The sequence below is a fragment of the Actinoplanes sp. KI2 genome (genome assembly GCF_025630775.1).
Lineage (GTDB): Bacteria > Actinomycetota > Actinomycetes > Mycobacteriales > Micromonosporaceae > Actinoplanes.
The window spans coordinates 56502-111446 of sequence record NZ_JAOSZE010000019.1; the positions used below are offsets into that span (position 1 = coordinate 56502).

Below are 54945 nucleotides of genomic sequence, written 5' to 3' on the forward strand. Positions count from 1 at the left end.
GCGTGGTGCTCGACTTCAGCCGGTATCTGAACCAGGTCCTCGAGGTGGACCCCGCGAGCCGGACCGCCCGGGTGCAGGCCGGCACGGTGCAGGCCGTGCTGCAGGCGGCGGCGAAACCGCACGGGCTGCGGTTCGGGCCCGACCCGTCCACGCACACCCGCTGCACGATCGGCGGGATGATCGGGAACAACTCGTGCGGCTCCCGGACGCTGGGCTACGGGCGTACGTCGGACAACGTGGCCGGCTGGAGCGCGCTCACGATCGGCGGCGAGCGGCTCGTCGCGAACGGCACGGAGATCAGCGGCGCCGAGAAGACGATCACCGGGCTGCGCGAGACGATCGCCGCCAACCTGGCCGTCGGCCGCACCGAGTTCGGGCGTTTCGGGCGGCAGGTCTCCGGCTACGCGGTGGAGCATCTGCTGCCGGAGCGCGGCTTCAACGTCACCGAGTTCCTGGTCGGCAGCGAGGGCACCCTCGCGGTGGTCACCGAGGCGACCGTCCGCCTGGTGGCCGATCCGAAATATCGGATTCTGGTGGTGCTGGGCTACCCCGACTTCGGCGCCGCGGGCGACGCGGTGCCGGGGATCCTGGAGTTCCACCCGACCGCGTGCGAGGGCATCGACTCGCGCATCTGCGACATCGTGCGCAGCCGCCGCGGGCCGGGCGCCGTGCCGCCGCTGCCGGGCGGGCACGCCTGGCTGATGGTCGAGATCGCCGGGGACGATCTCGGCGAGGCGCGGGCGCAGGCCGAGCGGCTGGCGAAGTCGGCGGGTGCGGTCGACACGCTGGTGGTGGAGGACACCGCGGCGGCCGCGCCGCTCTGGCGGATCCGGGAGGACGGCGCGGGCCTCGCCGGCCGGGCACCCTCGGGACTGCCGGCGCACGGCGGCTGGGAGGACGCGGCCGTGCCGCCCGCGAAGATCGGGGCGTATCTGCGCGACTTCGACGCGCTCTGCGTGCAACACGGCCTGAGCAACATGCCGTACGGGCACCTGGGCGACGGCTGCGTGCACGTGCGGCTCGACTTCCCGCTCGACAAGCCCGGCGGTCCGGCGAAGTTCCGCGCGTTCCTGGAGGACGCCGCCGATCTGGTGGTGAGCTACGGCGGCTCGCTCTCCGGCGAGCACGGCGACGGCCGGGCCCGCAGCGAGTTGCTGAGCCGGATGTACTCGCCGGCCGCGATCGGCCTGTTCCGCGAGATCAAGGCCACGTTCGACCCGGGCAACCTGCTCAACCCGGGCACCATCGCCGACCCCGACCCGGTGGACGCGAACATCCGGGTGGCCCAGGCCCGGCCGGTGCGCGCCCGGCTGGCGCTGGCGTACCACGCCGATCACGGTGACTTCAACCAGGCCGTGCACCGGTGCACCGGGGTCGGCAAGTGCCGGGCCGACACCAGCGTGCTCGGCGGCGTGATGTGCCCGTCCTACCTGGCGACGAAGAACGAGAAGGACTCGACCCGGGGCCGGGCGCGGGTGCTGCAGGAGATGCTCGACGGTGATCTTGCGCCCGGCTGGCGCTCGGACGCCGTACACGATGCGCTCGATCTTTGTTTGTCCTGCAAGGGCTGCGCGAGCGACTGCCCGACCGGGATCGACATGGCGGCCTACAAGTCCGAGGTGCTGCACCAGAGCTACAAGGGGCGGCTGCGGCCGCGGTCGCACTACGCGCTGGGCTGGCTGCCACGGTGGTCGCGGCTGGCCTCGAAGATGCCGCGCCTCGCCAACCGGATGACCGCTCTGCCGGGGTTGCGGAACGTCGCGCTCTTCCTGGCGGGCGTGGACAAGCGGCGGGCCATTCCGAAGTTCGCGCCGCAGACGTTCCGCCAGTGGTTCGCCGGGCGGACGGTGACCACCGGCAAGCCGGTCGTGCTCTTCGTGGACAGCTTCACCGATCATTTCGACCCGGAGATCGCCAAGGCCGCCGTCGACCTGCTCACCGACGCCGGGTACGCGCCGCGGCTCACCAGCAGGGCGGCGTGCTGCGGGCTGACCTGGATCTCGACCGGGCAGCTGGACGCGGCCAAGCGCATCCTCGGCCGTACGGTCGACGAGCTGGCCGAGGCGGCGGAGAACGGCGTGCCGATCGTCGGCCTCGAACCGTCCTGCACCGGGGTCCTGCGCGGCGACCTGCCGGAGCTGCTCGACGGCGACCGGGCCCGGAAGGTCAGCGCGGCGACCGTCACCGTGGCGGAGCTCCTGTCGCGTACGGCGGATTGGACCCCGCCCTCGCTGGACGGCCTGAAGGTGATCGCCCAGCCGCATTGTCACCAGCACGCGGTGATGGGCTGGGAGGCCGACGCGAAACTGCTGAAGGCGGCCGGGGCCGAGGTCGTCCGGCTGGGCGGCTGCTGCGGGCTGGCCGGCAACTTCGGGGTCGAGCGCGGGCACTACGAGGTGTCGGTCCAGGTGGCCGAGCAGCAGCTGCTGCCCGCCCTGCAGCGGAAGAAACCGGGGGACGTGTTCCTCGCCGACGGGTTCTCCTGCCGCACCCAGTCGGCGGATCTCGCCGGCGTTCCGGGCACCCATCTGGTCCAACTGCTGGCCGGTGCCCGGGCCCGGATGAAGTAGATTTCGCCGCGTGCGGATTCTGCTGGTGGAGGACGACCGCCGAGTCAGCTCGGTCATGGTCTCGATGCTGCAGCGCCGCGGCTACGAGGTCGAGCACGCCGCGACCGCCACCGCGGCGCTCGAGGCCGCCCCGTGCGACCTGGTGCTGCTCGACATGAACCTGCCCGACGGCGACGGCCTGGACGTGTGCCGGGCGTTGCGGGCCCGCAACGATCAGGTCGGCATCATCGCGGTCACCGCCCGCGCCGAGGAGCGCGACCGGGTCACCGGCCTGCGGGTCGGCGCCGACGACTACGTGGTCAAGCCGTTCTCGATGGCCGAGCTGGAGGCGCGGATCGAGGCGCTGCTGCGGCGCAGCGTCCGGCATCCCCCGCCGGCCCGGGAGGTCGCCGAGATCGGCCCGCTGCGCATCGACCACGCCGCCCGCACCGTGCACCTCGACGAGGAACCGGTCACGCTGACCCGCAAGGAGTTCGACGTGCTCGCCTCGCTGGCCCGGCAGCCCGGCGTCGCGTTGTCCCGCGAGCGCATCCTGCTCGACGTCTGGCAGACCACCTGGTCGGGCAAGCACACCCTGGAGGTGCACGTCGCGTCGCTGCGCGCGAAGCTCGGGCGCCCCGACCTGGTGGAGACGGTCCGCGGCGTCGGCTACCGTCTGCGCGCCTGACGGGGAGGCGGCGTGCGCAACCGGCTGGTCGGCACCTATGTGCTGCTGCTGTGCATGGTGCTGGTCGCCCTCGAGGTGCCGTTCGCGATCGCGCTGAGCAACCGGGAGACCGAGCGGGTGGTCGCCGACCGGCTCGCCGACGCCACCCGGTTCGCGTCACTGGCGGCGCCGGCCCTGCGCAGCGGCCGGCTCGAATCGCTCAAGGACGAGCTGCGCAGCTACTACGCGTTGTACGGGATCGCCACCATGCTGGTCGACCAGGACCAGCGCGTGCTCAGCGTGTTCGGCTCCCCGGCGACCGATTTTGACACCACGGTCCGCGGCGCTCTCGCCGGCCGGCAGGTCAGCACCCCGTCCACCCTGTGGCCGTGGGAGTCGCAGCGGCTGATCGTCGCGGTGCCGGTCAGCGACGGTGGCGCGGTGCTCGGCAGCGTGCTGCTCGCCTCGCCCACCGGGCACGCCCGGCGCTCCGAGGTCGTCTCCTGGCTGTCCCTGGGCATCGGCGGGCTCCTCGCGGTGGCCGCCTGCATCGCCACCGCGTACTGGCTGGCCGGCTGGGTGTTGCGGCCGGTGACCAGGCTGGACGCGGCGGCCCACGAGATCGCGGCCGGGGACAGCGCGGCCCGGGTGCAGCCCGGCCTGGGCCCGCCGGAACTGCGCCGGCTGTCGGCCAGCTTCAACGAGATGGCCGACGCGGTGGCCGAGTCGCTGGAGCGGCAGCGGTCGTTCGTCGCGCACGCCTCGCATCAGCTGCGCAACCCGCTGACCGTGCTGCGCCTGCGGATCGAGGACCTGGGCGGTCGCCTCTCGTCGTCCTCGGCCCGCGACGACCACGCCCTGGCGCTGGCCGAAACCGATCGCTTTGCCGACGTGCTGGACGGGCTGCTCGCGCTGGCCCGGGCGGAACGCGGCCGCCTCGCGGTGATCGAAGTGGACGCCACGGCCGTGACCATGAACCGGGCCGAGGCCTGGCGGCCACTCACCGAGCGGCGAAAGGTCGAGCTGGTCACCACGGCACCGTCCGCCCCGCTGCCGGGCCGGTTCGTCGCGACCGCCCTCGACCAGGCGCTGGACGCGCTGATCGACAACGCCATCAAGTTCACGCCGGCCGGCGGGCGGGTCGAGGTGACCGCCGCGGCGTCCGAGGGCGGGGTGGCGATTTGCGTACGCGACTCGGGTCCCGGGATGACCGAGGAGCAGTGCCGGCTGGCCACCGAGCGGTTCTGGCGCGCCCCCGACGCCCAGAACGTCGACGGCGCGGGCCTCGGCCTGTCCATCGTCGCGGTCCTGATCGAGGCCTCCGGCGGGCGGTTCACGCTGGCCCCCGCGGACGGGGGCGGCCTGGAGGCGCGGATCTGGGGACCAGGCCCCACCACCTGAGGATCCCCAGCGCCGCCCGCCGCCCCACACGCCGGCCGCGTAGATTTCGTGGATCGCGACCCGGAGGGGCAACGTCCTCGCGTGCTGACTCGAACTCGGCGGATTGAATGTGGGCCGGATCAACGGCATTCGGCGGGAGCGTCGCAGTAGCGTGGCGGTGTGCCGCTGAAAGCCGATCTGACCAGCGATGATCTGACCTCGATCCGGGAGTCCGCCCTGGGCACGGCCGATCCGCTCGGCATCGCCGCCGAGCTGGCGGACGCGGTCGATACCGGGCGGCTCGCCGACATGGCCGACGCCGGGGCGGCGCTGACGCTCGCCGCCGAGATCGCCGAGAGCCGGTCGAAGCTCGACGCCGCGCTCCGGTATGCCGCGCGGGCCGTCGAGGCGTACGGGGACCGGGTGGACGGCGAGGTCGTGAACGCCCGGGCGGTGCACGCCCGCATCCTGTTCCGGGCCGGCCGCGCCGACGAGGCGATGGCCACGGTGGAGCCGCTGCGGCCGCAGCTCACCGAGTATCCGGAGGCGGCCGCCTACGTCAGCGCGGCGCTGGCCGCCGGCGGGCGGCTCCAGCTTGCCGAGGAGTGGCTGACCGAGGCGCTGCGGTCGGCGCTCGCGGCCCGGGGCGAGCCGACCGAGCCGGACGGTGTCCTCTTCTTCCTGCTGCAGCAGCGGCACCGGGTGCGGCACGCGCTCCGCCTGCCGCACGACCAGCACGACGACCTCGCCGAGAAGCTGGAGACCCGGCTGGCGAACTCGGCGGCCCCCGCGGCCGCCGATGACCTGCTGTTCTTCCCGAGGGACGAGCTGGCGCGGGCGCTGGCCCAATGGCCGGGGCTGGCCTCGGCGTACGGCGCGGACTGGGACGAGCACCGGGCGCGCCTGGAGCGTGAGCTGACCCGGCAGGCCGGAGCGGGACAGGCCGGGCTGGGGTTGCTGCCGGGAACGGTGGCCGGTCTGACCGCGTTCGCGGGCGGCGACGGCGACCCGGCCGACCCGAGGACGCGGGCCGGCTACGCGAGCCGGATCGCCTCGGGAAGCGGCCAGATCCCGTGGCCGCCGGAGCGGAACGGGGCGTGCTGGTGCGGGTCGGGCCTCAAGTACAAGAAGTGCTGCCTCCCCCGCGGCCGTCGCTAGCGAAGGATGCCGGTGTGGCCCAGTGAGTAGCGGCCCGGCTGCGGCCAGACGCACAGGCCGTGCGGCTGCCGGCCGACCTTGATGCGGGCGAGCAGGCGCCCGGTGGTGGTGTCGATGGCGTACACCTCGGCGTGGTAGCGGCCGGAGAGCCAGAGCACCTTGCCGTCGGCGGAGACGCCGCCCATGTCGGGGCTGGTGGCGCCGGGCAGCTTCCACTTCTTGACCACCTTGCGGGTGGCGAAGCTGATCAGCGAGATGCTGCCCTCGCCCCGGTTGGCGACGTACAGGAACTTCGAGTCGCGGCTGGGATAGAGGCCGTGCGCGCCGTCGCCGGTCGGCATGAACGTCGGGGTGGTGAACCGGTCGCCGTCGAGGATCCAGACGCCGCTGGTCTGCATGTCCGCGACGTACCAGGTCCGGCCGTCCGGCGAGATCTTGATGTCCTGCGGCATCGGGTTCTCGCCGGGCAGGTGGATCTGGCCGACGACCCGGTGCGCGAGCGTGTCAACCTTGATGAGGTCGCCGGAGAACTCGCAGGTCACGATGAAGTACCGGCCGTCCGGGGAGAAGTCGGCGTGGTTCACGCCGGCGCACTTGACCGGGAGCACGTCCCGGACCGCCATGGTGTGCGGGTCGCGGAAGACGATCTCCTTCTGCTTCTCCTCCATCACCATGGCGAACTTGCCGTCGGGGGTGAAATAGAGGTTGTACGGGTCCTCCACCCGGACGGCTTTGCCGAAGCGGCCGGTGACCGGGTCGATCGGGGTCAGCTGGTTGCCGGTGTCGTCGTTCACCCACAGTGTCCGGAGATCCCAGGCGGGCACCACGTGCTGCGGTCCCCGCCCGACCGGGACGGTGCGCAGCACCCGGTACGTCCGCGGGTCGATCACGGTGACCGTGTTGCTGTCCAGGTTGGGCACGTACACCAGCGACCTGTCCCGGCGGACCACCGGGGCGAGCTCGTTGGGCCGGTCGGCGGCGTAGAGGTCGTTCGCGGCCAGCGGCGGCGGCATCCCGGGCAGCAGGTGCGCCGGCGCCACCGCGTCGGCGGTGGACTGCGGCGCGGCGGGCGCGGACGAGCCCGCGACCCAGGTGTCGGCCGGGCGGGGCTGACCGGCCGCCTGCACCACGGAGCAGCCCGCGACCGTCGGCGCCGTCAGCAGAAGGGCTACACCCAGGATGGTCCGGAGGCACGCACGGCCGAGCGGACTGGTCACATGATCCCCCACGAAACGGGGTCGCCGTGGCGGTCGGCGACCTTCGTGGTGGAACCGTAGGACAGCCGGGCAAGACACGGCGACCCGCTTCCGTGGGAGTGTCATCACATCGGCTGACACCCGCTCAGCCACGTTGCTACTGACCGTCCAGATGGCACGAGCAGGTGATGCCCTCGCTGATCCGGGTGAAACCGGCGGAGTTCGTGGAGCGGCTCGCCACGCCATCCAGGCCGGCGGTCATCCACCCGGGTGACCGGCCACGGGTGAGGCCGGCCCCGGCCGGCGGCGACGGGTTCGACGCCGAGGGCCGACCGGGAGCGGGCGCGCTCATCTCGTACGGGGATGCCCGTCCGTCCAGACCTCGCCGCCACAGGTTTCAGCGCAGGCCGTTCAGATACTTCTCGACCATCTCCTCCGGATGGCGACGTCGGTGCGGGTGCCGACTCGCCCGCGGCCGGCGATGAAGCAGGGAGGGCGCGACCGGCCCCCGCCTGGTAAATCACTCGGGCCCGGCGGCCTGGTGAGCTACCGTGTCGCGGTGTCCGTCGACTCCTCCGGAGGCATGCCCAGAGCGGCCACTCTGGCCGCCATCATGGATTCCGCCCACACCACGATCCGCACCCTGTTGGGTGTCACCACCGTCCCCGACCTCGAGATGGTGACCGACGTCTACACCACCAGACGAGTTGTCCGCCGCCCCGAACAGGAGTCGACCCTGCTCGGCGGCCTGGCCCGGCACGGCGACGACGGGCCTTTCTGGGAGGTCGGCCTGCCCGACACCAACGACTGGGTCCGCCTGATCCTGCATCGTTACCTCGACCAACCCGTCGACCCGGCCGGCCTCACCGACGACGAGGGCGACCTCTGGCTACATCCCTGCTTGGGCTGCGACCCGATGCGTACCGGCGTCGCGATGGCTCTCTCGGTGGGCCTGGCGCTGGGCGCCGCCCTCGTCGGTGGCGGCCGCTTCTCGACCCAGCTCACGGTGTGGCGCGACGACCTGGCCGACCCCGCCCAGGTGATCGCCGAAACCTCGGTTTCCCCCACCGACCAGCCGTTCCGCGACGCCTGCATCCGCTACATGGACCAGTTCCCCGGTTCGAAACCTGGCTTAAGCTGGTGACGACGACGGAACGAACCTGGCGCAGATCGGGTCCCCCTGACGTCTGAACGAATAGGACAGTCCGACCACTGATCTGCCCATTGCTGATCGGGAGAGCTGCCGGCCGGGGACGGCCACGTGCGGGACGAGCCGTCCCCCATACCGTTTGGTCGATCGTGACGGGGTCAAAGACCGTACTCGACGGCAGTCGCGGCGTGCGTGACGGGCGTGTGGTGACCGGTCGCCGCCGCCAGGGCCACGCCGGCCATAATGGCGGCGAGCACCAAGACCAGCCGTAACCGGCGTCCGAATAGCGTCAGCGCGAATTCTGTGTACATGGTGTCCTCGATACTTTCGCTTTGTGCGGATGACGGTTCTGGGTGATGGCCGGTTCGACCGATCAGCCTGGGCCCTGGATGCCGTCCGGGTCGGCCGCGGCGCTGAGGTGACCGGTGCCCTGGATGCCGTCCGGGCCGGCCGCGGCGCTGAGGTGACCGGTGCCCTGGATGCCGTCCGGACTGGGTACGTTCGCGACGGCTGCCACGCCGGCGGCGGCCAGGACCACCGCGGCCAAGAGGCCGAGCAGCCTGGACGGCCGCCGGCCGTGACGAAGTGTGACTAGGGATGCCTTACTCACCTGACAGTCCTCCTTTTCGAGTGTGAGCAGGGATAGGACTCGTGACCGAGGGCCGCGCCCGCTGGTCACGTACCGCTGCCAGGCATGCGCCACTCGACCGCGTGCGTGGTGCCTGCGGATGGCCCGGCGAACCCGACGATGGTGCCGTGGTCATTGATGCCTTCCGCCCCGGAGAAGGTGTCGCCGGCCGGCACCGCGATGGCCGTGCCCGATCCCGCGGGATTCCAGCTCACCGCGGCGGCCTTCTGGTTGTCGCTGGAGAGGACCACGCCGACGGTCGCGCCCCGGTTGTTGAGCCCACCGGGCTCGCCGTTGGCGTACCCGGGCAGGGTTTGGAGCCGGATCATGGCACCGTCCCGGTTCCAGCGCACCGCGGAGAACTGGTTGCCCGTCGTCACGCCGATTCCCATCACCGTGCCACGGTTGTTGATTCGCAACGCCTCGCTGTCGATGTCGCCGGGCAGGGTGCCGAGATTGACCGGCGAACCGTCGCGGCCCCAGCGCACGGCATGCACATCGACGCCAAACCCGGAGGCGGACACGCCGACGATCGTGCCGTCGTCGTTGATGCCGATGGCCTGACTGAACGCGTCACCGGGAAGGGGCGCCATGAGCGTGACCGTGCCGTCGGAGTTCCATCGCACGGCCACCGCCTGGTTGGCCGAGTTGATGGCGAAGCCGACGATCACACCGTGGTTGTTGATCCCGAAGGCCGCGCTGACCGGGAATCCGGGTATCGCCGCCAACCTGGTCACCGCAGTGTCATGGTCCCACCGGACTGCGGTGGGCGACGTGGCGACGGCGCCCGACTCGCCCACGATCGAGCCGGCGTCGTTGATCGCGTTAGGTTGGCTGAACATGTCACCAGGGAACGTCGGCAATTCCAGGATGGCGCCCCGCCTGTTCCACCGTACGGCGCGGAGCACACCGGAAGCGCTCTCCGAGGCGCCGATGACCGTGCCGGCGTTGTTGATCGCCTCAGCCGCACTGACGGTATCCCCGGGAAGAACACCCAGATCGGTTACCGTGGCCGCGCCGGTCGCCCACGACGGAACGCTGTGGGCCAGCGTCATCGTGGAGCCGAGAACCACGGCCGCGACAACACCGATCGCTCGTCGGCGGGTTGCCGGTGACACCCGGCCCGACGCCGGCCGTCCCTGCCTCGGATGCGTTTTCATTCTCCGATACCTCCCGTATTCGGGTTCTCCGGCAAGACCACGGCTGGTGAGCCACCGGCCGGCGGCCCGAGAACCGGACCCACCTCTGGTACGGAAGGGGGTTACGCGAGACGGGTTCTCCCGCGGGAAGGACCGGATTCGGCTGAGACCCGGTCAACGTTCATGGGCAACGCACTGACTGATCAGAACACCGCGTTGAGTACGAAGTGCGCGACGATAACCGCCACGACCACGACGGCGCTGGTCAGTGCGGCCAGCGTGCCGGCGAGCACCGCCGACCGGATCCGGCGCACGAACCCCGCGGCGGTCGCCAGCGACACGAGCATCGAGAAGAAGAGGAATCCGGTGCTCACCACGAAGAGCAGGTCCGCGCCGTCCTTGGCGGTGAAGCAGAAGCCGCCGGCGTCGTCGCAGGAGGTGTCCTCCCGGCCCACGAGCGTGTTCAGCCAGGCAGCCACGAACGCCGTCAGGTGCCAGAGGAAGGACGTCAGGACGGCGGTTCCGTATCGCGTGGATCGCTTGGTCGTCGGCCCCCCGTTGTACATGCGCACTTTCTATCGCACCCACGCCAGGGGCTTGCGCTACTACTTCGCCGCCGCGCGCAGTCCCGCGTGACGGCTGATCGGGTCTCAGCGTAGGCGGATCCGTAGCCGATGAGCGGATGTCTACGCTTCCGCTGTGGACGTGGACGATTTCTGGACCTTCATCGAGCTCTCGCATCGAGCCGGACCCAAGCTGGGCGACCGTGCGGCCTTCCTGGCTCACCGGCTCAGCCGGATCTCCCGCTCCCACGTGCTCGACTTCGTCCAGCACCTGTCCTCGACCCGGGAACCGGCCAACACCTACCGCCTGTGGCGAGCCGCCGACATCCTCATGGCGGGCGGCTGCAGCACCGACGGATTCCACTACTTCCAGATGTGGCTCGTCGGGCTGGCGTCTGTCACGGTTCGCCTACGCTCGATCATGTTTGCTCGAGGCGGCCGGCTCCCGGGCTCTGCAGAGGTGGCCGGTCATCCATGCGTGTTGCCTCGTCGGTAACATCCTTCCGCTTGGCTTCGAACGGGGGAGGAAACACACATGCGATGGAAGTTGTCGGCCGGCGTCCTCATGGCGCTGGCCCTTCTGGTTCCGGCGGCACCGGTGGCGGCTCAAACCGCACCCCCCGGGCTCAACGCGGCCTGCCAAACGGTCGAACGCAAGGTGTACGAGGACATCCGCAAGCTGGTCACGATCGATCTGGACACCGCCACCGACGTGCAGGTGCGGATCTTGGCCAACCAGATCCTGGCCGAAGCAACCGCCGAGTCGTTGTCCGTGCTGCCGGACGCGGTGCAGAAAGGGCTGGACGGCACCCCGGACGACCTGCGGACATTCCTCAAGACGGGCCTGTCGAAACCCTGGTCGACGGCTCTGCGAGTCGCCGTGGACCAGACGCTGACAGGCGCCGGCACCAACGTGAAGGCGGCCGCGCAGAAGGCCCTCGACGACGAAACCATCGACGCCTACCTGGCTTACCTGAACGACGGCCTCTACGCCGCACGTGCGCTCGACTGCGCGCCCAAGCCCCCGACGACACCCAGCGCCACGACGACTGCCGCAGTGCTCCCCACTTCCTCCGCCGGCCCAACTGCCGGCGGCGGCAAGGGTGCTGCGCTGCCCGAGACCGGTGCCGACACCGGAACCGTGGCCGCCATCGGCGGGGCGCTCCTGCTCATCGGCGGCACCGGCTACCTGCTCGCACGCCGGCGCCGTTCCCGATTCGTGGCGTAGCTGACTCGACGCGCCCGGCTCGATGCTTCGCCGAGCCGGGCGCGGGACCCGGGGACAACGGAAACGACGCTAAGGTCGGCACCGTGACGGGGATCGATGAGCGCCAGGAGCAGGTCGTCATCGTGGGGGCGGGGCCGGTCGGGCTGTTCCTGGCGGCCGAGTTGCGGCTGGCCGGGGTGGGCGTGACGGTGGTCGAGCGGCGCGCCGAGCGACCGTCGATCACCAAGGGCGTCGCTATGCACGCGCGCACCCTCGAACTGCTCGCCATGCGCGGGATCGCCGGCGCCTTCCTCGACGGGGGCGTGCGGCTGCCGGGCTGGCACTTCGGCTTTCTCGAACGCCGGGTCGACTTCACCGGGCTGGACTCGCCGTACCCCTTCGTCCTCTCTTTTCCGCAGGATCGCACCGAGGCGATCCTGGAAGACCGGGCGCTGGCGCTCGGGGCGCGCATCGTGCGCGGCGAGCAGGCCGTCGGCCTCGAGCAGGGCGACGACGACACGGTACGCGTGCGCACCTCCCGCACGGAGTACCGCGCCGCCTGGGTGGTCGGCGCGGACGGCGCCGGCAGCGCGATCCGGCAGCTGGCCGGCATCGCCTTCCCGGGCACCGAGGCGGCCATCTACTCGTACGTCGGTGACGTGGTCGCCGACCGGCCACCCGCACCCGGCTTCAACGTCGTGAACGACCGGGGCGCCATGATGGTCGCCGCCATGCCGGGCGGCCTGCATCGCATCGCGGGCTACGACCCGGTGCGCCAGCAGGCCGGTCGCGGCGCCCTGACGCTCGACGAGCTCCGCGAGACCAGCGCCCGCATCGCCGGCGCCGACTTCGGGCTGCACGACCCGAAGTGGATGACCCAGTTCGACAGCGCCACCCGCATCGCCTCGGCCTTCCGCTCGGGACGGGTGCTGCTGGCCGGGGATGCCGCGCACACGCATTTCCCGGCCGGCGGCGTGGGCCTCAACCTGGGTCTGCAGGACGCGATGAACCTCGGCTGGAAACTCGCCGCCGTCGCACAGGGCCGGGCCGGCGAGTCGCTGCTGGACACCTACGAGGCCGAGCGCAAGCCGTGGGCCGAGGACGTCGCCCGGCACACCATGGCCCAGACCGCCCTGATCACCGCGACCACCGCCGAGGGCCTGGCCCTGCGCAAGCTGCTCAGCGACCTGATGGGCGCCCTGCCGGAGATGAACCGGGCGCTGGCCCGCCGCCTCTCCGCGGTGGACGTCGCCTACCCGCCCGCCGACCCGGCCGCGCATCCGCTGACCGGCGCCCGGGTCCCGGCCGCGGAGATGCCGGACGGCCGCCCGGTCACGGTCACGCCGGCCGGGACCACGGCGATCGTCCGGCCCGACGGCTACGTGTGGTGGGCCACCGACGACCCCTCCCCCGACCTCGCGGCCGCGTGGGAGGGGCTCGGCGTCAGGTTCTGAGCCGCCCGGCGTGCGTCAGCGGGGGGCGGTCGCGGGCGCGGGGACGACCCCCGGCTCGTTCGGCAGCCGGCGCAGCGCCCGCACCACCGGCAGCGTCGCGAGCAGGCCGATCACCGGGATGAGGAACGCGGTCTGCAGCCCGACCGGCTCGGACAGCGCACCCAGCAGCACCGCGCCGACGAGCGCGCCGCCGTAGTTGAACAGGTTGACCCGGGCGATCACCTCGTCGCTGTTGCCCGGCGCGGCGTGCCCGGCCGCGCTGAACGCGAGCGGCACCAGGATGCCCACCCCGATGCCGGTGAGCGCGAACCCGACGATCGCCGCGAGGATCACCGGCAGCACGACCACCAGGCCCAGGCCGACCGCGCAGACCAGCAGGCAGCCGATCGCCGCCGCGGCCCGGCCGATCCGGGGCACCACGTGGTCGCCGGCCAGCCGGGAGACCAGCACCGCGGCCTGGTACGCGGCGTACCCGAGCGGCACCACCGCCGCCGTGGCCAGCAGCGTGTCGTGCAGGTAGACCGAGCTCCAGGTGCTCACTGCCGAGTCGGCCAGGAACGCGGTGAAGATGAACGCCCCGCACACCCACACCACGTGCCGGGTGCCGTCGCTGCGCTTTCCGCCGCCGTCGTGCTCGGGCAGCACGGTGCGGGCCGGTTCGAACGAGCTGAAGCCGAGCACCACGACCAGCGCGGCGAACACGGCGGCGGCGCCGACCGAGAGGGCCGCTCCCCCGCCCGAGGCCGCGTTGCCCGACATGAGGAGGGCCGCGGTGATCGCCGCGGCGGTGTAGGCGGCGAACAACCGGCTCATCACGCTGCGCCCGAGCCGCGCCTGCACCAGAACCCCCTGCATGCTGAGGCTGGCATCGACGGCGCCGAGACCGATTCCGTACGCGATGAGGATGGCGGTGAACACGGGGGTGGGGGTGTGGAACGTGGTCAGCCCGAGCCCGGCGGCCACCGCGAGCAGGCCGCCGCTGAGCGCGTACCGGCTGCCCCAGCGTGCCGCGGTCCGGTCGGCGAGGATGGATCCGCCGGCCGCCGCCACGCAGACCAGCAGCAGGATCACCGAGACGTACGCGTCGCCGATGTGCTGCCGCGACTTGAACGCCGGCAACGCGGTCACCACCGCCGCGTAACCGAAGCCCTGCGCCGCGTAGCCGGCCCCGATCCAGATGGCCCGCCGCCGGCCGCTCACCTCATCGAACATCAGAGGATCATCGCTGGTAATCCCGGTCACACAACAGTCCTCCGGCCGAATTCGTTCACCACCTGGCCTAATCGACGCGGGGCGACAGGAGCACCACCGGGATCGGCCGCCCGGCCCTCGCCTGATGGTCGGCGAAGAACGGGTACGCCGCCGTGATCTCGGCCCACGCCCGTTCCCGATCGTCCCCGCTCAACGGCGTGGCGGTCGCGGCGTAGCCCTGCTCGCCGATCTCCACCCGCACGGACGGCCGCGCCACCAGGTTGCGATACCAGTCCGGGTCGCGGACGGCTCCCGCGTTCGACGCGATCACCAGCAGCCGGCCGTCCCCGTCCCGATGGAACATCATCGGCGTGGTGTGCTCCCGGCCGCTGCGTGCGCCCGTCGTGGTGAGCAGCAGCAGTCGTTCGCGGTGCATGCCGTCGACCTCGCCGCCGGCCCGGAACTGCGCGATGACGCGCTTGTTGACCTCGCTGACGTCCATTCCGGCATTATCGCCGGTAAATCACCGCGTCCCGGCCCCGGTCACCGGTCGTACCTCTGGTAGATCGCCGAGCGCGCCCCGTCCGGGTCGAGCCGGTGCAGCACGGCGTCGGCGATCTGGCCGAGCTGGGCCACCTGTTCCCCGGTGAGCGCGCCGATCACGTACTCCCGGACGGTCGCGACGTGCCCGGGAGCGCTCTGCTGCACCTTGGCCCAGCCGGCCGCGGTGAGCCGGGCGTTCGTCGCGCGCCGGTCCTCGGGGCAGGGAAAACGCTCGAGCAGGCCGCGCGCCTCCAGCCGCTGCACGACGTGCGAGAGCCGGGCCAGGGTGGCGGTGGTCCGCTCGGCCAGAGCGGTCATCCGCAGGGTGCGGCCGGGCGCCTCGGAGAGCATCGCCAGCACGTAGTAGTCGAAGTGCGTGAGCTGGGCATCCCGCCGCAGCTGGGCGTCCAGGGCGGCGGGCAGCAGCTCCAGCACGGCGGCCAGTCGCACCCAGGCCGCCTGCTCTCCCGTGTCGAGCCATCGCGTATCCACGATCGCATTCTGACAGAAGCGTTGGTTGTTGCTACAACCTCTAGAGGGTCACCCGGAGCGTGAGCCGCTCGGACGGGGCGGCCGGGTCGTCGGCGTCCACCACCGCCATGACCCGGGCCCCGTCCCCCGCCGACTCGATCAGGGCGAGGCCCTCGACCTTGGGCGCGCCGGGCAGCTCGGCGATCGCTCGTACGCCGAAATCGTCGAGCAGGGCGAGCGCGGCCGCCACCACCGGCCCGTCGTCGATCGCGTTCGGGGTGTCCTCGGCGACGGCGCTGACCAGGATCAGCCCCTCGGCGACCGGGACGGCGTCGGTGATCGCCAGCGCGACCCCGCGGACCCGGCCCAGGTCGTAATGTCGCACCGGACCCGCGGCGAAACGGGCCGGGTCGCGCTCACCCGCCGGGCCCGCGGCGAAACCACCCGGGTCCGCGGCGGAACCAGCCGAGCCCGCGGCGGAACCACCCGGGCCCGCGGCGGAATCACCCGGGCCCGCGGTGGCCGTCAGCAGTGCGGCCAGCTCCACGTCGGCGCAGACGCTGGGTGCGCCGACCGCCACATTCGCCCGCTGGAACCAGCGCAGCCGGTCGCCGACGACGCAGGCGCCCTCCAGGTTGAGCTGGTCGTCCGCCAGGCCCATCGCCGAGGCGACCGCGCGGTAGGCGGGCGTCAGATCCGCGACCACGAAGTACGGCGAGCCGTCCGCGTCCAGCCGCAGCAGCGACGCCCGCATCCGCGCCGGGGACGAGCCCGACCCGAGCAGGAACGCCGCCTCGGCGCCGTCGACCGTCACCGTGCAGGCCGCCTCGAAGTCCGGCTTCAGGTGCTTGGTGCCGGCCACCTCGCTGAACACCTCGAGCCCGTCGATCGCCGCCACCACGCGGACCGGCTCGATCGTGCCCGCCCGCAGCCAGGCCGCGTGCGTCGCGTCGTCCTGCACGACGAGCCAGCCGCCGCCGAACGGCACCACCGCCGAGGCGGCCCGCACCGGCGAACCGTCCGGAAAGCTCAGCGCGTGCCGCTCCTCCACCACCAGCCGCATGACCACATCATCGCCGCTCGCGGACGTCCGTGGGAGAGCATGCCGGTCAGGCCACGAAGAACCCGTTCTCCAGATAGGCCACGACGCCGTCGGCCCGCGCCCGGACCGCCGCGGCGACGCGCCGGGCCAGCAGCCGCGACAGCCGCTCGCCGGCCTCCTGCTCGGTGCACCAGGCCCAGGCACGCAGCTCGTCGGCCGGCAATCGGATCCGCTCGGCCTGCGACCGGGTCAGCACCCCGCCGTCGAAGACCATCATCAGGCCCTCGGTGCGGTCCGGCCGCGGCGGCACCCAGTCGACCACCAGCAACCGGCCCGGCCGCAGCCGCAGGCCGAGCTCCTCGTCGAGCTCGCGCACCACCGCCGCGTACGGTGATTCGCCGGCCTCCACCGAGCCGCCCGGAATCTCGAAGTCCGGCTTGTACGTGGGCTCGACCAGCAGCACCCGGCCGTGATCGTCGGTCAGCAGCACGCCCGCACCCATCCGCTTGCGCGGCAGCGTGGCGGTGAAGTCGTCGGTCACCGCGTCAGGCTAATCGTCGCCCGTCGCGCCTGGTTTCGGTTCGCGGGTCGGCGCGGCGTGGCGCGCAGCGCGCCGGCGGGCGAATAATCGCGGCGGAGCGATGAGAGACGAGGGGATCGCATTGGGTTTCGAGACCACCCGCGGCGGGACGCGAGGCGGCCGCTCGCCGCGCGGGGCGCTGCTGAACTGGGCCAACAAGATGACCGTCAAGCGGATCCGGAAGAACAGCGCCTCCGAGATGCTGGTGCTGACCACGGTCGGCCGCAAGACCGGCGCGGTCCGCGAGACGCCGGTCCGCTGGTTTCCCGGCGGGGACGGCACGTGGCTGATCGTGGCGTCGGCCAACGGCGCGCAGGCCAACCCGGCCTGGTACTACAACCTCGCCGCCCATCCGGACGTCACCGTCGACGTCGAGGGCCGCACGGTCGAGGTCACCGCCGCCCAGCTGGCCGGTGCCGAGCGGGACGAGGCGTGGAAGCAGATCACCACGACCGCGGCCCGGTTCGCCGGCTACCAGCGCAAGACCGACCGCGAGCTGCCCATCCTCCGGCTCACGCCGCGGGCCGCCGACTGATGCGGGCCTGGATGGCGCCGCCGGGCGGCGCCATCCAGCCGGTCAGTCCCGCACGTAGTAGTGGCCGTTGGTGTCGTCGTACCGGCCGCCCGCCCGGCAGCAGCGGCGGAACCGCCGCCCCGACCGGCACGGGCACGGATCGTTTCCACCCAGCTTCTCGATCAGTTCGGTGTCGGCGCCGACCGTCCGGTCGCCCCGTTTCACCTGCGTCTCGCTAGAGGGAACCCCCGGCGGCGCTTGCTGGTCGGCTCAAAAGGACGCCTCGGCGTCGTGATCGCGGTACATGACGGCCTCCTCGAAAATGCAACAAGGCCCGAGAAGCTACCCGACCTGATCGCGCCCCCGCGACCGAGTTTCGACCCGCACCGAACGAAACCACAGTGGACAGCGCGGGCGCGCGCGGCGAAAACTGACCCCGGGATCGACGAGCGGGGGTTGCGATGCGGGCATGGGCGGCGACGGGCATCCTGATGACGACGGTCGGCCTGGCCGCACCGGTCGGCACCACCACGGTGGCGGACGTCAACTTTCAGCCGGCCTCCTCGGCCACGCCCGCCGGCTACACGGCGGACACCGGCGCGGCCTACACGGCGGCCCGCGGCTTCGGCTGGGTGCGGCAGGACAACGGCGCGCCGCTCGATCTCACCCGCAACACCCGCGACCGGGCGCGCTCCGGGATCGACCCGCGGCTCAACACCCTGATCCACCTGCAGTACGGCGACGTCGGCGGCACCAACGGCGTCAGCACCGCGGGCGCCTGGCAGTACGCGGTCGCGCCCGGCACGTACACCGTCACCGTTGCGGCCGGCGATCAGCCGGCGTACGACAGCGTGCACGTCGTGCGGGTCGAGGGCGTGACCGCGATCGACCATTTCCGGTCGTCGTCGGCCGCCGAGTACACGACCGGGACCGTCACCGTGCCGGTCGCCGACGGGCTGCTCACCGTCGACGCGATCGGCGGCACCAACACGAAGCTCAACTACCTGCACATCGGGCGGGTGGTCTACGACTCGGCCGCGCCCGCCGCGCCGGCCGATCTCGCCGCGCGGCCCGGCGACCACCAGGCGGTGCTGTGCTGGACCGCGAGCGGCAGCGCCGACACCCTCGGCTACCGCGTCTACCGCGACGGCACGCCGATCACCGGCGCCGGCCTGGTCACCGCCACGACCTTCGCCGACGTCACCATCGAGAACAACATCTCCCACGCGTACGCGGTGAGCACGGTCGACACCTCCGGGAACGAGTCGGCCGTCTCCGCGTCCGTGCCGGCGACCGCCGCCGCGGTCGCGGTGCGGGTGAACTTCGCGGACCAGTCGACCGCACCGCCGGCCGGTTACCTCGCCGATTACGGGCAGGCCTACGGCGACCGCGGGAACGGCCGGACCTACGGCTGGGTCTCGCTCGACGAGGGCACCCCGCTGAGCCTGGTGGGCAACGGGCGCAACCGCGGCACCGCCGCCAACGCCGACGTACGCCTGGCGACGCTGATGCACACCCAACTCCCCGCCGGGTCCGCGGGCGTGCACACGCCGGGCGCCTGGGAGCTGGCCGTGCCGAACGGCCTCTACACGGTGACCGCCGCGGTCGGCGACGCGGGCACGGCCGTCGACAGCGTGCACTACCTGAGCATCGAGGACCAGAACGGGGTCGCCGCGTTCGTGCCCACCGCCGCGGCCAAGTTCGCCACCGCGACCCGCACGGTGACGGTCGCCGACGGCAAGCTCACGCTCAGCCCGAAGGCGGGCACCAACACCAAGGTCGACTACGTGGACGTGGCGAGCGTCCCGGCACCGGCCGCCATTCCGGCGGTACGCATGATGACGCCCGCCAATCTCGCCACCGACGTGCCACCCACCTCCAGCGTGGTGGCCGATCTGCGGCTGCCGAGCGGCGGCGTCGACCCGGCCAGTCTGAGCGCCGGCTCGGTGCGGCTGACCCGGGTCTCGGACGGCACGGCGGTGGACATCAACGTCATCACCAGCGGCGGTGGCGATGTCATCAACGCTTCGCCCCGTGCGCCGCTGGCGGCCGACACGCTCTACCGGCTGGACATCACCTCGGCGGTCAAGGACGTGGTCGGCAACGGCTTCTCGCCGTACTCGATGGTGTTCTCGCCCGGAAGCGCGAGCGGCGGCAGTGGGCCGGCCTTCGACAAGGTCGCCGCCGGCGCGGTGAGCGCGCAGTACACCAGCGTGGCGAAGGGGCCGGACGGACGGCTCTACGCCGCGACGCTCGACGGGCACATCTACCGCTATCCGATCGCCGCGGACGGGACGCTCGGCACCCCGGCCGTCATCGACACGGTGCGGAGTCACGCGACGGCCGCCGGGCTGCCGGGCGCTCCGAACCGGACGGTCATCGGGCTCGCCTTCGACCCGGCGTCGACCGCGGCCGCGCCGATTCTCTGGGTCAGCGACAACTACGAGTTCGTCGGCACCTACGACGTGCCCGACTGGTCCAGCAGGATCGCCCGGCTGACCGGCGCAGACCTCGGCACCTACACCGAGGTGGTGACGAACCTGCCGCGCTCGGTGAAGGACCACGAGACCAACTCGCTGGCCTTCGGGCCGGACGGCGCGCTGTATTTCACCCAGGGCGCCGACAACGCGATGGGCGCGCCCGACGCGGCGTGGGGCAACCGGGCCGAGCACAGGCTGAACGCGGCCGTGCTGCGGCTCGACCCGGCCAGGTTGCCGGCGACGCTGCCGCTCGATGTGAAGACCTCGGACGGCGGCACCTACGACCCGGCCGCGGCGGGGGCCGCCCTGACGCTGTACGCGACGGGCGTGCGGAACGCGTACGACCTGGTCTGGCATCGGAATGGGCATCTCTACACGCCGACCAACGGATCGGCGGCCGGTGGCAACACGCCGGCCTCGACGACGTGCCCCGGCTACAGCGGGCCGGTCGTCCCGGCCATCGCCAACAACCCGCAGGCCGAGACCGACTACGTGTTCGACGTGAAGCCGGGCCGCTACTACGGGCACCCGAATCCGACCCGGTGCGAATGGGTGCTGGCCGGCGGCAACCCGACCGGCGGCGCCGACCCGTTCCAGGTCGACGCCTATCCGGCCGGGACGCTCCCGGACGCCAACCTTGATCTGTCCGGCATGTACGACGCCGGGCTGCACGCCTCCGCCGACGGCGCGATCGAGTACCGCGGCGGCGCCCTGGACGGGAAGCTGCTGGTGGTCCGCTACTCCGACGGTCAGGACATCGAGACCTTCGACGTGGCGGCGAGCGGCGCGCTGTCGAACCGGGCCACCGGCATCACCGGGTTCACCGGCTTCAGCCAGCCGCTCGACCTCACCGAGGACACCGCGACCGGCAACCTGTACGTGACCGAGCTGGGGGCGAGCCGCATCACGCTGCTGCGCCCCCACGCCGGGTAGTCAGGCGACGACATCCAGCCGTCCCGGCGGCACCGGGCTCTCGCCCTGGGACTCGGCCTGGCCGGCGCCGTGGTGGCCGCGTGCCTCGGCCGTGCGGGTCCTCGACGCGATCTTCTCGGCCTGCGCGTCCGACATGGTCCCGCCCTGCTTGATCGCGGCGATCAGGTCGTCGTGCGAGACGCCCTTCTCGGTGGCCACGTCGCCGAGGGACTTGCCGCTGCGCAGCTCCTTCTTGAGGTCGTCGCTGCTCATGCCGAGCGCGTCGGCGATCTTGGTCATCGACCCCGCACCGTGGTGCCGGGCGGCGTGCACCGCGCCGGCCGAGGCGGTCGAGTCGATGGCATTGATGGGCGTCGTCATGTCGTGGACTCCGTTCCGCGGGGCGCCGATCGCCCCGCTCACGGGTGCTCTGATCGGACGCTCCGCGGACCGCAAGCACGTTCGACAGCCGATCCACAGACTTACACAGGTGGCTCTTATGTTTGGCTTGCGGCCAGCCGCTCCATCGCCTGGACGTACTCGCGGTCGGTGATGTCACCGGCGGCGAGCTGGGCGGCGAGCACGCCCTCGGTGCTCGACACGTCCGGATCCGCGCGCCAGGGCCGGGCGGCCTGAGGCTCGGAGCCGACCCGTTTCCACACCATGAGTGCACATACCGAGAGCACGAAGACGACAAAACCGTACAGAAAAAGCATCCCCGTCACCTCCAGTAACCCATGCTGGCGTGGCAGACGTGATGATCGGAAGTACGGCGTCGGCTAGTCGACGGGCCAACCTGGCCACCGAGTCGTGCCGTGCCGTCGGGCAGGAGTGTCACGCCAAGGCCAACGACCAGGCCGCCCGTTGAGGTACCCCCTCGCCGCCCCGGAACACACGGCGATCGGCACCGCGGGGTAGGTTCGAGTCTTTGCCGGAGGGGACAGCCCGCGATGACCACCGGAACCGCCCGGGTCGCCGGGCCCGCCGACGTCGACCGGATCGTGGAGATCCTGACCGGCGCGTTCTTCCACGACCCACTGTGGGGGCCGGCGTTCCCCGACGTCGAGCGCCGCGCCGAGCAGGCGGCCGGTCTGTGGCGGTTCTACGTCACCTGCGTGCAGCGTTATCCGTGCACGTTCCTCACCACCGGCGGCGAGGCCACCGCGGTGTGGATCCCGCCCGGCGGGGTCGAGCTGACCCACGACGAGGAAGCCGACCTCGAGCGCCTGCTGCTGGCCACCACCGGCCGCGAGACGACCGACGGCATCCTCGAGATCATGGCCCGGTTCGACGCCGCCCGGCCCCGCGAGCCGCACTACTACCTGGGCCTGATCGGCACCCACGACGCCCACCGCGGCCGCGGGCACGGGATGCGCCTGCTGGCGGAGAATCTGGCCGTCGTCGACGCGCAGGGCGCCGCCGCCTATCTGGAGTCCTCCAACCCGGCCAACGACGCGCGGTACGCCCGGCACGGCTTCCTCCCGCACGCAACGATCACCGCCGCGAGCGGCCATGTCATCACCACGATGTGGCGCCCGATACGAGGCATACCGTCTCGATAGCATGACTCGGTGATCGAACCGAAGAGCCGTGGTGGCCGTCCCCGCAGCGAACTGGCGCGCGAAGCGGTCCTGCATGCGGCCGACGACCTGCTGCTCGAAGTCGGTTACGCGGCCCTGACCATGAAGGGCATCGCCGAACGGGCGGGCGTCGGCCGGCAGACCGTGTACCGCTGGTGGTCCACCAAGGCGGAAGTCCTCTTCGAGGCCAGCGTGACCGACGCGGAGGAAGAACTCGCCGTCCCTCCCGGCGGGACACCCGTGGTCGAGGTCGCCGCCTACCTGGACGCCCTGGCGCGGTTCCTGGCCCACTCGCCGGCCGGCGTGGCATACCGCAGCCTGCTCGCCGCCGCGCAGCACGACGCCGCGGTCCGAGAGCTCGTCGCCTCCCGCGATGTCCTCGGCGCAAGCGCAAGAGCCGTCCTCGAACGGATCGCTCCCGACACACCCGCGATCGAGGAGACTGCCGCGCGGCTCATCGGGCCCACCTTCTTCTGGATCATGAGCGGCCGCGATCCCGCTTCGCTGGACACACGGGCACTGGCGCAGAACTTCCTGCGTTCCCTCCAGGTGAACAACGACTCGAGCGAAGCGGCGGTCGAGTAACTAGACACGGTGCCTCGATACGCGATACGGTTTCGATACACGGTGAACCGAATCTGCGAGGAGGACCTGATGCGCGTGTTCGTTACCGGGGCAACCGGCTGGATCGGCTCGGCCACCGTCGACGAGTTCTTGTCGGCCGGCCACGAGGTCGTCGGCCTGGCCCGCTCGGCGGAGAAGGCGGCTGCGCTGCGGAGCAAGGGCGCCATCGCCCTGCGCGGTGACCTGGACGATCTCGACTCGTTGCGCCGCGGCGCGGCCGAGGCCGACGGTGTCGTCCACCTTGCCAACAAGCACGACTGGGGCGATCCCGACGAGACCAACCGCGCCGAGGGCACGGCAGTGCAAGCCATGCTCGACGGGCTTGCCGGCACCGGCAAACCGATCATCGTCGCGAACGGCCTCTCCGGCCTGGTCACCGGCCGCGCCGTCCGGGAGACCGACGCCTCGCCGGAGGTCGGGCCCGGCGCCGACCGCGGTGGCAGCGAAAACCTCGCGCTCGACTATGCCGACCGCGGCGTACGCTCGATCGTCGTCCGGTTCGCGCCGTCCGTGCACGGCGCCGGCGACTGGGGCTTCGTCACGTTCCTGGCCGAGGCCGCTCGCCGCCAAGGCGTGTCCGGCTACCTCGGGGACGGCACCACGACATGGTCGGCCGTCCACCGCCTCGACGCCGCACGGCTCATCCGGCTCGGCCTCGAAGCGGCACCCCCTGGCACCCGCATGCACGCCGTAGCCGAGGAGGCCGTCACCACCCGCCAGATCGCGGAGGCACTCGGCACCGCGCTCGGCCTCACGGTGGCCTCCGTCGAGCCGGAGAAGGCCGACGAACACTTCGGCGTCGTGGCCTCGTTCTTCGGCCTCGACATGACCGCCACCAGCACCCGCACCCGAGAACTGCTCGGCTGGACCCCGACCGGCCCCACCCTGATCGACGACATCCTGGCCGGCTCCTACGGCACCGCACCCTGACCGCCGCCACCCCGACGTCGAGGAGACGCGCCATGTCTGCACCCACCGATTTCGAACCCACGGTCACCGCGTTCATCCTGGTCAAGACCACCCGCGCCTGGCTGGAGATGTCCATCCCCCAGCGGATCGCCGCGTTCGAGACCAACGTCCTGCCCACCGTCCGGGAAAAGGCCAAGGACGTCCGCTCACGCTTCTACGACACGGAGTTCTACACCGCCCGGGTCACCGACGTGTGGGTCTGGGAGGCGCGCGACCACGAAGCCTTCCAACTGGTGATCGAGGCCCTGCGCGAGACACCGTTCTGGGACCATTACTTCGAGGTCGTCGAGATCCTCGTCGGCGTCGAGAACGGGTACGCCAAGATTACGGCACCGCCACTCTGGCGAGCATCAGCGCCTGACGCCCGACCTAACGTGCCGCCGACCCCACGCTGACCTTGACGGGTGCCGGGCTCGACTCCGTGCGGCGGCGGAAGGCGACGATCAGCAGCGCCGCCCCGGCCGCCAGGGTGAGCGCGGCCGCCGCGGCGGTCACGTGCATCGACCCGACGAACGCGTGGTTCGCCGCGTCGATCAGGTCCGGCCGGTGCAGGGCGTCGGCGACCGCGCGGGTGCGCTCGGCCGAGGGCGTCGCGGCGTCCCGGGCCGGGGCCGGCAGCGCGGCGAGCGAGGGCGCGATCCGATCCCGGTACGCCGTAGTCAGGATCGTGCCCAGCAGCGCGATACCGAGGACGCTGCCCACCTGCCGCACGGTGTTGTTGACCGCCGAGCCGGCGCCCATCCGGTCGACCGGCAGCACCGCGATCACCGCGGCCACGGTCGGCGCGATCGCGAGGCCCATCGCCACCCCGCTGATGAAGCCGACGGTGCAGAACCACGCGAGGGGTGTGTCCACATCGAAGCTCAGGTTGGCCAGGAACGCGCCCGCGACCACGAGCAGCCCCAGGCCGCTGACCGGGCCGACCCCGTACCGCCGGGCCAGCCGTGCCCCGACCGGGGAGCCGAGGGCCAGCCCGAGCGCGCCGGGCAGGAACGCCAGGCCGGTCGAGAGCGCGCTCATCCCGCGGGCGCCCTGCAGGTAGAAGTTGCCGTAGAACATCTGCCCGGTGATCCCGAAGAACAGCGCGGCGAGCGCGAGGTTCCCGGCGCTGAACCGGCCGTGGCGGAACAGCCGCGGGTCGAACGACGGCTCCGGCGACCGCCATTCGAAGACCGTGAACGCGGCCAGCAGCACCAGCCCGGCCAGCACCGGCGCCCACACCCGCCAGCGCTGCCAGTCGGTGTTCTGCCCGGCCTCGATCAGGCCATAGGCCAGCAGGGCCAGCCCGGCCGTCGAGAGAACGAGACCGATCGGGTCCGGGCGGCGACGAGCGGCAAGCTTCGGATTGGGTACGACGAGAGCGATCCCGATCAGCGCCACGGCGGCCACCGGCAGGTTGACCAGGAACACCGAGCCCCACCAGAAGTGGTCCACGAGCAGCCCGCCCAGCAGCGGCCCGAGCGCGACCCCGATCCCGCTCGACGCCGACCAGGCCGCGATCGCGCCCGCCCGCCGGGCCGGCGGGAAGGTCGCCCCGATGATCGCCATCGAGGTCGGCATCATCATCGCGCCGCCCAGCCCCATCAGCCCGCGGGCGAGGATCAGGCCGGTCGCGCCGCCCGCCCAGGCGGCCCAGACCGAGGCGGCGCCGAAGCAGAGCAGCCCGAGCACCAGGATCGTGCGGTGACCGTACCGGTCGCCGAGCGCGCCGGCGGCGAACAGCGCGGTCGCGAACAGCAGCGCGTACGCCCCGACCGCCCACTGCAGCTGGCCGGGGGTGGCGCCGAGGCCGGTGCGCGGGTCGGCGATGCGTTCGAGGGCGATGCCCAGGATGGTGGTGTCGATCCAGATGAGCACCGCGGCGAAGACGAGGACGGACAGCACCCGGCGCTGCCGCGGTACGCTTATTGACAGGTCCCTGACGGTCATGCGGTAACCCTCGCAAGATTGTCAGGTCCCTGTCAATAGACACTGTCGCACAATGGGCGGGTGACACAGAACTTGGGCTGCTCCACCTTTCTCGTCCGGCACGCCTGGCTCGCCCTGCGCGGCGTCGTCGCCGAGGCGCTCGTCCAGCACGACCTCTCGGTGGCCCAGTTCGCGTCGCTGCTGATGCTCGAGGAGGTGCCCGGCCTGTCGGTCGCCGACGTGGCCCGCAAGGTGTCGACCGCGCGCCAGTCGGCCAACGAGATGCTCGGCGGCCTCGAGCGGGCCGGCCTGGTCGAACGCCGCCCGCACCCGAGCGATCGCCGTACCCAGCAGATCTTCCTGACCGACGCCGGCCGGCAGCGGCTGGCCGAGGCGGTGCCCACCGTGCAGGCCGTCGAGGCCCGGCTCGCGGCCGGCTTCACCGCCGACGAGATCGCCGTGGTCAACGCCTGGCTGCAGAAGATGACCGAGGTGACCGACGCCGGCGAGGAGATACCGACTATCTAGTCGGGCAGACCACCAGCGCGGCGGGCGCCGGCACGCGGGCCGCCGCGGAACAGTCGAAACGCTGGTCGATCAGGGTGCGGACCTGCGCGTCGGCACGGGCCAGATCGAACCAGGCCGGCTGCATCACCAGGTACCGGTAGCGGTGACCGTCGTCGGTGAGGCAGCGCAGGTTGTCCTGGTAACTGGGGAAGGTGCGCACCCGGGCTGCGGAGTTCGCGCGCTGCAGCCACTGCGGCGACGGGTAGCGGCAGCTCGTCGGATTGCCGAGGGCGTGGTTGTAGGTGCCGAACGTCAGGTAGAGCACGGGCGTGTCCGGGCCGAGGCGCCGGCCCAGGTCGGTCAGCTCGCCGTTGCTCGACGGTCGGTTGTAGACGGTGTAGTTGTAGATGCCGAACGCGTACGGGTCGCCGGGCAGCACCGGCGGCAGCAGCGCGACGCCGAGCGCCACCACGCCGAACGCCCACGGCAGCGCGGGCACCGATCGACCGGCGAGGAACCAGGTCAGGGCCGCAAGACCGAGACCGATCAGCGCGTACGCGAGGGCGACCCGGCCGACATGGGCGTGCCGCCACCCCGCGGGCAGGCGCAGCAGTGCCAGGCTCAGCGCGGTGACCGCCGCCGTGGCCAGGGCCAGCGCCCAGCGGACCGCCGGGACCAGCGCGAAGGCGGCGCCGCCGACCCCCGCGGCGAGGATCGGAACCACGGCGAAGTGGTACGCGAAGAACTCGCCCTGCGCGTACCCGGAAAGCACCGACAGCAAGCCCGCGACCAGCGCGACGGCCACGCCCAGCGATCGGCTCCGGCCCGCCGGGAGGCGGTGGATCAGCGCGACCGCGGCGGCCGGCGCCAGCACCACGATCGGGCTGAGCACCGCCACGTCGCCGAGCGCGATGAACAGCTTGTGCAGATCGGAGCGGCGGATGCCGTGGTGGATCGGCGAACCGTGCACGAGGTTCGCCTGGTCGCGCAGCCAGGTCCACTCCCAGGGCAGGAAGTGCATGGTCGCCACGTACCAGAGAGCGACGAAGACGGCCGCGGACAGCGCGACCCACGCCGCGCGGCGCCGGTCGAACAGCGCGACGACCAGCAGGGTCAGCAGCGCGACCGGGAAGGTGGCGAGCTTGACCGCGACCACCAGCATGGTGGCGAACCCGCCGAGCAGCGCGCCCAGCCAGACCCGCCGGGGCAGCAGCGCGGCGCCGACGGCCAGCACGCCGCAGAACGGGGCCACCCAGTCCGGCTCGAGGAAGTGCCACGGCGGCGCGACGATCAGCGCCAGGCCGGTGGCGGTCGCGATCCCGGCCGCCGCCGGCAGGCCGGCGACGCGCCGCACCCCCAGCAACAGCACGACCGCGACACCCACGATCAGCACGTACGTCTCGAGCCGGATCACCAGGTCCGCGGTGGGCAGCGAGGAGTCGCCGACCAGCAGATGCCGTCCACCGTCGAGGGCGGCGATCAGCAGCTTGTACACGACCGGGCGGGCGATGAAGATGTCCCAGACGCTGACCCCGCCCCGGCCGGCCGTCTCCAGGCCGCCGAGCGCGTACGTCACGTCGCCGTTGACGTTCGTGCGGATCGCCAGGACGACGGCGGCCAGGACGACGGTTGCGGCCAGAACGATCACGGCCGCGCGGCCCAGTGCAGGGCGAGCCGCCCGATCCCCCGATCGCATGATCAAGAGCGTACTGTCGCCGCGCCAGGCGCCCTATCGATCGGCGCGGAGTCCTAGCACTTTGATAGCCGCGTCCCAGCTTTTTCTCAGGCTCGGTCCACGATCGACCGTGCCCGTCAGTCGCCCCAGATGGTGGCGTGGTCGGCGAAGTCGTCGCTGTGCCGCGGGATCACGCAGAGGATGTGTCCGCCCGGGGCGCGCAGGATGCGGCACTCCAGCCAGCGGTTGATCTCGACGGCGCCCAGCGCGAGGAGGCGGGCGGTCTCGGCCTCCACATCGTCGGTCTCCAGGTCCACGTGGTAGCGCGCCTCGGCGTCGACCGCCTGCACGGCCAGGGTCAGGCTCGGCAGGGCGCCCGGCAGCGACGTGAACTGCTCCTCGCCGGGGACCGGGGTGGCGGGGACGCCCAGGGCCGCGGACCAGAAGGCGGCGGCCTCCCCGGCCGAGGCCTCGGGCACGTCGATCAGGATGGTGGACAGGCGGCTGCGATGCATGGCCGGAACCTACCTCAGGGGCGCAGCAGGGCGGGGTGCAGCAGGGTGGCGGTGCCGCGCCGGTAGAGCTGTGCGGGGCGGCCCCGGTCGCGGATCGCGGACTCCCCGGTGGGCTCGATGAAGTTCTCGGCGCCGGTCACCTTGCGGTGGAAGTTGCGGGGGTCGAGTTTGGTGCGCCAGACCGTCTCGTAGACCGTGCGCAGCTCGGCGATCGTGAAGGCGGGCGGGCAGAACGCGGTGGCCAGCGGGGTGTACTCCAGTTTGGCCCGAGCCCGCTCCAGGCCGTCGGCCAGGATCCGGGCGTGGTCGAAGGCCAGCCGGTCGCCGGCCGCGATCGGGCGCCAGGAGGCGCCGGCCGCGTCGCTGCCGGCCACCGGGGCGGGCAGGTCCGGCAGCAGGGCGAGGTAGGCCACCGTCACCACCCGGCCGCGGGGGTCGCGGCCCGGCGCGCCGTAGGTCGCCAACTGTTCGAAGTGGCCGGCCGCCGGGTCGACGCCGGTCTCCTCGCGCAGCTCGCGGGCGGCGGCATCGGTCAGGTCCTCCGACTCCAGCACGAAGCCGCCGGGCAGCGCCCACTCCCCCTCGAACGGCGGGATGCCGCGGCGCACCAGCAGCACCTGCAGCTCGCCGTTGCGGATCGTGAGGAGCACCAGGTCCACGGTTAGCGTCATGTTGACGATAATACCTCGGACGGTTTATCGTCAGTGTGACGACAAAACGGGAAGGCGGCCGAGATGGCTGACGTGACACGACGACTGCACCTGCGGCACCTGCGGGGCACCCCGACGAGCTGGGTCAGCCACACCGTCGGCGGCAAGACGCAGAAGCAGGGCACCGGGCTCTCGTTCTGGTACCGGCCGCTGACCGCGGTGCTCTCCGAGGTGCCGGTGGACGACCGGGAGCTGCCGCTGCTGTTCCACGCCCGCACCGAGGACTTCGCGGACGTGACCGTGCAGGCGACCGTCACCTACCGGTTCAGCGACCCGGGCGCGGCGGCCGGGCGGCTGGACTTCTCGATCGACCCGTACCGGGGGGCCTGGCGGGGGCAGCCGCTCGACCAGGTGGCCACGCTGCTGGCCGAGCTGGCCCAGCAGCCGGCGCTCGACCTGCTCGCCCGGCTGCCCCTCGCCGAGGCCCTGACCACCGGCATCGCGCCGGTGCGGCAAGGGGTCGCCGACGCGCTCGCGCACGATCCACGGTTGACCGAGACGGGGGTGACCGTGGTGAGTGCGCGGGTCGTCGCGATCCGCCCCGAGCCCGACCTCGAGCGGGCGCTGCAGACCCCGACCCGGGAGCAGGTGCAGCAGGACGCCGACCGGGCCACCTACGCCCGCCGGGCGAACGCGGTCCAGCAGGAGCGGGCGATCGCCGAGAACGAGCTGCAAAGCAAGATCGAGCTGGCCCGCCGGGAGCAGCAGCTGGTCGAGCAGCGCGGCGCGAACACCCGGCGCGCGGCCGAGCTGGACTCGGAGTCGCAGCTGGTGGCGGCGCGCGGCGAGGCCCAGCGGCAGGAGGTGGCGGCCCAGGGTGCCGCGGAGCGGGCTCGGCTCACGGCCGGTGCGGAGGCGGACGCTTCCCGCGTACGGGATGAGGCGCGGGCCGCCGGAGCGCGCGTCGTCGGCCTGGCCGAGGCGGAGGCCGAGGCCGCACGCCTGGCCGCCTACCGGGACCTGCCGCCGGCCGTGCTGCAGTCGCTGGCGCTGAAGGAGCTGGCGCAGCACGTCCCGGCGATCGGCGAGCTCACCGTGACCCCCGACCTGCTGGCCAAGCTGATCGGACGGCTGGGTTCGTGAGCACCCTGAACCCGCGGGTGGTGGTCGTGTCGCGGCGCAGCGAGCTCGACGAGCTGCTCGCCCGGCACGGCACCAGGGGCGCGGCCGCCTACTTCCTGCGGCAGCGCGGGCGCGACCTGGACGAGGTGACCGCCCGGCACGAGGCGCTGCGGGCGGCGCTGACCGAGGTGGGCCGGGCGGTGCCGGCCGACTGGCGGCGAGGGCACGTGGAGCGGGCCGACCTGCCGCGGTTCCTGTTCGGACCGGAGGACATCGTCGTCGCGGTCGGCCAGGACGGCCTGGTCGCCAACGTGGCGAAGTATCTGGACGGGCAGCCGGTGATCGGCGTCGACCCGGAGCCGGGGCGCAACCCGGGGGTGCTCGTGCGGCACACCGCGGGCGCGGTCGCCGAGCTCCTGCGCACCAGCGCGATCGGCGAGGAGCGGACCATGGTGGTGGCCCGCCTCGACGACGGGCAGGAGCTCTGCGGGCTGAACGAGGTGTACGTCGGGCACGCGTCCCACCAGTCCGCCCGCTACGTGCTCGGCACGCCGGACGGCGACCGGGAACGCCAGTCGTCGTCGGGGCTGATCGTGGGCACCGGGACCGGGGCCACCGGGTGGTGTGCGTCGATCGCGCGCGAGCGTGCAGCCGCCCCGGCCCCGCCCGCACCGGACGACCGGCGACTGTGCTGGTTCGTCCGGGAAGCCTGGCCGTCACCCACCACCGGCGTGCGGCAGGACGCGGGACTTCTCGCCGCCGGCGAACAGATCGAGCTGACCAGCGAGTCGGAGCGGCTCGTGGTGTTCGCCGACGGGCTCGAGTCGGACGCGATCGAGCTGTCCTGGGGCCAGCGGGTGCGGGTCGGGGTCGCGGAGCGACGGCTGCGGCTGGCCTGATCCGGTCGTCGATCACGCCGGGCGCGAACTTGATCCCGGTGATGGCGGGGTGGCGCGCATCCGGATCGACCGACGGGCCGGCGGCACGCAGGGGACTTCCGGCCCTGGCGAGGCGGGCCGGCCGGGCCGACGATCGGGGCATGACCATCATCGTCGGCACCGAGGGGACGGGCTGCTCGCGGGCCGCCGTGACATGGGCGGCCCGGGAGGCCCGGCGGCGGGGTGACCGGCTGCGGATCGTCCACGCGTTCGACGGGGACCGGCGGGAGTCGCAGTTCGACATCGGGAACGAATTCACCGACGTGACCCGCGTGCTCGCCGGCGCGGTGGTCGCCGCGGCCCGGTCCCAGGCCCTCGGCGTCGCGCCGGGGCTGGACGTGCAGACCGCCGCGGTGCCCGGCCCGGTCGTGCCGACCCTGCTGGCCGAGGCGACCGGCGCGCAGCTGCTGGTGCTGGGCCACCGGGACCGGGTGTTGCCGGGCTCGGTCGGCCGGCGGCTGGCCGCCGAGGCGCCCTGCCCGGTCGTCGTGGTACGCGGCCGGGAGACACCCGACGGCTCGGTCCTCTGCGAGATCGACGACTCCCCCGCCGCCGACGCGGTGCTGGCCACGGCGTTCTCGGCGGCCGACGCGCTCGGCTGCGGCCTGGTCGTGCTCGGCGCGCGGACTCTCGGCGGGCGGACTCTCGACGGGCGGCTCGCGCCGTGGCGGGAGAGGTTCCCGGGCGTGCCGGCCGGGACCGTCCACACCGACCGGACGGCGGCACTGGTGGCGGGCTCGCGGGACGCCCGGCTGGTGGTGGTCGGCTCGGCCCGGCGGCGACTGCTGCGGAAATCCGGTTGCCCGGTCCTGGTCGCTCGATAGCCTCGGTCACCTGCCGGGCAACCGCCTACGCTGCTGCTAGTCAGCCTGACGATGTGCGTGATCTACCGGCTGATCGCCCGCTGACATCATCCGGATGGGGGCCCACGGATTCCGGTTCGACGGGCTGCTCGCGGTCGAGCAGGAAGGCCCGTGCCGCGCCCAGCGCGGCGACCGTGATCGTGCCGATCGCGGTGGCGCCGGCGGTGGCCGCCGCGCCCTGGCCGAGCACCTGCACGGCAACCGTCGCCGGAATGCCACTCACCGCGATGGCCACGCTCCAGCCGGCCAGCCGGCGCCGGGCGCGGGCGGCTGCCGGATCCGGACCGGCTGTCGCGGTCATGAACGCACCTGCCTGGTAGCGGCCTCGCGCAGTTCGGCGCGCAGCACCCAAGCCTGATCAAGCAGCCGTGTCACGTACCTCAGTTGCACCCACCGGGAGGCGCCGGCAGCCGCGAGCTCGTACAGCTCCGAACCGAACTCGTCGTGGTATCGGTCCCGCGACGCCGCCGGCAGTACCCGCACCGCTTTGTGCGCCAGCCACGCTGCCACAGCGGCCGGTGTGGCCGGCCGCGGGCCCTCCTCGGGCTCGCGCATCGCCATCACCATCAATTCCGCCGTCCCGGGGAGGACGACCGCGGTCATGATCGCACCCCCTTGGTGGCCGCCGCACGCGGTTCGGCGTGGTGCCTGGTGTCGTTCACGCGGGGCCCCCCTCGGGTGCGAGGCCGAGGCCCAGCCCCGGCAGCAGCCCGGTCAGCGGGGTGCGGGCGGTGGCCAGGGCGTGCCGGGCATGCTCGGCGCCATCGGGGCTGAGCCGGTAGTAGCGCCGCCTGGGCCGCCCCTCCTTGACCGGGTCGATCTCCTCCCAACGGGACTCGAGCCAGCCGAGGCCCTCCAGCCGGGCGAGAATCGGATGAATCGTGCCGGTGGCCAGGCCGGCAGCCTGACTGATCTGCAGCCCATACCGCTCGTGGGTCGGCTCCTCGAGCAGGGCACGCAGAACGAGCTGCGTCTGCAACGTCATCCTCGGTGCGGCCATGCCCTAACTCTAGCTAGCCCCCTAAGTAGATCACAAGTATGACCGCAGCCCCGGAGAGTGCCCCGCGGAGCGACACCGGGGCGCATACCTCGGGCACCGCCGGGTATGCGCACCGCATGCGGATCCTCACCCGACTCGAAACCGCCCGTGAGCTCGACCCGGTCAGCGACAAGCTGCAGGAGGCGGTCACCGCCGTGGTGCGCCCGCGCCGGCTGCGCGACCTCCTGCACGGCACCTGGCTCGGCCATCCCCTGCATCCGGTGCTGGTCGAGCTGCCGGTCGGCGCGTTCGTCTGCGCCGCCGTGCTCGATCTGCTGCCGGGCCGCCGGCGCGCGGCGACGTCGCTGGTCGCGCTGGGCGTCGCGGCGGCCGGCCCGTCCGCGGTCGCCGGGTGGACCGACTGGTCGGAGATGACCCGGGACCGGCGCCGGGTCGGCCTGGTGCACGCGGCCGCGAACCTCGTGGCGGTCGGTCTCTACACCGGGTCGCTGGTGGCCCGCCTCCGCGGCCGGGACGGCCGTGCGCTCGGCTTCGCCGGCCTGTCGGTGGCCGGGCTGGGTGCATTTCTCGGCGGACATCTGGCGTACGCCCAGGGCGCCGGCGCCAACCAGGCCGCGCCGGAGATCGCTCGCCTGCCGGCGGACTGGACGGTGGTGGGCTCGGTGGCGTCCCTGCCGGAGGGCAAGACCGCGGTGCGCACGGTCGGCGACGTGCCGGTGCTGTTCTACCGGCACGGCGACCAGGTCTCCGCGCTGGTCGAGCGCTGCGGTCACGAGACCGGCCCGCTCGGCGACGGCGAGGTGGTCGGCGCGGGCCCGGACGCCTGCGTGGTCTGCCCCTGGCACGGGAGCACCTTCCGGCTGGCCGACGGCGCTGTCGTGCACGGCCCGGCCGCCAGCGCGCAGCCGGTGCTGCCCTGCCGGGTCCGCGACGGCAAGGTCGAGGTCCGTCAGCCCTGACCGGGTGCGGTCAGTTGTCGCCCGAGCGGCGTACCACCAGCAGGGCGACGTCGTCGGTCGGCTCGTCGAGTCCGACCGTCGCCATGACCTTCTCGCAGAGCTGCTCGGCCGGGGCCGGCGTGACCGTCTGGGTCAGCCGGGCGATGCCCATGTCGATCAGCTCGCCGCGCCGCTCGACCAGGCCGTCGGTGTACAGCACGAGCACCGACCCGGGCGGCAGGTCCACGGCGGTGGTCCGCCGGTCCCGCCGGGCGATGTCGATGCCCAGCGGCGGGTCGGCGGGCAGCACCAGCACCCGGGGCGGCTCGCCGGGGACGGCCAGGACCGGGGGCATGTGGCCGGCCGTCGAGATGTGCGCGACGGAGCGGTCCGGCGAGATCAGCGCGTACATGGCGGTGGTCATGCTGCCCGCCTCGAAATGCCGGACCTTGCGGTCGAGCAGCGTCAGCGCCTCCGCCGGATCCTCGGTGATCAGCGCGTACGCCCGCAGGGCGCTGCGGATCCGGCCCATCACCACTGCGGCGGCCAGGCCGTGCCCGGACACGTCGCCGATCACCACGCCCAGCCAGCCGGACGGCAGGGTGAAAACGTCATACCAGTCGCCGCCGATGCCGAACGCGTGGCCGGGGACGTACCGGGCGGCCAGGTCGACCCCGCCCAGCCTCGGCAGCGTGCCGGGCAGCAGGCTGCGCTGCAGCGCGAGCGCGGTGGCCTGCTCGAGCTTCTGGTTGCGCAGCTGCCCGGCCGCGCCGGCCCGGTCGGCGGCCAGCTCCAGCAGCTGGATGTCGTCGGCGGTGAACCGGCGCGGCCGCGACGACCCGACGTGCAGCACCCCGATCACCTCGCCGGCGGCCAGGATCGGCACGCCCAGCAGCGAGCGGATGCCCATCTCGAGCAGGACCGGGCTGACCACGTCGCCCGAGGCGACCTCGTCGATCATCATCGGCCGGCGGGTCTGCGCCACCCGGCCGGCGAAGCCCCGGCCGATCGGGATCCGGACGACGCGGTGGGCCTCGTCCGCCATGCCCTTGGCCGCGGCGACCATCAACTGGCCGGAGTGCGGGTCGAGCAGCAGGATCGCGGCGATCTCCGCGCCCAGCAGGTCACGCACGCGTTCGAGCAGCTCATCGAGCAGATCGGCGGCGTCGAGCCGGGACAGCGTCGCATCCGTCACAGCCTCGAGGCGACGCAGGCGCTCGTCGTTTCGCACGCTGTCGACATCCATGCGCAACAACTTACTCATTCCCACCCGCCCAGCAGGTCACGGACCACCCGCCCGGTGTCGGCCGCACCGGTTTCGCCGTGTTCGTGCCCGCGCGGATGCCCCGCTGTCGAGGGGGACAAACTCCGGAATCTTTTGCCGCCCGCCGGTTGGAGTGACCCCGATCCGGGTAGGCGGCCAGGGTGGCTGAGATTACTTCGGAGCTGTTGATCACGAGGCTGGCCGAGTGGGGCGTCGACACCATCTTCGGCCTGCCCGGCGACGGCATCAACGGAATCATGGAAGGCCTGCGCCGGCACGCCGACAAGGTCAAGTTCGTCCTCGTGCACCACGAGGAGGCGGCGGCGTTCATGGCCACCGCGTACGCCAAGGCGACCGGGAGGATCGGCGTCTGCCTGGCCACCTCGGGGCCGGGCGGCATCCACCTGGCCAACGGCCTGTACGACGCGAAGCTGGACCACGCGCCGGTGCTGGCCATCACCGGCATGCAGGAGTCGGCCGTGCTCGGCACCAACTACCAGCAGGAGGTCGCGCTCGACCGGCTGTACGAGGACGTCACCGAATACAACCAGGTGGTGATGAACCCGGCGCAGCTGCCGACGCTGGTCGACATCGCGGTCCGGACCGCGTACGCGCGCCGCGGGGTCGCCCACCTGACCTTCCCCAACGACATCCAGATCGCCCCGGCCGGCAAGGACCCGTACACGACGGTCGCGCCGGTCCGCCCGCCGGCCACGGCCCCGGTCTACCTCGCGCCCGCCGTCCGTCCCCGCGACGACGACCTGCGCCGGGCCGCCGACGTGCTGAACGCCGGCGGCAAGGTGGCGATCCTGGCCGGCATCGGCGCGCGCGGCGCCGGTCCGCTGGTCGAGCGGGCCGCCGACAAGCTGGGCGCGCCGATCGTCAAGTCGCTGCTGGGCAAGATGGTGGTCGCCGACGACTCGCCGTACGTGATCGGCGGCCTCGGCCTGCTCGGCACCAAGCCCAGCGAGGAGCTGATGGAGGAGGCCGACACCCTGCTGATGCTGGGCACGAACTTCCCGTACACGAAGTTCCTGCCCGAGCCCGGCAAGACGAAGGTCGTGCAGATCGAGATCGACCCGTCCCGGGCCGGCACCCGGATCCCCACCGACATCCCGCTGGTCGGCGACGTGGGCGCCACGCTGGAGGCGCTGCTGCCGCTGCTCGACGCCAAGGACAACGGGCTGCTGACCAAGTACCAGGGCAAGATGCGCGACTGGCGGGACTCGATGACCGCGCTCGAATCGGCCGAGCGGGACCCGATCGCGCCGCAGTACCTGGCCCACCTGCTGAACGAGCTGGCCACCGACGACGCGGTGCTGACCTGCGACTCCGGCACGATCGCGACCTGGGCGGCACGACACTGGCACGTCCGCGGCAACCGGGAGTTCTACCTGTCCGGCACGCTCGCCACGATGGCGCCGGGCCTGCCGTACGCGATCGGGATCCAGCACGCCCATCCCGGCCGGCAGGTCATCGCGTACGTCGGTGACGGCGGTTTCGCGATGCTGATGGCCGAGTTCCACACCGCGGCCCGCTATCAGTTGCCGATCAAGGTCGTGATCAACAACAACAACTCGCTCGGGCAGATCCTCTGGGAGCAGATGGTCCTGGGCTACCCCGAGCACGGGATCCGGTTCGGTGAGCCGAAGCCGGACTTCGCGGCCTGGGCGCGCGGGTGCGGCGGCTTCGGCGTGCACGTCGACAAGCCCGGCGACCTGCCGGGTGCGCTGCAGGAGGCCTTCGCCCACCCCGGGCCCGCACTGATCGACGTGGCGGTCAACCCGGACGAGCCGCCGCTGCCCGGCAAGGTCAGCTACGACCAGGCGAAGAAGTTCGCCGAGGCCTGGCTGCACGGCCAGCCGCGGAAGGCGTCGATCGCCTCCACCCTGTTCAAGGACAAGATCCAGCAGTTGAAGGGCTGAACCACATGGCGGTCATCTCGCTTCCCACCCCGACCGCCCGCCGCTCCGCCCCCACCACCGACCATGCGGCGCTCGAGCGGGCGCTGAGGTCGGCGGTGAGGGGCGACGTGCGGTTCGACGCCGGCGCTCGGGCGGCCTACTCGACCGACGCGTCCAACTACCGGCAGGTGCCGATCGCGGTGGTCTGCCCGGTCGACGTGGACGACGCGGTCGCCGCGGTCCAGGTCTGTCGTCAGCACGACGTGCCGGTGCTCAACCGTGGCGGCGGCACCAGCCTCGGCGGTGAGTGCTGCAACGTCGCGGTGGTGCTCGACTGGACCAAGCACGTGCACGGCGTCGAGTCGGTGGATCCGGCCGCGCAGAAGGCGGTCATCCTGCCCGGCACGCCGCTCGACGACGCGAACCGGGCGCTCGCCGAGCACGATCTGATCATCGGACCCAGGCCGGCCACCCACTCGCACTGCACGATCGGCGGGATGGTCGGCAACAACTCGTGCGGCGCGACCGCGCAGTGGAGCGGGACGATGGCGCAGAACGTCTCCCGCCTGGAGATCCTCACCTACGACGGCCTGCGGATGTGGGTCGGGCCCACGCCGCCCGAGGAGGTCGAGCGCATCGTCGCGGAAGGCGGCCGGAAAGCGGAGATCTATCGCTCGCTGCGGGACCTGTACCGCCGGTACGCCGAGCAGATCGACACCCGTTTCCCGGACATTCCGCGGCGGATCTCCGGGTTCAACCTGCCGGACCTGTCGGACATGAACGTGGCCCGGGCGCTGGTCGGCTCCGAGTCGACCTGCGTCACCGTGCTGCGGGTCGAGCTGAACCTGCTGCGGCCGCCCAAGCAGAAGGCGACCGTGGTGCTCGGCTACCCGGACATCGCCGCGGCGGCCGACGCCGTTCCCGAGGTCGCCGCGCACGACCCGATCCAGTTGGAGGCCGCCGACGAGAAGCTGTTCCGGTACGAGCGCGAGGAGCACCGGCCCACCGAGATCCTGAAGTTCCTGCCGGACGGGCGGGCCTGGCTGGTGGTCCAGCTCGGCGCGGACACCGAGGAGGCGGTGCGAGCCAAGGCCGAGGCGCTGGCCGGCAAGGACGGGGTGATCCTGGAGGGCGAGCAGGAGGCGCGGCTGAGCAAGGTGCGGGAGGCCGGCCTGGCCACCACCGCGCGCACCCCGAACGGGCCGGACGCGTGGCCCGGCTGGGAGGACTCGGCCGTCGACCCGGCCCGCCTCGGCGACTACCTGCGGGGGTTCCTCGCCCTGCTCGACGAGTACGGCTACGGCGCGACCAGCATCTACGGCCACTTCGGGCAGGGCTGCGTGCATTGCAGCATCCCGTTCGACCTGACCAGCGTGGACGGCATCGCGACGTACCGGTCGTTCGTGACCAGGGCGGCCCGGCTCTGCGTCGAGCACCACGGGTCGCTCTCCGGCGAGCACGGCGACGGGCAGGCCCGCGGCGAGCTGCTGCCGATCATGTACGGCGAGGACGTGGTCCGCGCGTTCGAGGAGTTCAAGGCGATCTTCGACCCGCGCAACCGGATGAACCCCGGCAAGGTCGTGCACGCCCGGCCGCTCGACTACGACCTGCGGCTGGGGGCCGACTACGCGCCCGCCCAGCCGGCCACCCACTTCGGCTACCACGAGGACGACGGCAGCTTCGCCCGCGCCGCGCTGCGCTGCGCCGGGGTGGGCGACTGCCGCCGCTCCGGGCCGGACGGCGGCGTGATGTGCCCGAGCTACCAGGTCACCCGGGACGAGGAGCACTCCACCCGCGGGCGGTCCCGGTTGCTGTTCGAGATGGTCAACGGCGGCGTGATCGACGACGGGTGGCACAGCACCGCGGTGCGCGACTCGCTCGACCTGTGCCTGGCCTGCAAGGGCTGCCGCAGCGACTGCCCGGTGCAGGTGGACATGGCCACCTACAAGGCGGAGTTCCTGTCGCACCACTACGCCGGGCGGATCCGGCCGCGCGACCACTACTCGCTGGGCTGGCTGCCGGCCGTCGCGCAGGTGGCCGCGCTGGCACCGGGCACGGCCAACGCGATCGCCCGGAGCCCGCTCGCCAAGCGGCTGGCCGGCGTCGATCCCCAGCGGGACGTGCCCAGGTTCGCGCCCGCCCGGATCGACCGGTGGCTGCGCAAGCGGCGGTCGCCTGCCGGGCCGCGTGGTCCGGTGTTGCTGTTCACCGACTCGTTCACCACCGCCTTCTCCCCCGCCGTGACGGCGGCCGCGGTCGGCGTGCTGGAGGCGGCCGGCTTCCAGGTCGTGGTACCGCCGAAGACCGTCTGCTGTGGGCTGACGTGGATCTCGACCGGGCAGTTGGGCGTCGCCGAGCGCGTGTTGCGGCGCACCGTGGACGTGCTCTCGCCGTACGTGCGCAAGGGTTTGCCGGTGGTCGGCCTGGAACCGTCCTGCACGGCGGTGTTCCGATCGGACCTGCGCGAGATGTTCGGCCGCGATCAGGACGCCGACCGGCTCGCCCGGCAGACCAACACCCTGGCCGAGCTGCTGAGGGACCGGGCGCCGGACTTCCTGCCGCGGCTGCCCGGCGACCCGGTGAAGGCGATCGTACAAAAGCACTGCCATCAGCACGCGGTGCTCGGCTTCGACGCCGACCTCGCGCTGATGGAACGCGTGGGCATCGACGCCGAACAGCCGGACTCGGGCTGCTGCGGGCTGGCCGGCAACTTCGGCATGACGGCCGGGCACCGGGACGTGTCGCTGGCCTGCGCCGAGCAGGCGCTGCTGCCGGCCGTGCGCGACGCGGCGCCGGGGACGCTGGTGCTGGCCGACGGGTTCAGCTGCCGCACGCAGATCGACTACGCGCACACCGGAAAGCGGCCGCTGCACCTGGCCGAGGTGCTCCACGCCGCGGTGCGGGGCCGGCATGTCCTCGGCGATTGAGATCGGCGCCGTCGAGTGGGCCGCTTACCAGGTGCCGACCGACGGCCCGGAAGGGGACGGCACGTTCGCCTGGGACGCCACGACGATCGTGGTGGTGCACGTCCACGCGGGCCCGGAGTCCGGGCTGGGCTGGACGTACGCGCCGGCCGCGGCCGGTCACCTGATCGGCGAGATGCTGGCGCCCGCGATCGGTGGCCGGTCGGCGTTCGACGTGCCGGCCGCTCAGGAGGCGATGGTCCGGGCGGTGCGCAACGCGGGCCGCCCGGGCGTGGCGGCGACCGCGATCTCCGCCGTCGACGTGGCGCTCTGGGATCTCAAGGCGAGGCTGCTGGGCGTACGGCTGGCCCGGCTGCTCGGCGTCGCGCGCCCGGCCGTGCCGGTCTACGCGAGCGGCGGCTTCACCACGTGGGAGGACCTCCACCTGTCGCGGTGGCTTTCCGACCACCTCGACATCGGGCGTGCCAAGATCAAGATCGGTGAGTCCTGGGGTACGTGTGAGCGACGCGATCTGGCCCGCGTCGAACTGGCGCGTCGCATCCTCGGCGAGCGGGAGCTCTATGTGGACGCCAACGGCGGCTACTCGGCGGCGCAGGCGATCCGGCTCGCGGCCGAGTTCCCGGAGGTGCGCTGGTTCGAGGAGCCGGTGTCCTCGGACGATCTCGACGGGCTGAGGCGGGTGCGCGACGCGGTCGCCGCGGACGTGACGGCGGGGGAGTACGGCTACGACCTGCCGTGCTTCGCGCGGCTGATCCCGGTGGTGGACTGCCTGCAGGCGGACGTCTCCCGGTGCGGCGGCATCACCGACTGGCTGCGGGTGTCGGCGCTGGCCGCGGCCCACCAGCTGGAGGTCTCCGGGCACTGCGCGCCGGCCCTGCACGTGGACGCCGCGGCGGCGACACCGAACCTGCGACACCTCGAGTACTTTCACGACCACGTACGGATCGAGTCGAAGTTCTTCGACGGGGTGACGCCGCTGGGGCCGGGCGGCACGCTGACGCCCGACCTCTCCGCCCCCGGGCACGGCCTCACGTTCAAGGCCGCCGACGCCGAGCCCTTCCGGGTGGCGGGGTGACGCGTCTCGCCGAGGTGACGGTCTGGTGGGTGGTGCTGACCGCCGCCTACGTGACGACGCTCGGCGCCTTCACCGTGCCGGAGTTCGCGGTGGCGGCCGGCGTCGGCCTGCTGTGCGCGGTGTGCGCGGTCGCGGCCCGCCGGGCAACCCGGGCCCGGTGGAGCCCCGACCCGCGCTGGGCGGCCTGGCTCGTGCCGCTGCCGGCCGCGGTCGCCGCGGACACCGTACGGCTGCTGTCCCGACTCCCCCGCGGCGGCACGGTTCGCGACCTGCCCACGCCCCGGGACGAGTCGCCGGACCGCGCGGCCTTCCGCCGCGCCTGGGGAACGGTGGTGCTCTCCTCGTCGCCCGGCAGCGTCGTGCTCGACTGGCCGCCGGACGGGCCGCTCACCATCCACGAGCTCGGGTCCGGGCCGCCGCACCTCGAACGCCGGGTGACCCGGCCGTAGGTCGCCGGGGATCAGGAGGCCGCGGTCTGATTTCGCGCCGGGTCGGCGTCGGCGTCGGCGGTTTTGTGGCGGCGGGTCAGAACCTCGGGGCCGGCGGGCGTGATCGCGACGGTGTGCTCGGAGTGGGCCGTGCGGGAGCCGTCGGCGGATCGGATCGTCCAGCCGTCCGGGTCGAACTTGATCTTGTCGGTGGTGCGGCAGAACCAGGGCTCGATGGCGATGGTGAGGCCGGGGTCGAGCCGCATGCCGCGGCCGGCGCGGCCGCTGTTGGCGACGTGCGGGGCCTCGTGCATGGTGCGGCCGATGCCGTGGCCGCCGAACTCGCCGTTCACGCCGTAGCCGTACGAGTGGGCGACCTCGCCGATCGCGGCCGAGATGTCGCCGAGGCGGCCGCCGGGCCGGGCGGCGGCGATGCCGGCCTCCAGGGCGACCTCGGTGGCCTCGATCAGCCTCAGGTCGGCCGGGTCGGGCGCGCCCACGACGATCGAGAGCGCCGAGTCGGCGACCCAGCCGCCGATGCCGACCGCCATGTCGATGCTGAGCAGGTCGCCGTCCCGCAGGACGTAGTCGTGCGGGAGGCCGTGCAGCACCGCGTCGTTGACCGACAGGCACAGCACGTTGCGGAACGGTCCACGGCCGAACGACGGGGCGTAGTCCCAGTAGCAGGACTCGGCGCCGCGCTCGGCGATCCGGCGGCGGGCGTGCTGTTCGATATCCATCAGGTTGACGCCGACCGCGGCGACGCCGCTCAACTCGGCGAGCAGCTCGCCCACGAACTGGCCGGCCACCGCCATCCGGCCGATCTCCTCGGCGGACTTGAGCTCGATCACGACGCCCCCTCTCCCGTCCGGTATTTTTATACCACGCCGCTTCCGGGATACCCTGCTCGCATGGTTCGCCAGCCGCTCACCGCCGAACAGATCGCCGCCGGCCGGCGCCTCGGAGCCGCCCTCCGGGCCGCCCGGGCCGGCCGCGGCCTCGTCGAGGTGGCCCTGGCGGCCGGCATCTCCCCCGAGACCCTGCGCAAGATCGAGGCGGGCCGCCTCCCCGCACCGGCGTTCGGCACCGTGGTCCGCCTCAGCCAGGCCCTCGGCGTCCCGCTCGGCGACCTGGCCGAGATCTGGCTGGCCGACGCCCCCGTCCGCCAGGCGTCCTGACCGCGGGGCGGAGCGGCTTGAGCCCCGACCGGAGATGGAGCGAGCTGGTCGCCGCCGCGTTCGACGCCGGTCGGCCGGTCGCGCCGATGACCCGGGTCGACGGCGGCGTGTCCCATGCCGTGTTCCAGCTGCGGACGACCGCCGGCCGGTACGCCGCCAAGCGCCTGAACGTCGTCGAGGAACCGTGGTGGTGGGACGAGCATCGGGCCGCCGCCCGGGTGGAGCAGGCCGCCGCGGCCGCCGGGGTGAGCATGCCCGTGCGCCTGGCACCGCCGGTCGCGGCGCTCGATCTCGACGGCGTCCGGCACCACTGGCAGCTGCACCGCTGGTGCGACGGACGCCATCCCACCGGCCCCGACGACGCGGTCGCCGACTGGACCGGCAGCACCCTCGCCACGCTCCACCGTCGACGCGGCGGCGACCGCCCGGCCCCACCGCGCGCGCCGTACCCGCTCGACGCCTGGCACGAATGGCTCGCGGGACACGACACCGACTTCACCCGAGAGGTCCGCCGCCATCTGCCAACCGTCGCCGCATCGTTGGAACAGCTCGGCCGGCCCGGTCCGCCGCTGACCCCGGTGGCCTCCCATCGCGACATCAAGCCCGACAACGTCCTGCTCACCGCGACCGGGCCGGTCCTGCTCGACTGGGACAGCGCCGGTCCGGATCTCGCCGAGCACGAGGTCCTCCGTTCCGCGCTCGCCATGGGCTTCGAACGGCAACGCCCCTTCGCCCGCACACTCACCGCTTACCACCGGGCCGGCGGCCGGCCCATCCCGGCCGACCCGGCCGTGTTCCACGGCATCGTCGAAGCGCAGCTGCACACCGCCGAGTGGCTGCTGTGGCGCGCTCTCGGCCACCGGGGCGACGACCCCGCCGCCCGGGCGCGGGCGGCCACCGAATGCCTTGCCCGGCTCCGGGGCGCCGCCAAGAGCCTGGGCCACATCGCCACCTGGACCGGCTGGCTGAGCGAACTCCGTGGGCAGCTCTGAAGTGACTGCCCGACGTGGACCTGAACAGAGCGTGCCGCCGGGCGTCTGCTTCGGCGCAGTGGCCCTGCTCGTTCGGTGACGAGCTACTGACCGGCCGCCGCCGGGTCGATCTGGAGGGCGGCGCTGATCAAGGCGAGGTGGCTCAGGGCCTGCGGCACGTTGCCGAGCGCGCCGTGATCCTTGACGCTGATCTCCTCGCTCAGGATGCCGAGGTCGTTGGCCAGGGCGACCGTCGCGTCCATCTGCCCGGCCGCCTCGTCGCGGCGGCCCAGCGCGGCCAGCGCCGACGCCAGCCAGAACGAGCAGGCCAGGAAGGCGCCCTCCCGGCCGCGGCTGCCCGTGTAGCGGTGGATCAGGGGGCCGTCGGCGAGCTCGCGCCGGATCGCGTCGACCGTGCCGGCCAGGCGAGCGCCGCGGTCGAAGCCGGTCTGTGCGGCCAGCAGCGTCGCGGCGTCCAGGTCGTCGGTGCCGGCGTAGAAGGTGTACGCGTTCTTCGCCGGCGACCAGCAGTGCTCGTCGACCCAGTCGTGGATCAGGTCGCGCTCGCGCCGCCAGCGGTCGGCGTGGTTGCTCGGGATCCGGCCCTGCTCGTGCAGCCGCACGGCCCGGTCCAGCGCCGCCCAGCAGCCCATCTTGGACTGGGTGTAGTGCCGGTCGTCGGGCAGTTCCCAGATGCCGGAGTCCGCGCCCTTCCAGTCGTCGCAGCAGCGGTCGGCGACGTCCGCCAGCAAGCGGCCGGTGCGCGGGTCGAGCACGTGCCCGGCGTCGAGGTAGCGGCCGACCGCGTCGAGGAGATGCCCGTACGTGCCCAGCTGGGTCTGGCCGGCGGCCGAGTTGCCGGAGCGGACCGGCCGGCTGCCGCGGTAGCCGGGCGCGGTCAGCCGCTGCTCGGAGTCGTCCAGCCCGCCGTCGAGGCGGTAGAAGACCTTCAGCTCCGGTCCGGTCGAGCTGATGCACCGCAGCAGGAAGGACAGCGCCGCGTGCGCCTCCGCCTCCAGCCTCAGGCCGAGCAACGCGTCCACGGTGAAGGCGGCGTCCCGCACCCACATGTACCGGTAGTCCCAGTTCTGGTCGCCGCCGATCCGCTCGGGCAGCGAGGTGGTGGCGGCCGCGGCGACCGCGCCGGTCGGGCCGAACTGCAGGAGCTTGAGCATCAGGGCGGAGCGCCACACCGCGTCCCGCCACCGGCCGTCGTAGGTCAGCGCCGACTCCCAGGACCGCCAGCGCCCCTGCACCGCGTCCAGCCGGCCGATCAGGTCACCGCGGCCGGGCAGCGGCACCGGCCCGTCGTCGCCGCAGGCCAGCGCCACGATCGCCGAGCTGCCGGGCGCGGTGGTGAACTCCCCGGTGACGGCCTGCGCGGTCACCACCGGGTCGCCGGCGTCGAAGCACCGGATCGCGAGGTGCTGGTCGCCGCAGTGCACGACGAGCCCCTCGGTCCACGGCTGCGCGGTGCCGAACCGGGTGCCGGGCCGGACCGTCCAGGTCATCGGCACGTGCCCGGCCAGGCCGTCGGCCCGCCGGACCAGTTCGCCCCAGGACTGCGGCCCGGTCAGCGCCTCGACCACCCGGACGCTGCCGTCGGTCGTCGTGTAGGTCGACTCCAGGATCGGCGCGTTGCCCCGGTAGCGGCGGGTGACGGTGAACGGCTGCCGCGGGCGCAACTCGAGGTACCCACCCTCGGCGGGGTCGAGCAGCGCGGCGAAGACCGGCGGCGCGTGCAGTGCGGGCAGCGGGAGCCAGTCGATCCGGCCGTCGGCGGCGGCCAGCGCCACCGTGCGGCCGTCCCCGAGAACCGCGTAGTCACCGATCGGCACGTATCCGTCTCTGCGCTGCTCCGCCATGCTGCGGCAGTACCCGAGATCATGCCGCCCATGCCGCGCCGGCGGTGTTTGCCGCGTTGCCGCCGGGGTACGCCGGGATCCGTGACGCTGCTGCTGGGCGCCGGACTGGTGCTGATCATCGGGGCGCTTGCGCCCGCCGTCTACCTGGGCCTGCGCGGCGGCCCGCTGGACCGGCTGGTCGGCCTGCAACTGTCCGGGGCACTGCTGGTTCCCGCGATGCTCCTACTGTCCTACGGTTACGGCCAGACCTCGTACCTGATCGTGCCGTTGGTCCTGGCCGTGCTCTCGTTCGCCGGTGTCCTGGTGTTCCTGCGCCTGCTGAGTGACCGACCATGACCGTACTGATCGCCGCCGGTGTCCTCGTCTGCCTGCTCTCCGCGGCCGGCGCGCTGCGGGCCCGCACCGTCCTGGATCGCCTGCACTTGCTCACCCCGGTGACCAGCGTCGGCACCCCACTGATCGCGATCGGCCTGGCCGTCCACGCCGGTTGGCATCTGGCGACCGCTCTCCTGCTGCTCTGCGCCGCCGTGATGCTGCCCGCCGGCCCGGTGCTCGCCTCCGCAACCGGCCACGCCGCCCGCGAAGCGACCGACCACGCCGCCCGCGAAACAACCCAACAAAGAACCACCACCTACGTACGGGACGGCCCGGGGTGAACGCCGCGCTGATCGTTGTCGCGCTGCTGCTGGTCGCGGCGGCCGGAACCGCCGTGGTGGCCACCGGCGACCCGGCCCGGCAGGCGGTCACGCTGAGCGCGTACGGCATCGTCCTGGCCCTGTTGTTCCTGGTGTTGCAGGCGCCGGACGTGGCGTTGTCGCAGATCGCGGTCGGCACCGCCCTGGTGCCCCTGATGGTGATGCTCACCGTGCGGAAGACGAAGAAATGAGCCGCCGGACCCGCACCCTCGTGTTCGCCGCGGGCGCCGCCGTGCTGATTCTGCTGTTCGCGCTCACGGTCGCCGGGCTGCCCCCGTTCGGCGGCGGCGAGCACCCGTACCGGGACCTGGCGGTCGCCGCCTCGCTGCAGCAGTCCACCGCGAACGTGGTCAGCTCGCTCACCTTCGACCTGCGCGGCCTCGACACGCTCGGCGAGGAGATGATCCTGCTCGGCTCGGTGGTCGGCACGGTGGCCCTGCTGCGGCCGCGCAAGGACGAGACCGCGCGGAACCGGACGCGGACCGAGACCAACCAGGCCGTCGCGCTGATCGCGTACGTCTTCCTGCCCTTGACCCTGCTTCTCGGTTTCGACCTGCTGGTGCACGGGCATCTGACGCCCGGCGGCGGCTTCCAGGGCGGCGTGGTCCTCGCGACCGGGCTGCACCTGCTCTACCTGTCCGGCGGGTACGACGCGCTGCGCCGGTTGCGCCCGCTCAGCTGGTACGAGTGGGTCGAGGGCCTGACCACCGCGGCGTTCGCGGCGGCCGGCCTGATCGGTGTGCGGAACTTCCTGCCGCACGGCACCGTCCAGCAACTGTTCTCGGCCGGCACCGTCCCGATCCTCAACATCCTGGTCGGTTTCGCCGTCGGCGCCGGCGCGGTGGTCCTGCTCGCCCAGTTCCTGACCCAGGCCGTGGCGCTCGACGAGGGGAGCGGATAGATGCGGATCCTTGCGTACGGGGTGGCCGGCTGGCTGATCCTGGCCGGCGCGTTCGGCATGGTCCGCAGCCGCAACCTGATCCACGTCGCGGTCTGCCTCTCGGTCTGCCAGTCCGGCACCTACGTGCTGCTGCTCGCGATCGGCTACCAGTGGAACGCCCCGGCCCCGGTCTTCAGCCCCGGCTCCCCGGTGCGGCTGCCGGTCGCCGATCCGGTCGTGCAGTCGCTGACGTTCACCGACATCGTCGTCTCGGCGACCGTGACCGCCCTGCTGCTGGCCCTGGCGATCCAGATCCACAAGACGCACCGGACGTTGAACCCGGACGACCTGCAGAGCCTCAAGGGTTGACGTGCTGCCCATCGCGATCGCGCTGCCCACGGCGATCGGGCCGCCGCCGCTGCCGGCGGTGATCGCGCTGCCGCTGCTGGCGGGTGCGGTCCTGCTGGCGATCGGCCGGCGTCTGCCGCGCGCGCTGGCGGACTCGGCCGCGCTGCTGACCGCCGTCGCGGTGGCCGTGCTGACCGGCCTGATCGCGGTGTCCGCGGGTCAGGGGCGAGAGGTCACCTGGGTGGGCAACTGGCGACGGGTCGGCATCGTCCTGGTGGCCGACCCGCTCGGCGCCGGCCTGGCCTGCCTGGCCGCCCTGCTGACCTGCTGCGCGCTGCTGTACAGCCGCCGCTACCTGGAGGACGCCGAGACTCATTACCACGTACTCATGCTGCTGTTTCTCGGTGGCATGACCGGGTTCGCGCTGACCGGCGACCTGTTCAACATGTTCGTGTTCTTCGAGCTGATGGGTGCGGTCGCGTACGCGCTCACCGGGATGCGCATCGAGGAGCCGGCCTCGGTGCAGGGCGCGTTCAACTTCGCGGTGATCAACTCGCTCGGCGCTTACCTCACCCTGGTCGGCATCGGTCTGCTGTATGCACGCACCGGCCAGCTGAGCATGCCGCAGGCCGGCGCCGCGCTCGCCGGACACCGGGCCGATGCGCTGGTGGTGGCCGCATTCGTGTTCATCGCCACCGGCCTGCTGGTCAAGGCGGCGATCGTGCCGATGCACTTCTGGCTGGCCGACGCGCACGCCGTCGCCCCCGCGCCGGTCTGCATGCTGCTCTCCGGGGTGATGGTCGAGCTCGGCCTGTACGGCGTGCTCCGGGTGTACGAGGTGGTGTTCGCCGTCGCCGTCCCGCAGGCGGTGGTCACCCGGGCGTGGATCGTGCTCGGCCTGCTGACCGCGCTGGTCGGCAGCCTGATGTGCGCCGGGCAGCGGCACCTCAAGCGGCTGCTCGCCTACTCGACGATCGCGCACATGGGCCTGTTCCTGGCCGCGGCAGGCCTGGGCTCGGCCGGCCCGATCGCCGGGGTCGCGGTGGCCGTGGCCGGGCACGCCGGGGCGAAGGGCGCGCTGTTCGGCCTCTGCGGCCTGCTGCTCGACCGGCACCGCAGCGTCGACGAGGGCGAGCTGCACGGCCGGGGCGGCGGGTGGCGCGAGCCGGCCTGCTGGCTGTTCCTGGGCGCCGGGCTGCTGCTGTCCGGGCTGCCGCCGTTCGGGCCGGCGCTGGGCACGGCGGTCGCCGAGGAGGGTGCCTGGTGGCTACCGGCCGTGTCGTTGCTGGTCTCGGCGGTCACCGGCGGCGCGGTGCTGCGCGCCGGGCTGCGCGTCTACCTGGGCCTGGGACGCCGGCTCCCGCCGCCGGAACCCGATCAGACGTACGGCGGGAACGAGTCCCCGGAGACCGAGGAGCCGTTGCCGCGTACGCCGGTGTCCATGCTCACGGCCCTGGCGCTGCTGCTCGGCGGCAGCGCCCTGGTAGGCCTGCTGCCCTGGGTCGCGCACGGCGCCGCCCGGGGCGCGGCGATGTTCCTCGATCGGGGCGGCTATCTCGGCCAGGCGCTGACCTCGGCCGCGGCCCCTCCGCCGGCGAGCGCGCCGGAGGTGGGCTGGACGGCCGGCGGCGTGCTGCTCGGCCTGCTGTCGACGGCCGGCGCGCTGGCGATCGCCGCCCTCCAGCTGCGGGCCGGCGAGTCCGGGGTGAGCGAGCCGGGCCTGCTGCGCCGCCTGCACCTCGGCCACATCGGCGACTACGTGGCCTGGCTCTTCGCCGGCGTGGCCGCGCTCGCCCTGTTGATCGGCGCGCCGCTGCGGTGAATTCGCGGCGACCGGTCAACTTGCTTGACCGTGGCTCACTCCTTCGTGGAATGTGTTTAGCTTCTGGCAGCCAGGGAAGTGTGGTTCGGTTGGCCTTTGGCAACGAATCACCGGAGGGGTCGCGCATGCCGGTCACCGGCGAGGCGGAACCGCTCGAGGATCTTGACCTCGCTGCGGACGAATACACGCGGGCCTGCGCCGGCGCGGACGACCCGACGCGCGAGCGGCTGCGTGCCGACTTCGTCGGGCTCTCGTTGCCGTTCGCCCGGCGGCTGGCGCGGCGCTACCGCGGGCGCGGCGAGCCGATCGACGACCTGGAACAGGTGGCCCGGCTGGGGCTGGTGAAGTCGGTCAACCGGTACGACCCGGAGCGGGGCTCGTTCACCGCGTACGCGATCGTCACCATCACCGGGGAGCTCAAACGGCACTTCCGTAACCACGCCTGGGGGGTGCACGTACCGCGGCGGCTGCAGGATCTGAGCCTCGAGGTGGGCCACACCCGCGCCGCGCTGACCGTCGACCTGTCCCGCCGGCCGACCGAGGACGAGATCGCCGGGCAGCTCGGCGTCGAGGTGGCCGAGGTCCGCGAGGCGCAGCTCTCCGGCGCCGGGTACGCGCCGGGCTCGCTGAACGCGCACGCCGAGGGTTACGACGGCGTCGAGGTGGGCGACCTGATCGGCGCGGACGACCCGGATCTGGATCTGGTCGACGACCGGACCAGCGTGGAGCGGCTCATCTGCCGGCTGCCCGAGCGCGAGCGCCGGATCCTCGGGCTGCGCTTCTACGGCAACCTGAGCCAGGCGGAGATCGCCCGGGACCTGGGCGTCTCCCAGATGCACGTCTCCCGGCTGCTGGCCCGCGCGCTGACCTGGCTGCGCCAGGCGATGCTGAGCGACACCCTGCCGCCCTGGGCGGGCCTCGACGAGACCGATCACCGGGTCACGGTGGCCGTCCGGTTCCGCGGGGACGTGATCGAGGCGCGGGTGTGCGGCGAGATCGACCGGGACAACGCCGGCCACCTGCGGGACGAGTTGCTCACCGTGCTGCACGACAGCAGCCGGATCCGGCGGCTGGTCCTCGACCTGGGTGGCGTGCCGCTGCTCGACGCGGCCGGCATCGGCGTGCTGGTGGCCGTGCACGAGGCGGCGCGGGTGCGCGGCGTGCAGCTGCGGGTGACCGGGCTCCAGGCGTACGTCGAAAAGATCGTCACCGCCTCGGGGCTGCGAGACCTAATCGTGGAGTGAGGCCCAGACGACCTTGCCGTCGTCGGTCGGCAGCCAGCCCCAGTGCACCGAGACCGCGTCCACCAGCAGCAGGCCGCGACCGCGCTCGGTGAGGCCGGCCGACCGGTTGAGCACCGGCTCGGCGGGTGAGCCGTCCCGGACCGCGACATGCACATGCCGGGTGCGCCGGGTGATCTGCACGGTCATCATCGTGCCCGCGTGCTCGACCCCGTTGGCGACCAGCTCGCTGACCACCAGGCTGGCCGGCCCGACCAGCTCGGGCAGCTCCCAGGTCAGGCAGGCCTCGGTGACCACGTTGCGCGCGTGCCGGACCGCGCCCGCGATCGGCAGCAGCAGGTCGCTGAGCGAGGGCGGGACCACCGTGCCGGCGTCGGCCTCACGGCGGGCCTGCTCGACGCCGGGGCGAACCGTCACCCGGCCGAAACGGCCGCGCTCCAGCAGCGAGGCCACGCGCGGTGACGGGCCGCAGAGCAGGATCGGGGTGCCCGGCCAGCGGCCGGCCTGCCGGGTCACCGCGGTGAACAGGGCCAGCGCCGTGTCCGCGCCCAGCTCCATCGCCGAGAGGTCGACCAGCAGCGCCCGCGGCTGCTCGGCCAGGCACTTCAGCAGCGCCGAACGGAATCTCGGGGTGTCGGGCAGGTCGAAACGGCCGCGAACGGTGACCACGGCGAGCCCTCCGGCCTGATCGACCGTCCACGCCAGCGGCACCGTCATGGGTTAAACCTCCGTTCCGTCCGGAGGATGCCCACCGCGGGCCGAGGCAAACTCGCCGACCTCCATCGCGATTATCGCGCCTGGCGGCTCGCCGGCGATCGGCAGCGGGGTGCAGGCCACCCGCACGGTCACCGTCCGGCCCCGGCGGTTGACCGCCTCCAGCACCAGCTCGGCGGTGTCCGCGTCACCGGCCAGCGCCTGCCGCACGAGCGGCCGCAGCCGGTCGACCGGCAGGCCGATGTCGAGGTTGAGCAGGTGCTGGCCGACCGCCTCGGCCGGGCGCAGGCCCCACAGGTTTTCCGCCTCCCGGTTCCACACCCGCACCCGCAGGTCGGGGTCGACCACCGCGATGCCGGCCCGCAGCCCGGAGAGCACGGCATCCAGGAACGCGTTCGCCTCGTCCAGCTCGGTGCTGCTGCGGTGGAGCTGCTCGTTGATCGTCTGGAGCTCGTCGTTGGTCGACTGCAGCTCCTCGTTCATCGTCTCGAGCTCCTCGTTCGTGGACTGCAGCTCCTCGTTGGTGGTCTCCAGCTCCTCGACCGTCGACTGCAGCTCCTCGTTCGTGGTCTCCAGCTCCTCGTTCGTCGACTGGAGCTCCTCGTACGCGGCCTCCAGCTCGCGGTTGGCGTGCTCCAGCTCGGCGCGCAGCTGCCGGGCGGCGGTCACGTCATGGAAGATCAGCGCGACGCCGAGGAGCCCGGCGTCCGCGTCGACCAGCGGGTTGACCTGCACGTCCAGGTAGAGGGTGTCGCCCGGCCCGCGGGTGTACTCGACGTCGGACACCCGCAGCGGGCTGCGCTCGGCCAGCGCCTGCTCGATGTGCTTGCGCAGCTCGATCGGCCGGTACGACACCTCCAGGTCCTGGAAGCGGCGGCCGACGTCGCCGACGGACAGCCCGAACAGCTCGTTGGCCCGGCGGTTGGTGAGCGCGACCAGCCCACCGGCGGTGAGCACGACCTGCGCCACCGGGTTGGTGAGCATGGCAGCGCCGCGCAGCAGCTCGAGGCCCGCGATCTGCTCGCGGACGGCGAACGGCGACGCGTCCGGTAAGACCACTCCGCCGTTGGCCACCGGGAGCCGGGACACCTTCCGGAAGATACGCCGTTTCAGGTCGATCGGCTGGAACAGGTGGGCATGGCTGAGCAACATCTCGGCCTTGCCGAGAAACAGCGCCCCGCTGCCGAGCAGGGCGAAGTGGAACCGGCCGATGATCCGCGCCTGCGTTTCGGCGTTGAAGTACATCAGCGTATTGCGGCAGGTCAGCACGTCGATCCGGGAGATCGGCGCGTCCTGCACGAGATCATTGCGCCCGAAGATCACCGAGCGGCGCAGATCCTTGCGGAACACGTATCGGTTGCCGGACTGCTCGAAGTAGCGTTCCAGCAGGGCGGCCGGCACCGCCTCGATCGCCCGCACGCCGTACGTGCCGTGCCGTGCCTCGGTCAGCTGCTCCTCGTCCACATCGGTGGCGTAGATCTTCACCCGCTCCCGGAACTCCTCCGGCCCCAGGATCTCGCACAGCAGCATGGCCAGCGTGTACGCCTCCTCACCGGAGGCGCAGCCGGCGGTCCACATCCGGATCGGAGTGCCCGGCGCCTTGGCCGCGATCATCGGAACCAGCACCTCGGTGCGCAGGCACTCCCAGGCCTCGGGATCTCGGAAGAAGGCGGTCACGTTGATCAGGATGGTGTTGAACAGCGCGGTGAACTCGTCCGGATGGACCTCCAGAAAGTCCTGATACTCCGCGTAGCCGTCGACACTGACCTGCGCCAACCGGCGGTCGACCCGGCGCATCAGGCTCGACCGCTTGTAGCCCGTGAAGTCGAAGCCCCGCAGCTCCTTCACGTGCAGCAGCAGCGCCTCGAACTTCTCGTCCACCGCGTCCACGGCGTCACCGTACCTCAGTCGCTACTCGACCTGCGCCGCCGTGCTGGCGGCCATCCGGGTGAGCAGATCACGGATCAGCCGTCCGGCGCTCTCCGCGTCGTCGGCGATCCCGGCGAACCGGTCGCGGTCGGCATGATCGCGGCCGGCCATCCGGCGGCTGAGCGCCGACTTCTCCTCCAGCGCGCGCAGCGCCGTCCACAGTGCGCCCTCGGTCGCCACCGCCTGCTCGTCGATCAGGCTCTCCGGCGACCAGGCGTGGCCGACCCGGCAGCGGTACCGCGGCTGCGGCCAGGTCTCCATCTCGAACAGGCCACCGCCGCAGCTGGGGCATCCGTACACCGCTGGCTGGTCGACGATCTGGTCGGTGGTGATCGGGACGAACGCCTCGATGGCCACCTCGGGGTCGGCCTGCGGGTCGGCCGGCGGCCGGTCCGGGATCTCCTCGGCGGTGAGCCGGGCGATCAGCCCGCCGAGGTCGGCGGCGTCGGCGACGTGCTCCGGGCCGAGGCGGTCGATCACGGCCTGCGGCATCGACGCGTTGAGCGCGTCGCCCGGTCGCTGCGCCACCAGGACGCCGCCAGCGGCCGCGACGCTCGCGGCGCCCACCGCGCCGTCGTCGCGGCTGCCGGAGAGCACCACCGCGATCACCCGCGGGCCGGCCGAGCGGGCGGCCGAGCGGAACAGCGGGTCGACCGCCGGGCGGTGCCCGTTCTCCGAGGGGCCGTGGCTGAGCTTCAGCCGGTCGCCGAGCAGGAGCAGGTGCCGATCGGGCGGCGCCACATAGATGCGGCCCGGCACCAGCGGCTCGCCGTCGAAGGCGGTGCGCGCGGGCAGCGGGCCGGAGCGGGCGAGGATGCGCGCCAGGGCGCTGTGCGAGTCGCGCGGCATGTGCAGCACCACCAGGACCGCCGCGGCCAGGTCGGCGGGCAGACCGCCCGCCATGGCCCGGAGCGCCTCGACCCCACCGGCCGATGCGCCCACCACGACTACGTCGCGATGCGCCACTCCTTACCCTAACCCCAACGGGACGCCGGTGCCGTCGCGGCGCAGCCGCTCCCACGGGATTTCGACCGCGTTGCGCCGCCAGACCCGCCGGGCGAACTGCTCCAGCAGCCACGGCCCGCGCATCTCGTCCCGTTCGTAGCCGAGCAGCCGGCCCCACCGGCCGCGCACGACGATCACCGCGGTGATCCGGTTGTGGTCGTCGGTGACCAGGTCGGCGATCCGGCCCAGCGGCTCGCCGCCGACGTCGGCGACCGCCCGGCCGATCAGGTCACCCACCCGTCCCCTAGGCATCACCGGCCCCCGGAATCCGCCCGATCAGGTGAGCCCGCAGCCAGCCCTCCAGCGGCGGCTCGGGCAGCAGCTCGCGCGCCACCGACAGGTGCACCGCGCTGTCCACCTTCGCGACCAGGTCGTAGCCGATCCGGATCGGCGGCTGACCGGGTGGCTCGGACATCCGCCGCGCCACCGCCGAGATCCACCGGCCGAGCCCGCCGCCGATCCGCTCGCCGAGCGCCTGCTGGCCGAGCAGCAGCCCGGTCACGTACGCGTCGCCGCGCTCGTCGTAGTCGAGCTCGACGTCGTCGACCTTGCCGACCGGCTCGCCGTCCCGGTCGACGATCTGCCGGTC

The 54945-nt window shown here is 72.7% G+C and carries 60 protein-coding genes (2 of these 60 running past the window's edge); 32 read left to right on the forward strand and 28 right to left on the reverse strand.

Annotation, left to right across the window (positions count from 1 at the left end):
- From ODJ79_RS21020 to ODJ79_RS21035, 4 genes are all read left to right on the forward strand, one after another.
- Positions 1-2570: the 3' portion of an FAD-binding and (Fe-S)-binding domain-containing protein gene (locus tag ODJ79_RS21020; RefSeq protein WP_263025222.1), read on the forward strand. Its footprint begins 247 nt before the window's first position; 2570 of the gene's 2817 nt are visible here — the last part of the coding sequence; its start codon lies off the left edge, out of view; it ends in the stop codon at positions 2568-2570.
- 10 nt (positions 2571-2580) lie between these two features.
- Complete coding sequence (locus tag ODJ79_RS21025) at positions 2581-3237, forward strand: response regulator transcription factor (protein ID WP_263025223.1); 657 nt, start codon at positions 2581-2583, stop codon at positions 3235-3237.
- A 12-nt stretch (positions 3238-3249) separates the two neighbouring features.
- A complete protein-coding gene (locus tag ODJ79_RS21030) occupies positions 3250-4617 on the forward strand; it encodes a sensor histidine kinase (RefSeq protein WP_263025224.1) in 1368 nt (455 codons plus the stop codon).
- Positions 4618-4776: 159 nt separating this feature from the next.
- A complete protein-coding gene (locus ODJ79_RS21035; RefSeq protein WP_263025225.1) occupies positions 4777-5754 on the forward strand; it encodes an SEC-C domain-containing protein in 978 nt (325 codons plus the stop codon).
- Here the strand turns inward: ODJ79_RS21035 and ODJ79_RS21040 are convergent.
- Positions 5751-6971 (reverse strand): YncE family protein, encoded by a 1221-nt coding sequence (locus ODJ79_RS21040; protein WP_263025226.1) that lies wholly within the window; start codon positions 6969-6971, stop codon positions 5751-5753. The two genes, ODJ79_RS21035 and ODJ79_RS21040, sit on opposite strands and share 4 nt — an antisense overlap.
- Positions 6972-7509: 538 nt before the next feature.
- Here ODJ79_RS21040 and ODJ79_RS21045 point away from each other — a divergent pair.
- The gene (locus ODJ79_RS21045) at positions 7510-8094 is read left to right on the forward strand and encodes a hypothetical protein (RefSeq protein ID WP_263025227.1); all 585 of its coding nucleotides are present in this window, start codon (positions 7510-7512) and stop codon (positions 8092-8094) included.
- Between the two features lie 164 nt (positions 8095-8258).
- Here ODJ79_RS21045 and ODJ79_RS21050 read toward each other — a convergent pair whose 3' ends face one another.
- From ODJ79_RS21050 to ODJ79_RS21065, 4 genes are all read right to left on the reverse strand, one after another.
- On the reverse strand, positions 8259-8411 hold the full coding sequence (locus ODJ79_RS21050) for a hypothetical protein (RefSeq protein ID WP_263025228.1): 153 nt from the start codon (positions 8409-8411) through the stop codon (positions 8259-8261).
- Positions 8412-8473: 62 nt separating this feature from the next.
- On the reverse strand, positions 8474-8710 hold the full coding sequence (locus ODJ79_RS21055; protein WP_263025229.1) for a hypothetical protein: 237 nt from the start codon (positions 8708-8710) through the stop codon (positions 8474-8476).
- A gap of 65 nt (positions 8711-8775) precedes the next feature.
- Positions 8776-9801 (reverse strand): hypothetical protein, encoded by a 1026-nt coding sequence (locus ODJ79_RS21060; protein WP_263025230.1) that lies wholly within the window; start codon positions 9799-9801, stop codon positions 8776-8778.
- Positions 9802-10070: 269 nt separating this feature from the next.
- The gene (locus tag ODJ79_RS21065) at positions 10071-10433 is read right to left on the reverse strand and encodes a hypothetical protein (RefSeq protein ID WP_263025231.1); all 363 of its coding nucleotides are present in this window, start codon (positions 10431-10433) and stop codon (positions 10071-10073) included.
- A gap of 133 nt (positions 10434-10566) precedes the next feature.
- Between ODJ79_RS21065 and ODJ79_RS21070 the strand changes: the two genes are divergently transcribed.
- The 3 genes from ODJ79_RS21070 to ODJ79_RS21080 all read left to right on the forward strand — a co-directional run bounded on the left by ODJ79_RS21070 (position 10567) and on the right by ODJ79_RS21080 (position 13091).
- Positions 10567-10926, forward strand: a complete 360-nt coding sequence (locus ODJ79_RS21070) for a DUF4240 domain-containing protein (RefSeq protein WP_263025232.1) — start codon at positions 10567-10569, stop codon at positions 10924-10926.
- A 69-nt stretch (positions 10927-10995) separates the two neighbouring features.
- A complete protein-coding gene (locus ODJ79_RS21075; RefSeq protein WP_317620683.1) occupies positions 10996-11658 on the forward strand; it encodes an LPXTG cell wall anchor domain-containing protein in 663 nt (220 codons plus the stop codon).
- 83 nt (positions 11659-11741) lie between these two features.
- On the forward strand, positions 11742-13091 hold the full coding sequence (locus ODJ79_RS21080) for an FAD-dependent monooxygenase (RefSeq protein ID WP_263025234.1): 1350 nt from the start codon (positions 11742-11744) through the stop codon (positions 13089-13091).
- A 15-nt stretch (positions 13092-13106) separates the two neighbouring features.
- Here the strand turns inward: ODJ79_RS21080 and ODJ79_RS21085 are convergent, their stop codons facing one another.
- The 5 genes from ODJ79_RS21085 to ODJ79_RS21105 form a co-directional block, all read right to left on the reverse strand.
- The gene (locus tag ODJ79_RS21085) at positions 13107-14303 is read right to left on the reverse strand and encodes an MFS transporter (protein WP_263025235.1); all 1197 of its coding nucleotides are present in this window, start codon (positions 14301-14303) and stop codon (positions 13107-13109) included.
- Between the two features lie 67 nt (positions 14304-14370).
- Positions 14371-14784, reverse strand: coding sequence for a nitroreductase family deazaflavin-dependent oxidoreductase (locus ODJ79_RS21090; RefSeq protein WP_263025236.1), 414 nt, complete (start codon positions 14782-14784; stop codon positions 14371-14373).
- Between the two features lie 41 nt (positions 14785-14825).
- The gene (locus ODJ79_RS21095; protein ID WP_317620684.1) at positions 14826-15317 is read right to left on the reverse strand and encodes a MarR family winged helix-turn-helix transcriptional regulator; all 492 of its coding nucleotides are present in this window, start codon (positions 15315-15317) and stop codon (positions 14826-14828) included.
- Positions 15318-15357: 40 nt separating this feature from the next.
- Positions 15358-16359, reverse strand: a complete 1002-nt coding sequence (locus tag ODJ79_RS21100) for a DUF6910 family protein (protein ID WP_263025237.1) — start codon at positions 16357-16359, stop codon at positions 15358-15360.
- Between the two features lie 46 nt (positions 16360-16405).
- Positions 16406-16879 carry an NUDIX hydrolase gene (locus ODJ79_RS21105; protein WP_317620685.1) on the reverse strand — a complete coding sequence of 158 codons (474 nt, stop codon included), beginning with the start codon at positions 16877-16879 and terminating at the stop codon, positions 16406-16408.
- Between the two features lie 100 nt (positions 16880-16979).
- Here ODJ79_RS21105 and ODJ79_RS21110 point away from each other — a divergent pair, with 100 nt between their 5' ends.
- Positions 16980-17453 carry a nitroreductase family deazaflavin-dependent oxidoreductase gene (locus ODJ79_RS21110; protein ID WP_263025238.1) on the forward strand — a complete coding sequence of 158 codons (474 nt, stop codon included), beginning with the start codon at positions 16980-16982 and terminating at the stop codon, positions 17451-17453.
- A 42-nt stretch (positions 17454-17495) separates the two neighbouring features.
- Here the strand turns inward: ODJ79_RS21110 and ODJ79_RS21115 are convergent, their stop codons facing one another.
- Complete coding sequence (locus ODJ79_RS21115) at positions 17496-17657, reverse strand: YecA family protein (RefSeq protein WP_263025239.1); 162 nt, start codon at positions 17655-17657, stop codon at positions 17496-17498.
- Positions 17658-17923: 266 nt separating this feature from the next.
- Between ODJ79_RS21115 and ODJ79_RS21120 the strand changes: the two genes are divergently transcribed.
- Positions 17924-20845 (forward strand): Ig-like domain-containing protein, encoded by a 2922-nt coding sequence (locus tag ODJ79_RS21120; RefSeq protein ID WP_263025240.1) that lies wholly within the window; start codon positions 17924-17926, stop codon positions 20843-20845.
- Here the strand turns inward: ODJ79_RS21120 and ODJ79_RS21125 are convergent, their stop codons facing one another.
- Positions 20846-21205 carry a hypothetical protein gene (locus tag ODJ79_RS21125; RefSeq protein ID WP_263025241.1) on the reverse strand — a complete coding sequence of 120 codons (360 nt, stop codon included), beginning with the start codon at positions 21203-21205 and terminating at the stop codon, positions 20846-20848.
- Positions 21206-21321: 116 nt separating this feature from the next.
- Entirely contained in the window at positions 21322-21540 is a 219-nt protein-coding gene (locus ODJ79_RS21130; protein WP_263025242.1) for a hypothetical protein, read from the reverse strand.
- Between the two features lie 234 nt (positions 21541-21774).
- On the opposite strand from ODJ79_RS21130, the gene ODJ79_RS21135 reads away from it, so the two are divergent.
- The 4 genes from ODJ79_RS21135 to ODJ79_RS21150 all read left to right on the forward strand — a co-directional run bounded on the left by ODJ79_RS21135 (position 21775) and on the right by ODJ79_RS21150 (position 24392).
- Positions 21775-22386 carry a GNAT family N-acetyltransferase gene (locus ODJ79_RS21135; RefSeq protein WP_263025243.1) on the forward strand — a complete coding sequence of 204 codons (612 nt, stop codon included), beginning with the start codon at positions 21775-21777 and terminating at the stop codon, positions 22384-22386.
- Between the two features lie 9 nt (positions 22387-22395).
- The gene (locus ODJ79_RS21140) at positions 22396-22989 is read left to right on the forward strand and encodes a TetR/AcrR family transcriptional regulator (protein WP_263025244.1); all 594 of its coding nucleotides are present in this window, start codon (positions 22396-22398) and stop codon (positions 22987-22989) included.
- A gap of 69 nt (positions 22990-23058) precedes the next feature.
- On the forward strand, positions 23059-23958 hold the full coding sequence (locus tag ODJ79_RS21145; protein WP_263025245.1) for an SDR family oxidoreductase: 900 nt from the start codon (positions 23059-23061) through the stop codon (positions 23956-23958).
- 32 nt (positions 23959-23990) lie between these two features.
- Positions 23991-24392 carry a darcynin family protein gene (locus tag ODJ79_RS21150; protein WP_263025246.1) on the forward strand — a complete coding sequence of 134 codons (402 nt, stop codon included), beginning with the start codon at positions 23991-23993 and terminating at the stop codon, positions 24390-24392.
- Here ODJ79_RS21150 and ODJ79_RS21155 read toward each other — a convergent pair.
- Complete coding sequence (locus ODJ79_RS21155) at positions 24367-25926, reverse strand: MFS transporter (RefSeq protein ID WP_263025247.1); 1560 nt, start codon at positions 25924-25926, stop codon at positions 24367-24369. The two genes, ODJ79_RS21150 and ODJ79_RS21155, sit on opposite strands and share 26 nt — an antisense overlap.
- A 60-nt stretch (positions 25927-25986) precedes the next feature.
- Between ODJ79_RS21155 and ODJ79_RS21160 the strand changes: the two genes are divergently transcribed.
- Positions 25987-26433 carry a MarR family winged helix-turn-helix transcriptional regulator gene (locus ODJ79_RS21160; RefSeq protein WP_263025248.1) on the forward strand — a complete coding sequence of 149 codons (447 nt, stop codon included), beginning with the start codon at positions 25987-25989 and terminating at the stop codon, positions 26431-26433.
- Here ODJ79_RS21160 and ODJ79_RS21165 read toward each other — a convergent pair.
- The 3 genes from ODJ79_RS21165 to ODJ79_RS21175 form a co-directional block, all read right to left on the reverse strand.
- Positions 26426-28108 carry a hypothetical protein gene (locus ODJ79_RS21165; protein WP_263025249.1) on the reverse strand — a complete coding sequence of 561 codons (1683 nt, stop codon included), beginning with the start codon at positions 28106-28108 and terminating at the stop codon, positions 26426-26428. The genes ODJ79_RS21160 and ODJ79_RS21165 overlap by 8 nt on opposite strands.
- Positions 28109-28224: 116 nt before the next feature.
- Positions 28225-28602 (reverse strand): VOC family protein, encoded by a 378-nt coding sequence (locus ODJ79_RS21170; protein WP_263025250.1) that lies wholly within the window; start codon positions 28600-28602, stop codon positions 28225-28227.
- A gap of 14 nt (positions 28603-28616) precedes the next feature.
- Entirely contained in the window at positions 28617-29273 is a 657-nt protein-coding gene (locus tag ODJ79_RS21175; RefSeq protein WP_263025251.1) for an NUDIX hydrolase, read from the reverse strand.
- A gap of 63 nt (positions 29274-29336) precedes the next feature.
- Between ODJ79_RS21175 and ODJ79_RS21180 the strand changes: the two genes are divergently transcribed.
- The 3 genes from ODJ79_RS21180 to ODJ79_RS21190 all read left to right on the forward strand — a co-directional run bounded on the left by ODJ79_RS21180 (position 29337) and on the right by ODJ79_RS21190 (position 32136).
- Complete coding sequence (locus tag ODJ79_RS21180; protein ID WP_263025252.1) at positions 29337-30395, forward strand: SPFH domain-containing protein; 1059 nt, start codon at positions 29337-29339, stop codon at positions 30393-30395.
- The gene (locus ODJ79_RS21185) at positions 30392-31273 is read left to right on the forward strand and encodes a hypothetical protein (protein WP_263025253.1); all 882 of its coding nucleotides are present in this window, start codon (positions 30392-30394) and stop codon (positions 31271-31273) included. Before ODJ79_RS21180 ends, ODJ79_RS21185 begins: the two co-directional genes overlap by 4 nt.
- 140 nt (positions 31274-31413) lie before the next feature.
- Complete coding sequence (locus ODJ79_RS21190) at positions 31414-32136, forward strand: universal stress protein (RefSeq protein WP_263025254.1); 723 nt, start codon at positions 31414-31416, stop codon at positions 32134-32136.
- A 40-nt stretch (positions 32137-32176) separates the two neighbouring features.
- Here the strand turns inward: ODJ79_RS21190 and ODJ79_RS21195 are convergent, their stop codons facing one another.
- From ODJ79_RS21195 to ODJ79_RS21205, 3 genes are read right to left on the reverse strand one after another with little or no spacing between them, the layout of a single operon-like run.
- Positions 32177-32476 carry a hypothetical protein gene (locus ODJ79_RS21195; RefSeq protein ID WP_263025255.1) on the reverse strand — a complete coding sequence of 100 codons (300 nt, stop codon included), beginning with the start codon at positions 32474-32476 and terminating at the stop codon, positions 32177-32179.
- Entirely contained in the window at positions 32473-32778 is a 306-nt protein-coding gene (locus ODJ79_RS21200; RefSeq protein ID WP_263025256.1) for a hypothetical protein, read from the reverse strand. Before ODJ79_RS21200 ends, ODJ79_RS21195 begins: the two co-directional genes overlap by 4 nt.
- A gap of 55 nt (positions 32779-32833) precedes the next feature.
- A complete protein-coding gene (locus tag ODJ79_RS21205) occupies positions 32834-33175 on the reverse strand; it encodes a PadR family transcriptional regulator (RefSeq protein ID WP_263025257.1) in 342 nt (113 codons plus the stop codon).
- Positions 33176-33291: 116 nt separating this feature from the next.
- On the opposite strand from ODJ79_RS21205, the gene ODJ79_RS21210 reads away from it, so the two are divergent.
- Complete coding sequence (locus tag ODJ79_RS21210; protein ID WP_263025258.1) at positions 33292-34134, forward strand: Rieske 2Fe-2S domain-containing protein; 843 nt, start codon at positions 33292-33294, stop codon at positions 34132-34134.
- Between the two features lie 10 nt (positions 34135-34144).
- Here ODJ79_RS21210 and ODJ79_RS21215 read toward each other — a convergent pair whose 3' ends face one another.
- Positions 34145-35359: a PP2C family protein-serine/threonine phosphatase gene (locus tag ODJ79_RS21215; RefSeq protein ID WP_263025259.1), complete on the reverse strand. Its 1215-nt coding sequence runs from the start codon at positions 35357-35359 to the stop codon at positions 34145-34147.
- A 179-nt stretch (positions 35360-35538) separates the two neighbouring features.
- Here ODJ79_RS21215 and ODJ79_RS21220 point away from each other — a divergent pair, with 179 nt between their 5' ends.
- From ODJ79_RS21220 to ODJ79_RS21235, 4 genes are read left to right on the forward strand one after another with little or no spacing between them, the layout of a single operon-like run.
- Positions 35539-37302 carry a thiamine pyrophosphate-dependent enzyme gene (locus ODJ79_RS21220; protein ID WP_263025260.1) on the forward strand — a complete coding sequence of 588 codons (1764 nt, stop codon included), beginning with the start codon at positions 35539-35541 and terminating at the stop codon, positions 37300-37302.
- A gap of 5 nt (positions 37303-37307) precedes the next feature.
- Positions 37308-40208 (forward strand): FAD-binding and (Fe-S)-binding domain-containing protein, encoded by a 2901-nt coding sequence (locus ODJ79_RS21225; RefSeq protein WP_263025261.1) that lies wholly within the window; start codon positions 37308-37310, stop codon positions 40206-40208.
- A complete protein-coding gene (locus ODJ79_RS21230) occupies positions 40192-41280 on the forward strand; it encodes an enolase C-terminal domain-like protein (RefSeq protein WP_263025262.1) in 1089 nt (362 codons plus the stop codon). Before ODJ79_RS21225 ends, ODJ79_RS21230 begins: the two co-directional genes overlap by 17 nt.
- A complete protein-coding gene (locus tag ODJ79_RS21235; protein ID WP_263025263.1) occupies positions 41277-41729 on the forward strand; it encodes a hypothetical protein in 453 nt (150 codons plus the stop codon). Before ODJ79_RS21230 ends, ODJ79_RS21235 begins: the two co-directional genes overlap by 4 nt.
- Positions 41730-41740: 11 nt before the next feature.
- On the opposite strand, the gene map is transcribed toward ODJ79_RS21235, so the two are convergent.
- The gene (gene map / locus ODJ79_RS21240; protein WP_263025264.1) at positions 41741-42559 is read right to left on the reverse strand and encodes a type I methionyl aminopeptidase; all 819 of its coding nucleotides are present in this window, start codon (positions 42557-42559) and stop codon (positions 41741-41743) included.
- A 60-nt stretch (positions 42560-42619) separates the two neighbouring features.
- Here map and ODJ79_RS21245 point away from each other — a divergent pair, with 60 nt between their 5' ends.
- Both ODJ79_RS21245 and ODJ79_RS21250 read left to right on the forward strand, forming a co-directional pair.
- Entirely contained in the window at positions 42620-42886 is a 267-nt protein-coding gene (locus ODJ79_RS21245) for a helix-turn-helix domain-containing protein (RefSeq protein ID WP_263025265.1), read from the forward strand.
- Positions 42887-42903: 17 nt separating this feature from the next.
- Positions 42904-43878 (forward strand): aminoglycoside phosphotransferase family protein, encoded by a 975-nt coding sequence (locus tag ODJ79_RS21250; RefSeq protein ID WP_263025266.1) that lies wholly within the window; start codon positions 42904-42906, stop codon positions 43876-43878.
- Positions 43879-43961: 83 nt separating this feature from the next.
- On the opposite strand, the gene ODJ79_RS21255 is transcribed toward ODJ79_RS21250, so the two are convergent.
- Positions 43962-45722: a glycoside hydrolase family 15 protein gene (locus ODJ79_RS21255; protein ID WP_263025267.1), complete on the reverse strand. Its 1761-nt coding sequence runs from the start codon at positions 45720-45722 to the stop codon at positions 43962-43964.
- 81 nt (positions 45723-45803) lie between these two features.
- Between ODJ79_RS21255 and ODJ79_RS21260 the strand changes: the two genes are divergently transcribed.
- From ODJ79_RS21260 to ODJ79_RS21290, 7 genes are all read left to right on the forward strand, one after another.
- Positions 45804-46058, forward strand: coding sequence for a monovalent cation/H+ antiporter complex subunit F (locus tag ODJ79_RS21260; protein WP_263025268.1), 255 nt, complete (start codon positions 45804-45806; stop codon positions 46056-46058).
- The gene (locus ODJ79_RS21265; protein ID WP_263025269.1) at positions 46055-46378 is read left to right on the forward strand and encodes a monovalent cation/H(+) antiporter subunit G; all 324 of its coding nucleotides are present in this window, start codon (positions 46055-46057) and stop codon (positions 46376-46378) included. The genes ODJ79_RS21260 and ODJ79_RS21265 overlap by 4 nt, the downstream gene beginning before the upstream one ends.
- Positions 46375-46608, forward strand: coding sequence for a Na(+)/H(+) antiporter subunit B (locus ODJ79_RS21270; RefSeq protein ID WP_263025270.1), 234 nt, complete (start codon positions 46375-46377; stop codon positions 46606-46608). The genes ODJ79_RS21265 and ODJ79_RS21270 overlap by 4 nt, the downstream gene beginning before the upstream one ends.
- Positions 46605-47318, forward strand: a complete 714-nt coding sequence (locus ODJ79_RS21275) for an MnhB domain-containing protein (RefSeq protein ID WP_263025271.1) — start codon at positions 46605-46607, stop codon at positions 47316-47318. Before ODJ79_RS21270 ends, ODJ79_RS21275 begins: the two co-directional genes overlap by 4 nt.
- Complete coding sequence (locus ODJ79_RS21280; protein WP_263025272.1) at positions 47319-47666, forward strand: sodium:proton antiporter; 348 nt, start codon at positions 47319-47321, stop codon at positions 47664-47666.
- Position 47667: 1 nt separating this feature from the next.
- Positions 47668-49467: a complex I subunit 5 family protein gene (locus ODJ79_RS21285; protein WP_263025273.1), complete on the forward strand. Its 1800-nt coding sequence runs from the start codon at positions 47668-47670 to the stop codon at positions 49465-49467.
- Between the two features lie 125 nt (positions 49468-49592).
- A complete protein-coding gene (locus tag ODJ79_RS21290) occupies positions 49593-50711 on the forward strand; it encodes a sigma-70 family RNA polymerase sigma factor (RefSeq protein ID WP_263025274.1) in 1119 nt (372 codons plus the stop codon).
- Here ODJ79_RS21290 and ODJ79_RS21295 read toward each other — a convergent pair.
- The 5 genes in view from ODJ79_RS21295 to ODJ79_RS21315 are tightly spaced (at most 21 nt apart) and all read right to left on the reverse strand, a layout consistent with a single transcriptional unit that may run on beyond the window.
- Positions 50697-51425, reverse strand: coding sequence for an ATP-binding protein (locus ODJ79_RS21295; protein ID WP_263025275.1), 729 nt, complete (start codon positions 51423-51425; stop codon positions 50697-50699). The two genes, ODJ79_RS21290 and ODJ79_RS21295, sit on opposite strands and share 15 nt — an antisense overlap.
- Positions 51426-51428: 3 nt before the next feature.
- Positions 51429-53312 (reverse strand): CheR family methyltransferase, encoded by a 1884-nt coding sequence (locus ODJ79_RS21300; protein WP_263025276.1) that lies wholly within the window; start codon positions 53310-53312, stop codon positions 51429-51431.
- A gap of 21 nt (positions 53313-53333) precedes the next feature.
- Complete coding sequence (locus ODJ79_RS21305) at positions 53334-54317, reverse strand: chemotaxis protein CheB (RefSeq protein WP_263025277.1); 984 nt, start codon at positions 54315-54317, stop codon at positions 53334-53336.
- 3 nt (positions 54318-54320) lie between these two features.
- Entirely contained in the window at positions 54321-54608 is a 288-nt protein-coding gene (locus tag ODJ79_RS21310) for a PRC-barrel domain-containing protein (protein ID WP_263025278.1), read from the reverse strand.
- A protein-coding gene (locus tag ODJ79_RS21315) for a PRC-barrel domain-containing protein (RefSeq protein WP_263025279.1) crosses the window boundary here: on the reverse strand, positions 54601-54945 show its 3' portion. Its footprint extends 24 nt past the window's final position; the window shows 345 of its 369 coding nt (coding positions 25-369); the start codon falls outside the window, past its right edge; it ends in the stop codon at positions 54601-54603. The genes ODJ79_RS21310 and ODJ79_RS21315 overlap by 8 nt, the downstream gene beginning before the upstream one ends.

Bases quoted from the DNA above. Each gene is read 5' to 3' on its own strand.
- ODJ79_RS21085 (WP_263025235.1), bottom strand. From the start codon at position 14,303: ATGTTCGATGAGGTGAGCGGCCGGCGGCGGGCCATCTGGATCGGGGCC.
- ODJ79_RS21200 (WP_263025256.1), bottom strand. From the start codon at position 32,778: ATGACCGCGGTCGTCCTCCCCGGGACGGCGGAATTGATGGTGATGGCG.
- ODJ79_RS21180 (WP_263025252.1), top strand. From the start codon at position 29,337: ATGGCTGACGTGACACGACGACTGCACCTGCGGCACCTGCGGGGCACC.
- ODJ79_RS21280 (WP_263025272.1), top strand. From the start codon at position 47,319: ATGCGGATCCTTGCGTACGGGGTGGCCGGCTGGCTGATCCTGGCCGGC.
- ODJ79_RS21190 (WP_263025254.1), top strand. From the start codon at position 31,414: ATGACCATCATCGTCGGCACCGAGGGGACGGGCTGCTCGCGGGCCGCC.
- ODJ79_RS21100 (WP_263025237.1), bottom strand. From the start codon at position 16,359: ATGCGGCTGGTGGTGGAGGAGCGGCACGCGCTGAGCTTTCCGGACGGT.
- ODJ79_RS21090 (WP_263025236.1), bottom strand. From the start codon at position 14,784: ATGGACGTCAGCGAGGTCAACAAGCGCGTCATCGCGCAGTTCCGGGCC.
- ODJ79_RS21310 (WP_263025278.1), bottom strand. From the start codon at position 54,608: ATGCCTAGGGGACGGGTGGGTGACCTGATCGGCCGGGCGGTCGCCGAC.
- ODJ79_RS21295 (WP_263025275.1), bottom strand. From the start codon at position 51,425: ATGACGGTGCCGCTGGCGTGGACGGTCGATCAGGCCGGAGGGCTCGCC.
- ODJ79_RS21205 (WP_263025257.1), bottom strand. From the start codon at position 33,175: ATGGCCGCACCGAGGATGACGTTGCAGACGCAGCTCGTTCTGCGTGCC.
- ODJ79_RS21050 (WP_263025228.1), bottom strand. From the start codon at position 8,411: ATGTACACAGAATTCGCGCTGACGCTATTCGGACGCCGGTTACGGCTG.
- ODJ79_RS21155 (WP_263025247.1), bottom strand. From the start codon at position 25,926: ATGACCGTCAGGGACCTGTCAATAAGCGTACCGCGGCAGCGCCGGGTG.
- ODJ79_RS21120 (WP_263025240.1), top strand. From the start codon at position 17,924: ATGACGACGGTCGGCCTGGCCGCACCGGTCGGCACCACCACGGTGGCG.
- ODJ79_RS21290 (WP_263025274.1), top strand. From the start codon at position 49,593: ATGCCGGTCACCGGCGAGGCGGAACCGCTCGAGGATCTTGACCTCGCT.
- ODJ79_RS21265 (WP_263025269.1), top strand. From the start codon at position 46,055: ATGACCGTACTGATCGCCGCCGGTGTCCTCGTCTGCCTGCTCTCCGCG.
- ODJ79_RS21215 (WP_263025259.1), bottom strand. From the start codon at position 35,359: ATGGATGTCGACAGCGTGCGAAACGACGAGCGCCTGCGTCGCCTCGAG.
- ODJ79_RS21175 (WP_263025251.1), bottom strand. From the start codon at position 29,273: ATGACGCTAACCGTGGACCTGGTGCTCCTCACGATCCGCAACGGCGAG.
- ODJ79_RS21075 (WP_317620683.1), top strand. From the start codon at position 10,996: ATGGCGCTGGCCCTTCTGGTTCCGGCGGCACCGGTGGCGGCTCAAACC.
- ODJ79_RS21145 (WP_263025245.1), top strand. From the start codon at position 23,059: ATGCGCGTGTTCGTTACCGGGGCAACCGGCTGGATCGGCTCGGCCACC.
- ODJ79_RS21150 (WP_263025246.1), top strand. From the start codon at position 23,991: ATGTCTGCACCCACCGATTTCGAACCCACGGTCACCGCGTTCATCCTG.
- ODJ79_RS21130 (WP_263025242.1), bottom strand. From the start codon at position 21,540: ATGCTTTTTCTGTACGGTTTTGTCGTCTTCGTGCTCTCGGTATGTGCA.
- ODJ79_RS21210 (WP_263025258.1), top strand. From the start codon at position 33,292: ATGCGGATCCTCACCCGACTCGAAACCGCCCGTGAGCTCGACCCGGTC.
- ODJ79_RS21125 (WP_263025241.1), bottom strand. From the start codon at position 21,205: ATGACGACGCCCATCAATGCCATCGACTCGACCGCCTCGGCCGGCGCG.
- ODJ79_RS21195 (WP_263025255.1), bottom strand. From the start codon at position 32,476: ATGACCGCGACAGCCGGTCCGGATCCGGCAGCCGCCCGCGCCCGGCGC.
- ODJ79_RS21165 (WP_263025249.1), bottom strand. From the start codon at position 28,108: ATGCGATCGGGGGATCGGGCGGCTCGCCCTGCACTGGGCCGCGCGGCC.
- ODJ79_RS21225 (WP_263025261.1), top strand. From the start codon at position 37,308: ATGGCGGTCATCTCGCTTCCCACCCCGACCGCCCGCCGCTCCGCCCCC.
- ODJ79_RS21230 (WP_263025262.1), top strand. From the start codon at position 40,192: ATGTCCTCGGCGATTGAGATCGGCGCCGTCGAGTGGGCCGCTTACCAG.
- ODJ79_RS21275 (WP_263025271.1), top strand. From the start codon at position 46,605: ATGAGCCGCCGGACCCGCACCCTCGTGTTCGCCGCGGGCGCCGCCGTG.
- ODJ79_RS21110 (WP_263025238.1), top strand. From the start codon at position 16,980: ATGAGAGACGAGGGGATCGCATTGGGTTTCGAGACCACCCGCGGCGGG.
- ODJ79_RS21255 (WP_263025267.1), bottom strand. From the start codon at position 45,722: ATGGCGGAGCAGCGCAGAGACGGATACGTGCCGATCGGTGACTACGCG.
- ODJ79_RS21170 (WP_263025250.1), bottom strand. From the start codon at position 28,602: ATGCATCGCAGCCGCCTGTCCACCATCCTGATCGACGTGCCCGAGGCC.
- ODJ79_RS21065 (WP_263025231.1), bottom strand. From the start codon at position 10,433: ATGTACAACGGGGGGCCGACGACCAAGCGATCCACGCGATACGGAACC.
- ODJ79_RS21245 (WP_263025265.1), top strand. From the start codon at position 42,620: ATGGTTCGCCAGCCGCTCACCGCCGAACAGATCGCCGCCGGCCGGCGC.
- ODJ79_RS21135 (WP_263025243.1), top strand. From the start codon at position 21,775: ATGACCACCGGAACCGCCCGGGTCGCCGGGCCCGCCGACGTCGACCGG.